The organism is Ulvibacter litoralis (genome assembly GCF_900102055.1).
In the GTDB taxonomy this organism is placed as follows: Bacteria; Bacteroidota; Bacteroidia; order Flavobacteriales; family Flavobacteriaceae; genus Ulvibacter; species Ulvibacter litoralis.
Genome location: NZ_FNBA01000002.1, coordinates 346,029 through 403,699 on the forward strand (window position 1 = coordinate 346,029; position 57,671 = coordinate 403,699).

The following is a 57,671-nucleotide window of genomic DNA, read 5'->3' on the forward strand; positions in this document are numbered from 1 at the left end:
GATGTATATCAATTGCACAATACAAGTGCTGTCATGCGTTCTTGCGATGTGTTTGGTATTCAAGACTTGCATGTAGTGGAAGAGAAGTTAGGGAAGAAAATAGATCGAGAGATTGCAATGGGCGCTCAAAAATGGGTGACTTTAAAGCGTTACAATAAAATTACCGATTGTATGCAACGTTTGCGAGAGGAAGGGTATCAAATTATAGCCACAACGCCACATGAAAATTCTACCATGCTTCACGATTTTGATGTAACCAAAAAGGCTGCTTTTTTCTTCGGAAAGGAACGTGACGGTTTAAGCGATACGGTATTAAACGAAGCTGATGGATTTTTGAAAATTCCAATGTATGGCTTTACAGAAAGTTTAAATATCTCAGTTTCCGCAGCAATTATTTTACAAAGTGTCGTCACCAAACTGAAGCAATCGCCTATTGATTGGCGGCTCACGGAAGCTGAAAAATTGGAGCTTGAAATGGAATGGGCTCAAAAAACAATTAAAAGCAATCAAGAGATTATTGAACGTTTTTACGAAGAAAAAAAACAAAATAAATAGTAATCTGTAGTATCTTTAAAACACTATAGTTCTTTCAAAACCATCTTTATACTATGACACTTGTATTCGCAACACATAACTTAAATAAACTTAAAGAAGTAAAAGCTTTAATGCCTTCACATATCGAATTACTAAGTCTTACCGATATTGGTTGTGATGAAGATATTCCAGAGACAGCAGCTACGATAGAAGGAAATGCATTTTTAAAGGCGAAGTATGTAAAAGAAAATTATGGTTTGGATTGCTTTGCAGACGATACGGGACTCGAAGTAGCTTCCTTAAATAATGAACCAGGTGTATTTAGTGCGCGATATGCAGGACCTGAGAATAATGCAGAAGCCAATATGAATAAGCTTCTTGCACACCTTCATGATAAAGAGGATAGAAGTGCTCGTTTTAAAACAACGATTGCTTTAATTCTAAATGAAAAACATTTTGACTTTACAGGGATTTGTGAAGGAGAAATTACAAAGGAACGAAAAGGGGAGGACGGATTTGGATACGATCCAATTTTTCTTCCGAAGGGATTTTCAGAAACATTTGCCGAAATGACGATGTTACAAAAAAGTGAGATAGGTCATAGAGGGCGTGCAATGCAGCAATTAATAGCGTATCTTTCAGAAAATGAAGGTTTTAAATAAAACAAGGTTATCTTCTCATAGTTAATAAAAAAACCGTACCTTTGCAGCTTGAAAAATCCTCAGGGTGAGGACGTGCTGCAAGAAGTGATAGGTTATTTGTGTCGACTTTACTTCCAATGAGCACAAATAATTATACACATTTTTTATGACTAAATTTAAATCGTTAGGTCTTAACGATACACTATTGCAGGCTATTACTGACATGGGTTTTGAAACTCCTTCAGCAATTCAAGAAAAAGCAATTCCAATCTTATTAGAAAAAGATACCGACTTAGTTGCGTTAGCGCAAACTGGGACAGGGAAAACAGCAGCATTCGGATTTCCAATGTTGCAAAAAATTGATGTGGCAAGCCGCACAACGCAAGGACTAATTTTATCTCCAACGAGAGAATTATGTCTTCAAATTACCAATGAAATTAAAAGCTACGGAAAGTACGAAAAAGGACTTAATGTAGTAGCTGTTTATGGAGGTGCAAGCATCCAAGATCAAGCGAGACAAATTCAAAGAGGAGCACAAATTATTGTTGCTACACCAGGTCGTATGAAAGATATGATCAGTCGTAGAATGATTGATATTTCAAAAATTGAATACTGTGTTCTCGATGAAGCAGATGAGATGTTGAACATGGGATTCTATGAAGATATCACAGAAATCCTTTCGTATTCTCCAGACGATAAAAGTACATGGTTGTTTAGCGCAACGATGCCAAGAGAAGTAGCAACTATTGCTAAGAAATTTATGCACGATCCTGTTGAAATTACAGTAGGTTCTGCAAACGTTGGGTCTTCTCAAGTTTCTCACGAATATTATTTAGTAAACGCTCGAGATCGTTATGCAACCTTAAAACGTTTGGCAGATGCGCAACCGGATATTTTCTCTGTAATATTTTGTAGAACAAAAAGAGATACACAAAAAGTTGCCGAAAATTTAATAGAAGACGGTTACAATGCCGCTGCTATTCACGGTGATTTGAGTCAGAACCAACGTGATATGGTAATGAACTCTTTTAGAAAACGTCAAATCCAAATGTTAGTGGCTACCGATGTAGCAGCTCGTGGTATTGATGTAGATGATATTACACACGTAATTAACTACCAACTTCCAGATGAGATAGAAACGTATACGCACCGTAGTGGTCGTACAGGACGTGCTGGAAAAACGGGAGTTTCGATGGTAATTGTTTCTAAAAGTGAGGTTCGTAAGATTTCTAGTATTGAGAAAAAAATACAAAAGAAATTTGAGAAGAAAGAAATTCCTTCAGGAGATCAAATTTGTGAAATGCAATTATTTCATTTAGCGAATAACATTGCTAAAACAGAAATCAACCATGAGATCGACGTACACCTTCCGAAGTTAAACGATGCGTTGGCAGATTTCAGTAAAGAAGAATTAATTAAAAAATTCTTTTCTGTTGAATTTACACGTTTCAATAACTACTACAAAAAAGCGAAAGATCTTAATGTTGAAGGTGGAAGAAGTAGTTACGAAGAAGATCAAAAAGATAGTACGCGTTACTTTATTAACATTGGAGCGAAAGATGATTTCGATTGGATGACATTGAAAGACTTCTTGAAAGAGTTGTTGAATCTTGGAAAAGACGATGTATATAAAGTAGATGTTAAAGACAGTTTTTCTTTCTTTAATACAGACGATACACATCAGGAAATGGTGTTAAGTGTATTTAGTGATTTCCAATTAGAAGGACGACGTGTTTCTGTGGAGGTTTCTAAAGACAAAGGTCGCGGCGGAAGAAGCGGTGGCGGACGTGGAAGAGGAGATCGCAGAAGTGGCGGTGGAGATCGCGGCGGACGTAGCAGAGATAGATCAAGAGGAGATAGCAGACGTGGAGATAGAGGAGAAAGTAGAGGAGGATCTAGTTTCGGAGGAAGTAAAGATGGTTTCAAAAAAAGAAGCAGCAGCTCTGGAGACGATAAGCCAAAATTTTCTGGTAAAAGACGTGGTTCTAGCAGTAAACCTGAATCAAAAGGAACCGGTGGAAAACGCCGTAGAAAAGTTTAATTTTTTTTTTTCGTGTTAACTAAACTTTGGCATGAAGTTTTAGTCTAAAATAGTACATTTACAATGTACCCTTTTATGAAGAAAATCACATTTTTAATAGTAATACTTATTACAACATTGTCCTGGTCTCAGGACAATGTTGCTATTAATGGAAAAGTTCTTAACGATGCAGATGATGCACCTCTTGAGAATGTGAATATTGTCAATCTTAATAGAGTTGTAGGTACTACGACTTCTAAAGAGGGGGATTTTGAGATTCGTGCGGCAGTAAATGATACTTTGTATTTCTCGTATTTAGGATTTAAATCTATTCGAGTTCGTGTAACCAATGACTGGTTGAAATTTGGAGAGATTAAAATTAAAATGACTGAGCTTGGTATTGCTTTGGAAGAAGTAGTAGTTCGCCCGGTACAACTTACTGGATATGTAGAAGTAGATGCGCGAATTATTCCTATCTACGATAATTACCGTTACCGAATCGCAGGTTTAAACACAGGATATGAAGGTGGAAGCTCTCAGCCTGGTGCTGTAAACAAGGTGCTTAACGCTATTTTTAATCCAGCAGATTTTCTTTATAATGTCTTCGGAAAGCGTCCCAAACAAATGAAGAAATTGCGTCAGATGAAAGAAGATGATGCCATTAGAAACCTTCTACAAACTAAGTTCGATAGAGAAACATTAATGGCAGTGCTTCAATTAGAACGTGTCGATATTGATGAAATATTAAACAAGTGTAGTTATTCTTCAGACTTTATAAATACGGCAAACGACCTTCAAATACTAGACGCGATTAGTGAGTGTTATGAAGAGTATAAAGTATTAAATAGAGATAGGGGCTAACCTTTCTTTATGTTTCCGCAAATTTTACATTACACCTTACATTTTTTAGCTCCGGGGCTTCTAGCGTATGTTTTTTTCCGAAGCAAATGGAAATTAGCTTGGGGCATCATGTTGGCTACAATGTTTGTAGATATTGATCATCTTGTTGCAGACCCTATTTTTATGGTAAATCGCTGCAGTATAGGATTTCATCCATTACATTCGTACTATGCAATTGGAGTTTATTTTTTATTACTATTCTTTAAAAAGACACGAATTATTGCGGTAGGATTGTTGTTTCATATGGTAACAGACGCTATCGATTGTTTGTGGATGGCGTAATTTTTCTTATTATTGCTTAACTATTTTATCCCCATAAATCATAAATATTACAATTATGAATAAGTTAATGATACTTTTAATGGTATTGTTTGGAGTACAGGTGGCTTCTAGTCAAAATCTTACAGTGAATCAGTTATTGGAGTTGAGCGAAAGTAATCTTGCAGAAGTACAAGAGAAGCTTACAGCTGATAAATGGTATTTTTTCCATGGAAGAGATGCTAGCGAGCGAAGATTTGGTGATGTAAAGTTTGTGTATGACACACCAGACCTTAATAATCCTGGAAACGGCGCAAAATATTTTTTATACTATTATTATTCAGATTTTGAAAAAGCCAAAGCAGTAGAGATTTCTTTCAGAATTAAAGAAGCATACGATTTGTATGTAAAACAAATTGAAAATTTAAAGTTTAAGTTAGTTTCATCTACGACCGAAAAAGGTAATATTTTAAAAGTTTATAAAAAGGGAGGCTTTATCATTGAAGTTACCTTGCCACCTAATTTTGATGACGGTAAAAGCTACAAATTTTTATTTGCTGAAAAATCTGATTATAAAAAATACAGAGACTAGTTTTTATCTATGATGATACGGTTCATTTCTTAAAATAGTAAATGCTCGGTATAATTGTTCAATAAAAAATAAGCGCACCATTTGGTGTGAAAATGTCATTTGCGAAAGTGATATTTTTCCGTTGGCTCTTTTGTAAATCTCTTCTGAAAAGCCATAGGGTCCTCCAATTACAAATACTAAGTTTTTAAGTCCGCTGTTCATTTTTTTCTGAAGAAATTCTGAAAAACCTTCAGAGGTATGTGTTTTTCCTTTTTCATCAAGAAGAATAAGGGTGTCTGAAGGGATGGTCCTTTTTAAAATTTCATCCCCTTCGGCTTGCTTCTGAAGCATCTCAGATAGGTTTTTTGCATTTTTTATATCTGGAATGATCTCAAAATCAAAAGAAACGTAAAAGCCTAGGCGTTTGATATACGTTTCAGTAAGAGTTATGAGTTCTTTATTATCTGTTTTTCCAATGGCGAGAAGCGTAATTTTCATAGTTCAAAAATACAGTATTTTTACTTTTTATGGATTCCTTGTTATGTAATCCTCTATACTGCCAACTCTTTTTGTTATTTTAGCTAAAATTTTGTGGCTATGATTTCAGAAAAACAATTCAACAAAGAAATAGATCTAATTATAACGAATGCAATTCGTGAAGACGTTGGTGATGGCGATCATAGTTCGCTAGCTTGTATTCCAGAAGATGCTATGGGGACTGCAAAGTTACTTGTAAAAGATGAGGGAATTATTGCAGGAATTGAGTTTGCGAAGCAAGTATTTCATTACGTAGATCCGGGATTGCAAATAGATGTGAAAATTGAAGATGGAAGTCCTGTAAAATACGGTGATGTTTGCTTTTACGTAAAAGGCTTGTCGCAATCTATTCTAAAATCGGAGCGTTTGGTGTTAAATGCGATGCAACGCATGAGTGCTATAGCAACCAAAACAAACGCTTATGTAAAACTTTTAGAGGGTACAGGGACAAAGATATTGGATACTCGAAAAACAACACCAGGAATCCGTGCTTTGGAAAAATGGGCGGTAAAGATTGGAGGAGGCGAAAATCATCGATTTGCGTTGTATGATATGGTAATGCTGAAAGACAACCATATTGATTTTTGTGGCGGAATTACAAAAGCAATAGAAACTACTAAACAGTATCTGAAAGAGAATAGTCTAGGACTGAAAATTATCGTGGAAGCTAGAAACCTTTCAGAAATAGAAGAAATTCTTAAAACTGAAGGCGTGTATCGAATTCTAATAGATAACTTTAATTATGAAGATACTCGTAAAGCGGTGCAATTAATAGGAGATAAGTGTCTTACCGAATCTAGCGGTGGAATTACCCTAGATACGGCAAGAAAATATGCCGAGTGTGGTGTAGATTTTATTTCAAGTGGCGCTTTAACACATTCTGTTTATAATATGGATTTGAGTTTAAAAGCTGTATAAATGAGTGCCGAAATTGAAGAGAAACTTTCTAAAATACCTGTTATACGGTCAATAGTCAAAGGACTAAAGCTAACCATATTACCCGGTTTGAAAGGGCTTTCTTTGTACGATTTGCTCGAAATTTATGTCACAGGGATTATTAAAGGTACTTTTTCTTCAAGAGCAACCTCTATTGCGTATAGTTTTTTTGTCGCACTGTTCCCGTTCATATTATTTATCATGAACCTCATACCTTACATACCTATTGAAGGGTTTCAAACGCGGTTCCTAATTTTTATTGAAGAGTTATTGCCACCCCAAACGGCAGATTTCTTTTACCCAACCATTGCCGATATTGCTGTAAATCCGAGAGGGGGAGGGCTGTTATCGTTTGTTATTATCTTGTCAATGTTTTTAGCAGCGAATGGTGTAAACGCTATTTTTAGCGCCTTTGAGTATTCGGTTCACATACAGTTAAACAGGTCTTTTTTCAAACAATATTTCATCGCTTATTTGGTGTCTATTGTTTTGGCACTGTTGTTGGTAATTACAGTAGGAGTAATACTGTACGGTGAGTATGCAATTAGTAGTTTGAAAGGAAGTCACTTTATTGAAAATGATGTTTTCTGGATTTCAGCCTTGCAATTAGCTGTTTTTGTAGTTATGATTTATGTAATTATAGCAATTCTGTATTACTTCGGAACTGTAGAAGGACGTGAATCACGATTTTTCTCTATTGGAGCATTGGCAACAACATTATTATTTTTGTTAACAACGTACTTATTTGGTATTTATATCAATAATTTTTCACAATATAATGAGTTATACGGATCAATTGGTGCACTTTTAATAATGATGTTATATATTTGGATTAATGCAAACCTATTGTTGTTGGGATTCGAATTAAATGCCTCTCTACAGCGATTAAAAGATAAATTTTAAACCCTAATTAAATTAACACAAGAAACACATGAAAAATCTATTTGTACTAGTAATTGCAATGGTAACTATGAATATGGCAGTTGCACAAACCGAAGTGGGAAGCGTAACGCTACCAAATACGGTAAATTTTGGCGGACAAGACTTACTGCTTAATGGCGCGGGAATTCGAAAAAAAGCAATGGTTTTAAAATTGTATTCTGGCGGATTGTACTTAGGAAAAAAATCTAGTGATGCAAAAAGCATTGTTTCTGGAGACGAGACCATGGCAATTAAATTGGTTATTACATCTTCTTTTGTTTCTAGTGAAGCAATGAGTGAAGCTGTTTTAGAAGGATTTAATGCTTCAACTGGAGGCGACATGTCTATGATTGCTTCGGAAATTAAAAAATTCATTTCATTCTTTGAAGCTGAAATCGTAGAGAACGATACTTTCGACATTACTTACCAAAAAGGAAAAGGGGTAGTTTCCTATAAAAATGGAAAAGAATTGGGTACTATTGCCGGTATGAATTTTAAAAAGGCTTTATTTGGCATCTGGTTAGGAAACGATCCTGCTGATAGTAAACTAAAAAAAGCAATGCTAGGGAAATAATCTCTTGCTTGACACATGAAAAAAATAATCTCAACTATAGTCTTTACTCTTTTTTCGGTGCTTATCACAACGGCACAAAGTGTAATAGGTGTATGGAAAACAATCGACGACAACTCGGGTGATCCAAAATCGATGGTAGAGATTTATGAAGATTCTGAAGGGAAAGTCCACGGAAAGATTCTTAAAATTTTCAATCCAGAAAAAAAAGGAGTACGTTGTACTGAATGTACAGGAGAAGATAAAGATATTCCTGTAGAAGGAATGGTATTTATTCGAAATCTTGAAAAAGACGGAGATGAGTACAATGGAGGGATTATTATAAATCCTGAAAATGGCTCTGAGTATAAATGCTATATCAAGCTCACGGCTCCCGACAATTTAAAAATTAGAGCCTATGTTGGTGTGCCTGTTATAGGAAGAACGCAACATTGGCTTCGAGCAGAATAAAATTTGTTTATAAATTATTGTAAAAGGCTATTCATTTATTGAGTAGCCTTTTTTACTTTTAAACTTTGTGCATACGTGCGTGTGCTTTAACCTATTTTACACAAGCTACATTTGTATTACATAGACGTTATCCTTCCCATTCCATTAAAACAGGCGTTTACTTACAACGTCAATAAAGACCAGGCTGTTTTTTTACGCCAAGGAATGCGAGTGTCTGTCCCTTTTGGAAAAACAAAAATTTATACCGGAATTGTTTACGCTATTTACAATAATAAGAAACCAGCCTACGAAACCAAAGCCATAGATCAAATTCTAGACGAGACACCAATAATTACTCCTACGCAAATAAAACATTGGGAGTGGATGTCGTCGTATTATATGTGTACACTGGGAGAAGTGATTCGAGCTGCATTGCCAAGCGCTTTTTTGTTAGAAAGTGAAACTATTATTTCTCTTTCTTCGGAAAGAACCGAGGATGAAAGCAACTTGAGTGATGATGAGTTTCTTGTTTTTGAAGCTTTACAACATCAATCTTCACTTCATATTAACGATGTACGTTCTATTTTAGATCGAAAAAACGTAGTGAAGGTATTACAACAATTGCTTCAGAAGGGAATTATTGAAGTGCAAGAAGAAGTGTATGAGCAATACACCCCCAAACTGAAGCGCTACGTAAAATTAGCAGCTGCGTATACTTCCGAAGAAAATTTAAAAGAATTACTCGATACACTTTCACGAGCTCCAAAACAACGCGCCGTTTTAATGACGCTCTTTATGATGAGTGCTGCCGATAAAAAACCTGTGGATGCAATACAGCTTCAGAAAAAGAGTGAGACCACTTCAACGGTACTTAAAACACTTGTGGAGAAAGGTATTCTAGAAGAGTATTACATTCAGAAAGATCGTATTGAATTTACCGGAGATGCGGGTTCGGATATAAAAAAATTAAGTGACGCTCAAGAAGTGGCATTTTCAGAAATAAAAACCGCTTTCAAAAAACACGATACTACTTTGTTACACGGAGTAACTTCTAGTGGTAAAACCGAAGTGTATGTTCGTTTGATTGAAGAAGTTTTAGAAACGGGGAAACAGGTATTGTATATGCTTCCCGAAATTGCGCTGACAACACAGTTAATTTCTCGATTGCAACTGTATTTTGGAGATAAAATATCGGTGTATCATTCTAAGTATTCAGTAAATGAGCGTGTGGAAGTTTGGAACAATGTATTATCAGGGAAGCCGAAAGCACAAATCGTTATTGGAGCACGCTCTTCCTTGTTTTTGCCTTTCACTAATTTAGGATTAATTGTTGTTGATGAGGAACATGAGCCCTCTTTTAAGCAGTACAATCCGTCGCCACGCTACCACGCACGCGATAGTGCAATTGTTTTGGGGAATTTACACAAAGCAAAATTGTTATTAGGCTCTGCGACGCCTTCGTTGGAGAGTTATCATAATACTGAATTAGATAAATACGGATTGGTGGTGCTTAAGAATCGCTTCGGAAATGTACTACTTCCAGATATTGAGTTGGTAGATATTAAAGAGAAGCATCGGAAAAAACAAATGAAAGGGCATTTTAGCGATCGTTTGTTAGAGGCAATGGCTGAAGCACTTGAAAATGAAGAGCAAATTATTTTGTTTCAGAACAGACGTGGATTTTCTCCAGTGGTAGAATGTACAACGTGTGGTATTGCACCTCAGTGTCCGAATTGTGATGTGAGTTTAACGTACCATCAATACAAGGGGGAGTTGCGTTGTCACTATTGTGGATATCATATGGCAATGCTAAAAGCGTGTATGGCCTGCGGAAGTGAAACTTTAGATACCAAAGGGTTTGGAACCGAACAAATTGAAACGGAGTTAAAGTCACTATTTCCAAACGCCAGTGTAGCGCGTATGGATCAGGATACCACACGTGGTAAAAATGCATATGCTAAACTAATTGAGCGTTTGGACAATCAGGAGATTGATATTCTGGTGGGGACACAAATGTTGGCCAAAGGACTGGATTTTCGAAATATAAATTTGGTAGGAGTGATGAATGCCGACAATTTATTGAATTTTCCAGATTTTAGAGCACACGAACGAAGCTTTCAATTGCTACAACAAGTTTCGGGTAGGGCAGGGCGTACGCAAAAACGAGGGAAGGTCTTGATACAAACGTTTAATCCGTATCATCAAATTTTGCAACAAGTTAGCGTGAATGATTATGAAGGCATGTACAAACAGCAAAATGAAGAGCGTTACCAATATAAATATCCTCCGTTTTATAGAACAATAAAAATAACCTTTAAGGATAGAAATCTTCAAAAAATGCAGCAAGCATCATCGTGGTTTGCACAAGCGTTGTCGCAACAATTAAAAGAAAATGTATTGGGACCAGAGCCGCCACCTGTTTCTAGGGTTCGAAACCAGTACATTTCAAATGTGTTGGTAAAAATTCCGAAGCAGCAATCTATTTCTAAAACGAAAGATTACATAAATACAGTCCATAGAAGCTTTAACGGAATAAAAGAATTTTCTTCCGTTAGGCTTACTATAGATGTTGATAATTATTAAGGACGGTTTGTAGCGGCTAGTGCTTCTACCAAGTCAGCCTTTCTATTTCGGCTTAATGGAAGTTGCTCTTTATCTAGCTCAATTACCTTACTGTTATAGCGTTCAACTTTGTCTAAGTTTACGATATAAGATTTATGAATTCTTAAAAAACGTTCAGAAGGAAGTAACGCTTCAAATGCTTTCATTGTAGAGAGTACAACAAGTGCATCATGCTCGGTAACTAATTTTACATAATCACCTAAAGCTTCAATATATCGTAGCTCGTTCAAGAAAACTTTTCGTTTTTTAAGATTACTCTTTACGAAAATGAAATCTTCGTCATCAAAGCCTTCGTCATTTTTAAGTTTGTAGTTTGTAATTGCTTTGTGAACAGCATTTAAAAATCGTTCTTTAGAAATAGGTTTACGCAAGTAATCTACTGCATCGTAATCGAATGCTTTAAAGGCGTATTTCGTTTTACCGGTCACGAAAATAATTTGTGGTTTTGCTGTAAGATCGTCTAACAAATCAAAACCCGAAAGGATAGGCATTTCAATATCTAAAAAGATAAGGTCGATATCGGTTGTAGCTAATCCCATTTTAGCCTCTATTGCATTGTTATACTCTGCAACTAAGTTTAGCGCAGGGTGATTTTCTATTAATCGAACAATGGAGAGTCTTTGCAGTGTAGAGTCATCTACGATTGCACATTTGAGAATTGGTTTATCCACAGTATTGTATTTTTCTTACAGCAATTATAACTAAAAATTCGATGAACTGCAACTTTTTTTAACTTTTGTCGTGAAAATAGCACGCTTTATCATCTATGTAAGAAAATCAATAACTTATTCGTTTTTGGTTTGAAAATAATAAATAATGTAGTATTTTTGCACGCTCTTGGCAAAGTGCTAGAGAACTTATAAATCAATTTAATAGATTTTTTATGAATCATTACGAAACTGTTTTCATCTTAAATCCCGTTTTATCTGAAGATCAGATAAAGGAGACAGTAAAGAAATACGAAGATATTCTTATTTCTAAAGGAGCTAAGATGGTATCAAAAGAGAATTGGGGGCTAAAAAAATTAGCGTATGCAATTCAACACAAGAAAAGTGGTTTTTACCATTTATTCGAATACACCGTAGACGGTGATGCTATTAATGAACTTGAAATAGAGTTCAGACGTGACGAACGAATCATGCGTTACTTAACGGTAGCTCTAGACAAACATGCAATTTCATGGGCAGAGCGAAGAAGAGTACGTGATAACAAAAAAACAGCATAAGCGATGGCAAGTATTCAAGAACAAGCAAAAGGAAAAAAAGACGGAGAGATCAGATATCTTACTCCTCTTAATATAGAGACTAACAAAGCGAAAAAATACTGTCGTTTCAAAAAGTCTGGTATCAAGTATGTAGATTACAAAGACCCAGATTTTTTATTGAAGTTTGTAAACGAGCAAGGTAAAATTTTACCAAGACGTTTAACAGGAACTTCTTTAAAGTACCAACGTAAAGTAGCTGTCGCAGTAAAAAGAGCGCGTCATTTGGCCTTAATGCCGTATGTAGCCGATTTATTAAAATAAAAACCAGATAGATTATGGAACTTATATTAAAGAAAGACGTAGAAAATCTTGGTTTTGCAGACGATTTAGTTACTGTGAAAAATGGATACGGTAGAAACTTTTTAATTCCTCACGGACACGCTACGTTAGCAACTCCTTCGGCAAAGAAAGTTTTAGCTGAAACATTAAAGCAACGTGCTTTTAAAGAGAAAAAAGTAATTGAAGATGCTCAAAAAGAAGCAGATAAATTAAACGGTTTAGAAATTAAGATTTCTGCAAAAACTGGTGAGGGAGACAAATTATTTGGATCTATCAACAATGCAAATCTTGCTGAAGCTTTCGAAAAAGAAGGTGTTTCTATCGAGAAGAAATTTATCTCTATTGCGGGTGGTACTATTAAACGTACTGGTAATTACGAAGCAACGATTCGTTTCCACAGAGATGTGATTGCAAACTTTTCGTTTGATGTAGTTGCGGAAGCAAACTAATTTTAGCATACACGATACTAAAGCCTTTCTCATTTATGGGGAAGGCTTTTTTTTGAATAATTTTTTTAAGTACCTTTTATGAAATATACGAGACTAACTAAAGAACAATTTGAAGCTTTGCACCAAGAGTTTATTAATTTTCTAGCCACCCAGTCTATTACTGCGGATGAATGGAAAACAATTAAAGAAAAACAACCGGAAGCTGCAGAACAAGAGTTAGATGTATTTAGTGATCTTGTGTGGGAAGGAGCTTTAACAGCAGCCTCTTACCTAGAAAACATTTCTGCACAACAAATGTTTCTTTTCAAAGTAGAAGAAACGAGTATGAGCCTCATTTTAGTGAAAGTTAAAAATGAGGAATACGATATTACTACTGCGGAAGGCTATAAGTGGTTGCAAGAAAATTTTGCTTCAGATGAAGTAGAGTTTTTCACTTCTTCGAAGGATTTTTCCGAAGATAAAAATGGAGACATCTTTGCACTTATTCAACAAGGAGCGGTTATAACAAAAGGGCAATTGTACACCTTTTTTAATAAGCTATTTAGCGCCGAAATATAATCTATTCGTAACGCAAACTCTCTATTGGGTCTAATCCTGCTGCTTTGGTCGCTGGATATGAACCTGCAATTACTGCGACAAGAAAAGTGATAATAGTCGCCCAAATCATGGCAGACCATGGGAGTGTGAATTCAAATCCGAGCACGGAAGCAAATCCGAAGCCGGTTAAAATTCCTAATATAATTCCTAGAATACTTCCAAATTGACCAATTACAATTGTTTCAATAAAGAACTGCATGGAGATGGTAGATCGTTTTGCACCTAACGCTTTCCGAACTCCAATTTCTCGCGTACGTTCTGTAACTGAAACAAGCATGATGTTCATTAGTGCTATGGAAGATCCTAAAATGGTAATGATGCTAATAATCCAAGCGGCCACTTCAAGGTAACCGGTAATCATTCCGATGCGGTTTATAAGGTCGTCACTGCGTTCAATTCCGAAGTTATTCTCTTCAACAGGTGTTAGTTTACGTACGTTTCGAAAGGTGACAATTGCGACGTCTTGCGCGCCTTGCATCATCTCTTTGTCTTCTACCATCACACTAATGCTGTAATTAATATTGGGTTGGGTAAAAATACTACGCGCCACTTGTATCGGGATTAATACTTTTAAATCCTGGTTGTTTCCGAAGGTAGAACCTTTCGACTCTAATACACCTACAACTTTAAACTTTACTCCACGAATACTAATTGTTTTATTAATTGGATCGTCGTTTTTAAAGAGGCTCTTCATAAAATCGGAGCCGAGTATGCATACTTTATTGTTGTTTTCAATGTCAAAAACAGTAAAATTCCTTCCTTCACCAAGTTTTGAGCCTGTATTGTCTAGATAGTTTTCATTAATACCGTACACTTGAACTTCAGGGTCGGTTTTTTCGTTTTCAAATTTCACTTCAGCACTTGCTGTTCCAACAAAAGACACAGATGTTTTTGTAAACGGAAATTCGTAATTGTCGATAAATGCTCTCACATCGGTATAGCTAATTATCGGATTTACCTTCTTGCGTTCTCCGCCATTTCGCTGTACAGTAAACTCGTAGCGTTGAATGTTGAACGTATTGGCGCCCATAGAGGCAAAATCGTTCGAAATGGTGTTTTCAATAGCTTTTACGGCACTTAAAATTCCGACTAGTGCCCAAATTCCAATTCCAATAATAACAATGGTGAGAATGGTTCTAAGAAGCTGTGTTCTAATAGAGTCTAGTGCTATAAGCACATTTTCGCGAAACAATGAAAACATAGAGTTTGGTGTGGTGTTTACCGTTAGACTATTATATGCGGATAAAGTTACAGTTTCCTCTAATATTTTATGATATTTGTAGCGTAAATATAGAATTGATACGAGTTATAGAAACTCTAATAATAGACACTTAAAAAACGATTACAATTGGCACAAAAACCTTCCATCGCTAAAGGCACACGAGATTTTTCTTCTGAAGAAGTCCTAAAACGCACCTATATAATGAATACCATAAAAAGTTGTTTTACAACCTATGGTTTTCAGCCTATTGAAACACCTTCGTTCGAAAATAGCGAAACCTTGATGGGGAAATATGGGGAAGAAGGTGATCGTTTAATTTTCAAAATACTGAATAGTGGTGATTATTTATCGAAAGTAGATGATGCGCTGTACACTGAAAGAAATAGTACTAAGCTAACGCCTAGGATTTCTGAAAAAGCACTTCGATACGATCTTACCGTTCCTTTTGCGCGCTATGTGGTGCAACACCAAAACGAACTTAGTTTTCCTTTTAAGCGTTATCAAATTCAGCCCGTTTGGAGAGCCGATCGCCCACAAAAAGGACGTTTTAGAGAGTTTTTTCAGTGTGATGCCGATGTAGTAGGTTCTAAGTCGTTATGGCAAGAAGTAGAGTTTGTGCAATTGTACGACGCTGTTTTTACAAAACTTCAACTGAATGGAGTTGCCATTAAAATGAACAATCGTAAGATTTTAAGCGGGATTGCTGAAGTGATTGGAGCAGAGGATAAGCTGATCGATTTTACAGTGGCACTCGATAAATTAGATAAAATAGGAGAAGAGGGTGTGAAAACCGAAATGCTTTCAAAAGGTATTTCTGAAAGTGCAATCTTGAAATTACAACCGTTATTTTCATTCTACGGAACGGCTTCAGAAAAGTTGGAGCAGTTAAAAGGATTGTTGAGTACTTCTGAAACAGGCTTACAAGGAGTTTCAGAATTAGAATTTATTACAACCACACTTGAAACGATAGGGTTGCAAACCGCTTCCTTAGAAATTGATGTGACATTGGCACGCGGACTTAATTACTACACGGGCGCAATTTTTGAAGTTGCAGCGCCTTCCGAAGTGAAAATGGGAAGTATTGGTGGCGGTGGTCGTTACGACGATTTAACAGGAATCTTTGGGTTGAAAGATGTGAGTGGTGTCGGAATTTCTTTTGGGTTAGACCGAATTTACTTAGTGTTAGAAGAATTGAGTCTTTTTCCAGATACGGTTTCTTCAACAACGAAGGTCCTCTTTATTAATTTTGGCGAAAAAGAAGCGTTGTATGCCATGCAGGCGATCACGAAATTACGTTTAGAAGGCGTTTCTTCAGAATTATATCCAGACATTGCTAAAAACCAGAAGCATTTAGGAAAACAAATTACGTACGCGAATAAACGGAATATTCCTTTTGCAGTGTTGGCAGGAGATGATGAAATGGAAGCAGGAACCTACACTTTAAAAAATATGGAGAGTGGCGAGCAAGAAACGCTTACTTATGAGGCGTTGCTTGAAAGATTGAAATAGATTTTTATTCAACGAGTTTTTCTTCAGTACGTTGATGTTCTAATTTATTGCAATTATGTTGTAAATGCATTTCGTTTATAGATTTTGGTGTCACCGAAACACTTCCTTGAATATTTTAGCGAAATGTTACTTCCGCAGATGTCATAAGTTAAAAAGTAGAGTATAATAAATAAAACAAACATGCCCTTTACAAATGAATGTAAAAGGCATGTTGTTTATTGTACTACTACTGTAATAGATACTTGTGATTAAACTATTCTACTGTTACACTAAAAGTTGCTGCAACATCCGTTTCTCCACCAGCATCTTCAAGACCTGTATTTGGTTTAGTAGGCAAATGACGTAAGGTGAATGTTAATGTCCCAGAACTTGCCGAAACTGCTGTTAGGGTAAATTCTGTTCCTAATGGGTTTCCGTCATCATCAAAATTACTGTAGGCTGTAGTTACATCAATACCACCGCCTGTAGTATAGAAAAATTGATGTTCCTCATCTTCTTCTTCTACTTCTTCAGTAATATTTTCTGCTGGGCTTACAGTTTCATTTAACAATACGATCGTTCCATTATAGGTTGTTCCTGTTATTAAATTTCCTGAAACGGTCACTTCTGGAGCATTTGGTCCATCGCCATCTAAATCACGAGTCTGCAATGTAATTGAAGATCCACCATTATTAGGTACTAGCGTTACAGTCATAGTTGTAATCACTTCTTCTTCGTTTACTTGCTCTGGAGTATCGTCGTCACTTGAACAAGCAGCAAATAAAATAGTTGTCAATAATAGGATACTTAAAAATTTTACTTTTTTCATTTTAATTTAGTTTTAATTATTAATAATTGATTTTGAGATTTAATAAAAAGTTTCTACCTAGATCATCTGCATAATAGCGAAGACGATTTAGGTAATTTCGATAGGAGGTATTCAGTACGTTTGTAATTCCAATACCTACTGTAACTATTGTTTTTTTACTAGCGTTCAAGTCGATACTTGAATTGAAATTAAGCAAGTGGTATGCGTCAGGTGGTGTGCTTACATCCACAAGTTCCGTTGTTTCTGTTTCTGGGAGAAATACTTCAAAATTGGTATCGGGATATTCATTTTGTCTGAAATAATATGCACTCTGCAATGAAAAACGAATATTGTTTAATTCTGAATTTTGATAGATTAGCTCGTTCTTGGTGTTTACAGGGGGCATGCTAATTAAGGGTTTGTCTGTTGTACGATCATACCCCTTTACCAAAGAAAACTGGTTTTTTAAGCTGAAATTTTCCGTAAAAGCATAAGAAGCATCTACATCAACCCCTATCAATTGAGCATTGGTTTGTCTGTATTCCCAGACCTGAAAATTACCTCTTACAGTTTGCTGAATTTCGGTGGGTTCAATAACTATAAAGTCTGAAATTGTATTGATATAAGGATTTACAGAAAAACTAAAAGTGTCAGTTTCTCTTTGGAATGTTAGCGATATTTTATGACCTACTTCTGAATTGAAACGTAAATCACCTAGTTCTATTCGAGAAGCTGAATGATGTAGCCCTTCACTAAAAAGTTCTGAAGGATTTGGCGCTCTTGATGCAATTGAGTAATTAAAAAATAATTTAGAATCCTTTCCGAAAGTGTAGGTAGCACCTACTGTTCCTGAGCCGTTATAGTAATTGAGTTGCGGATTGGTTAGAATCTGATTGTTAAATTCTTCCACAATTAATTCAGGAAAGAGTTGGTCATAATTGCGTGATTCCCAAAAGGAAGTTCTGTAAAATTTGAACGCGTCCAGATAGGTATAGTCAAATCGGCCACCAACTTCAAGAAGCAAGTGGTCTGTTAATTTGTAATCTGCAACTGCATATATGCCCAAATCGTATTTGTCGTAATCGGGAATCAGTCTGCGTACGCCTGTATTTGGATCTGCAAAGTTGGTTTGATACCTTCCTATAATACCTGTTTTTAGACGTAAAGCATCGGTTAAATGTGCATCTAGATCTAACAATAGTGTATGGGTGTCTAGTTGTAAATCAACTGAAGCCTTATCGCTGTCATCACCAGTTCTGATATCAAATTCCAAACGATTGTTACTTTGGAAATCGTATTGCAAGCTCAATTTTCCAAAACCATCAAACTTTTTGAAGCCTTTTACCCTTGCTAGATGATGGGTCACGTCTTGTTTGGGAGCCATAATAGTATATGTGAAATCATTGATGATTAATGGGGTGTTGCTATTTAAAGCTCTAATCTGATCCTCCGCTCCGCCCAAATGTGAAGCGCTTAAAATTCCCATTTCATTTTTAAAGATGGAATAATAAGCCTCTATGCCATAGTCGAAACGATTTAATCCCAACTGCAAAGAAGCATTACGTTCAAAAATACCTGTGTTGCTCAATACATAATCTGGAGCTTCAAAATCACCGAAACGTTTTAGTGTTCCCTGTGCTTTTGCATACCATCCGTTTTGATAACTTTTGGTCAATTGTGAGGTAAGAGAAGCGCCACGCCCATTACTTGCTGCTGTAAGTAATGTTTTTCCATAGAGACTATCTTTCATAGGGGCTTTTGAGGCTTCGGCAACAATAACACCACCGATAGCATCACCACCATATTGTAACGCACCAGCTCCTTTTATCAAGGTGAGATTCCCAACAGAATTGATGTCAATATTAGGTGCATGTTCAGCGCCCCATTCTTGGTCTTCCATGCGAACACCATTATTGATTATAACAACTCGACTGCTATGAAGACCATTCACCAGTGGTTTTATCACGGTGTTTCCTGTATTGAGCGAAGAAACACCGCTCAAACTATTTAGTGCATCACCAAGCGAACCGCTACTGAAACGTTCCAGTTCTTCTTTGGAAATCGTGTTTTCGAAAGTTGTTTTCGACTTGACGCCATAGGCTTTTCCTTCAACCGTAATTTGATTGAGTTCTTCCAAATGATGCTCCAATTTAAACGATTTAGTGGTGTTGCCAGAGATGGTAACTGTAAAACCTTTCGTTAAGCAATATAGGTGTGATACCTGTATAGAATAGTTGCCATCACATAGGTTGGTGATGGTAAATTTTCCGTCTAAATCTGTTAGTGCAGCTTGTTCGGTTCCGGCAACAATGAGCGTTGCTCCACTAAGCAATGAGCCATCGTGAAGGTCTGTTACGGTACCAGAAAGTGTGTTGTCACAATTTTGTGAAATAGATATAATACTGCTTAACAGCAATATTAATAGTGCATAGTTGCGCATATAAATTCTTAATTAACATAAAACGTATCAGTTTATTGATTAAGAAAAAATAGGGGGTGCGCGTAGCTGAGTATTGGCTGTTTTAAAGGAATGGAACTGTAATGATGCGAAGTTTACATCAAGCTTTACAGGAATTTCCGGTAGTTGTAATTCAGGATATTTCGCAATATCGTAGTTGAAAGATGCAATGTGAAAACTACATAGTTCACATTTAGTCGTAGACTCATGAATATGCGTTGTTTTTTCAGTACAAGCGACATGCTCGTGACCTTCAAAAAGATGAAAAAACTGAACAGTAGTAGGTAACATTAAAGCTGCAAAAAGCAATAATGCTACTAGGTTTTTACCAATCTGTTTTTTGTAATCCATCATTTTATTGTGATAGCTAAAACGCAAAAGTAAAGAATTATTATAGGATTCAGTAGTTAAATTGTGAGTAATAATTTTAAAATGGAATTAAGGACCTCAGTTTCAATCCTTACTTAAATAAATTAATTGTATTAATTGAAGTTCTCTTTTTGTGTGTTGGATTTATAAAAGTCTGATCTTAAGAAAAAAATAGAGAGTTTATTTATTCTTTCAGTCAATCCATACTAAATCTAATAACTCAGTAGCTAGTGCGCCTATCTAATGTGTACTTATTTAATTGGCATTATGGTGTAATATGTATCTTATAAAGATGCGTTAGTTTAAGGAATCAAACAGAAATAGATTTCATAAAAAAAACTCCCCTTTTACAAGGAGAGTTTTTAGTTGTAGCGAGGAGCAGACTTGAACTGCCGACCTCTGGGTTATGAATCCAGTGCTCTAACCAGCTGAGCTACCTCGCCATAAGTTCCAGGGTTCGTATGATTTGAACTTTCTGGGTTTAGTGTAGAAGATCTGGTTTTCATTCTACACCTCGAAAAATAGAAAACAATGTCTTGTATTTTTCAGCTGGCAAAGATAGTAACAAATTGGATTGATGCAAGAATTACTTTACTTTTTTCTTCGAAATTTACTTTGTAATAATTCTGGTAAAATATAATCTCTTTCTTTTTAAGTTTGTAATTAAATCTATATATTGGGCTCAACTAAAAATGACTATGGACGAAAAAGTAAAATACGAAATGGAGTTCCCTATACAGGTATCTCCAGCGCTTTTATACCAGTATATTTCAACACCATCAGGAATGTCTGAATGGTATGCTGATAATGTGAACTCTAGAGGAGAATTTTTTACATTTATTTGGTCTGAAAGTGAAGAGGAAGCAAAACTATTAAGTAAAAAAAGCCCAGAACGAATTAAGTTTCGATGGCTTGAAGATGAAGGAACCGACTTTTATTTCGAATTGCGTATTCAAGTGGACGAAATCACGAAAGATGTTTCTTTGATGATTACCGACTTTGCGGAAGAAGATGAAGTAGAAGAAGGTAAAATGCTTTGGGAGAATATGGTTTCCGAATTAAAACAAATTTTAGGATCTTCTTAACTAGATTCCAATCATAAGCCTTCACAGAAGGCTTAAAATATAATATCTTTGCACTGTCCCATTAACGGGACAGTTTTTTTATGGTAAATTTTAACGGTACACTAGCTCCTGAAAATGAAGTACAACTTGGCGTCCACAATCGCGGACTCGAATATGGCGATGCGGTATTTGAAACACTACGATATTCTGGAGGTAAGATTTTCTTTTGGGAAGACCATTACTTTCGCTTAATGGCTTCAATGCGAATTCTTCGAATGGAAATTCCGATGAACTTTACACTAGAGTTTTTAGAAGAAGAGGTAAAGAAAACAGTCGAAACACTTGATGCAGCCAATAATGCCATACGAGTTAAAATATTAGTTTGGCGAAAAGAAGGAGGGAAGTACACACCTAAAACAAACGATGTTCATTTTTTAATTTCATGTGAAGCATTACAAACCCCTTTTTATACCCTTAACGAGTCTTCTTACGAAGTCGAATTGTTTAAAGACCACTATATCACTTCTGGACTTTTAGCGACCTTAAAATCGAATAATAGAGTCATAAATGTGTTGGGAAGTATTTTTGCTGAAGAAAACGATTATAAAAACTGTTTTTTACTCAATGAGAAAAAGCAAGTAGTGGAAGCGTTAAACGGAAACATCTTTTTAGTAAAAGGCACTACCATTAAAACGCCACCACTTACCGATGGTTGCTTGAACGGAATTACAAGAAAACAAATACTAGCCATGGGAAAGCAATTGCCCGACTATACCTTTGAGGAAGCTTCCGTTTCCCCGTTTGAACTACAAAAAGCAGATGAAATTTTTGTGACAAATGTAATCACAGGAATCCAGCCCATTACAAAATATCGTAAAAAGGAATTTTCAAACACCGTTGCAAAAGAACTGCTGGCGAAATTAAATCTAAAAGCGAGACTAACTTAATTGAAAGAAGGATTCTCTGGAGCATTAGACCATATTACATAGTCTCCTCCAAACTCAATCATTTTCTCTTTCCAAAAATTAGTGTCGGTTTTTCCAATAATATCGTTTTTGTATTCATTCGGAATTACAACCCAGCTATTAACTTCTAGCTCTTGTTCTAACTGTTCGTTAGCCCAGCCTGAATAGCCAAGAAAAAAACGAATTTGGTCTTCTTTTAGTTTGTCTTCCTGGAGCAATCCTAAAATTGCCCTAAAATCGCCTCCCCAATAAATACCATTGGAAATTTCAATGCTATCGGGAATGATTTCCGGAATTCGGTGAATAAAATAGAGATTGTCTTGTTCTACAGGACCTCCGTTGTAGACTTTTAAGTTAGAACTAACTTCGGGGATAAAGTCTTTTAATTTGTATTCTAGCGGTTTGTTAAGTATGAATCCTACAGATCCATTTTCATTAAATTCCGCTAACAATACCACAGATCTGTTAAAAGAAACATCTCCAATAATGGATGGTTCTGCCACGAGAAGCACCCCTTTGGTTGGTTTTAGCGTTGTCATTTTTTTGGTTTAGTTATTTAAATCTAACCAAATAAATGTTAATATCCAATTTAATATTGGCAACGTCTAAAATTCGTACAAATAAAAAACCGTCTAAATATCAGAATTTAGACGGTTTTTGAACTAAAATTATTAATTACAACCTAGTTTACACTACTTTGTAATTCTGAACCTGCTTTAAATTTAACTACTTTTTTAGCAGCAATTTTAATTGTTTTTCCTGTTTGAGGGTTTCTTCCTTCTCTTGCAGCTCTTTTAGAAACTGACCAAGATCCGAAACCTACTAATGATACTCTGTTTCCTTTTTTAAGTGACCCTTGTACGTTACCTAAGAAAGACTCTAATGCTTTTTTCGCTGCTGCTTTAGTTACTCCAGCATCTGCTGCCATAGCTTCGATTAAATCTGATTTGTTCATAGTTTGTTTAAATTAAAATATTGATTAAAATTGATTTATTTGCTTTACAAATTTAAAAGGATTATCCATTCAAGCAAGTAATAGCGCAGCAAATCGGCGTTTTTGTTAATAACTTCGGGCGTTTGTTAATAAACCCTACTCTTTTTTGCTATTTTTTGTGATATCAATGATAGTAAGGCTTTACAATACTTTTGCTTCTTCATTAAAAGAATATCCATTTAAAAGTGCTGAAACCTCCATTTTTCTTTTTCCAGGGAGTTGCATTTCATGTATTAAAATATAGCCGTCTTTTACAGCCACTTTTAATTCTTTTTTGGTCGCTAGTAATGTCCCAATTTCATTGGAATGTTGCTCAATTTCAAACGTGGTATTGTAAATTTTTACTTTTACAGCTGCTTCGCCATTTTCTAAATGACACCACGCTACAGGATAAGGCGATAATCCTCTAACCAAAGCATCTATGGTTGCAGCCGATTTGTTCCAGTCTATTTTTGTATTGTCTGGTGTAAGTTTTGGCGCGTCTTTTAAAGTTTCCGTTGTTTCTTGAACTTTGGTCGTTACTGTGTCGGCTTCAATCATGGCCACAGTTTGTACTACTAAGTCGCTTCCTAACTTCATTAAAGTGTCGTGTAGCGTTCCAACGGTCTCTCTTTCGGATATGTGTGTTTTTGAAGTTGCGATAATGGCACCTGTGTCGATTTTTTCGTCAATAAAAAAGGTAGTCACTCCTGTTTCAGTTTCACCATTAATAATTGCCCAGTTAATAGGAGCTGCTCCTCTATATTGAGGTAAAATGGATGCGTGAAGGTTAAATGTACCGTATTCTGGTAATGCCCAAACTACCTTCGGAAGCATACGGAATGCCACAATAATCTGAAGATTTGCATTCAACGCCTTTAACTCGTTTAAAAAATCTTCATTCTTTAAATTGGTAGGTTGAAGCACAGGTAGGTTTTGAGAAACGGCATATTCTTTCACGGCAGAACCCATTAATTTACGTCCGCGACCTGCAGGTCTATCTGGCGCAGTAATTACGCCGACAATGTTTTTTTGCTCAGCGATTAATTTTTTTAAAATCCCAACCGCAAAATCGGGAGTTCCTAGGAAAACAATACGTAAATCTCTCACAGGGTATTTGAATTAAATATAATATTGATTTTTTGAATTTAGTTTAACGGCTTCAGCAGCGATTAAAAGGTGCAAAACAGTGGTTATTTTTGCTTCTGTAAAGGTAAGTTTTTCTGAAAGTTCTCGTGAACTTCGTGGTGCTTCTTTTAAAAGTACTTTAATTTTTTCTGAAATAGCAACGGCCTCTTTTTTGGTGACTTCGGAAGTTTCCGAAGCACAAACAGAACAGATTCCGCAGGGAACCGTATTTTCTTCTCCAAAATAATGCACCAACTGAAGGCTTCTGCATTCCGACGTATTTTCTATATACGCGAGTACAGAAGTAACTTGCGCTTTCTTTTTGTCATTCAAAACGTTGATCTCTTTCGCAACCACATTAATTGTTTTATCGTCTTCGCGTGGCACTAAAAATGTAAGGGAAGCGTCTGTGACGTGTAATGTGAGTTCTAACAAGAGGTCGCGTTCCATTTTCTTTAACACCGAAATGACATCGTTGATGTGTTGTCCCGATTTTTTGACCACAAGATCAAGATTAACGCCAGTAGGGGTTTCAAAAATGCCGCCGTAAAGCCGTAGAATGGTTTTACCTATTACAGAAGCTTGCACATCGGTGCTAAAATAGGAGAGTAGTCTTTCCGAAGAGACAATAAATCGAATACTAGATTTTCGGCCAAACTCTTTTGAAAGTTGAATAATCCCCAAACGATCTAAGGTGGTGAGCCCATTATACGTATGTATGCTATTTAGTTTATAGGTTTTGCAAAATTCTGAAAAACTGAAACTGTGTTGTGTAAATTCACCTTCACCGTACGGAATGTGGAAATAATTATGAAGGGTACGGTATAATTTCTTTACGTCTGAGGGAGTAGGCAGCGAATCTATAAATTGTCGTTGTAAAATAGTTTTGTCGTAATCGCTATACAATATAATCGCTGTTGCAGGATTTCCATCTCGTCCGGCGCGTCCAGCTTCTTGAAAATAACTTTCAATACTCTCTGGTAATTGAATATGAACCACAAACCGAACTGTAGGATGGTCTATTCCCATTCCGAATGCATTGGTGGCAACCATGGTAGAAACACGACCGTTGCGCCAATCGTCTAGGCGTTTGTTTTTGTCAACAACCGAAATCCCGCCGTGATAAAAAGTGCTTGAAATGCCTAAGGAGTTGAGTTGCTGACTAACTTCTGCGGCGCTCTTTCTACTTCGGACGTATACAATGGCCGATCCTGTATTTTTCTGAAGCAGTTGTTGTAAGCGGTATAATTTGTCGGTTTCTTTAAGAACTTGATACGAAATATTTTTTCGTGTAAACGAATCTTTTACAACATTAGGGAGTTCTAAAGTAAGTTGTTCAATAGTGTCTTGAAGTACGGTTGGAGTTGCCGTTGCCGTTACTGCAATTATGGGAACTAAAGGATGTAATTGTCGTAAAAGGACAATGTTTTTATAGGCAGGTCGAAAATCGTTTCCCCATTGCGAAATACAATGTGCTTCATCTACAGCAATGCAATTCACATGCATCTGCTTGATGACGTTTTGTACTATTTCTTGCTGTAGACGCTCGGGAGAGAGGTATAAAAACTTATAGTTTCCGTAGAGCGCATTGTCTAATAAAGTGCTTAATTCGTTAAATGAGATTCCGCCGCTAATGGCTAGGGCTTTTATTCCTTTTTGTTGTAGGTTTTTTACTTGGTCTGTCATTAAAGCGACCAAAGGAGAAACTACGATGCAAATTCCGTCCAGTGTTAATGCGGGAACTTGAAAGCAAATAGATTTTCCGCCGCCAGTGGGCAACAATGCTACAGTATCTTTCCCGTCTAATACTGAGGTGATAATTTCTTCTTGTTTTGATTTAAAAGAAGAGAAACCCCAATATTTTTCAAGAATTTGTAGCGGTGTTATCACAATAATTGCTTCAGTTGTTTATGAATGTAAGCAATGCGATCTTCAACGGTGCCAACGGGTACTTCAATCACATTGTATCCATAACTTTGATAGCCTTTCAGTAAAAAATGATATATTTTTTCGGCTTGTTCAAACGATTCGTAACGTTCGTTATCTTGTGTATAAATTTCTTCCCAAGGCGGAAGTAAAAAAATTATGTCATATTTATTTATAGAACAGGTTTCTGAAAAGTTTTCAGGATAATGGCTGTCGATAAAATCCATGTAGGCAGTTACATCGGGCATTCCGCGATCGTAAAAAATAAACGGAAGCTCATTGTATTTTGAAGCATCTAGAAATTGCTGAAGCCTTCCTTCTAGTAGCTTTTGGCTAAAAAGGATGGGATTGGTTAAGAATAACTGATCAATACCTTGTTTCTGAGCTTCATGAATTACAGCTCTCGAAACTTCATGCATGCAGGTATGACCTTCGCTTTCTAAATGGGAAATAAGGGTTGTTTTTCCAGAGCCGGGACCACCAGAAATAACAATTCTTTTTGTTTTCAATCGTTAGGTTTTAATGAAATACTAAGTAGGGCAAAGTTCGTAAATAAATATTGATACTGAAAGCGTACCTTTGTATTAAACAATATTGAATTAAAATAGTAGATTGTTTTATGAAAGATGACAAAAAAACAACAGAGTTTTACGATAGATTGCGAACCCAATTAGAAGGAGATACGGTTTGGCCTGCGCCTTATTTGTATAAATTTATTGTTCCTGCGAGTCTAGAGAAAATTGCAGAAATTGAAGTTATTTTTGACGGTACTGATGCAGTAATTAACACTAGAGATTCGTCAAAAGGAACCTATACAAGTGTATCTATTAAGGTAACGATGGATTCGCCAGACGATGTTATAAAAAAATATCTTGAAGTTTCTAACGTAGAGGGCGTTATTTCTCTATAAATTTAGTACTTTGCGTTCCAAATTCTTGCTCCTCTTTGTAGTTAAAGAGACACGAGAGCAACTAAATACCCCCTTATTTTAAATTACAAATTTTGATAGATAATATAGAATACAATACAGAAAGGCCTAAGCTGATCATTCCTGAATATGGTAGACATATTCAAAAAATGGTAGATCAGGCGGTAGCAACAGAAGATAGAGAGAAGCGTAATAAATTGGCAAAAAGTATTATTGCTGTCATGGGAAATCTGAATCCGCATTTGCGTGATATTCCAGATTTTCAACCGATGTTGTGGGATCAACTGTTTATTATATCTGATTTTAAATTAGATGTAGACTCTCCGTATCCAATTCCGACACGAGAAGAATTATCAGAACGTCCTGAGCCCTTAGAGTATCCTCAAAATTTTCCTAGATACCGATTTTACGGAAACAATATCAAACGTATGATAGATGTTGCTGTAAGCTGGGAAGAAGGTGATAAAAAAGAAGGATTGGTATTAACAATTGCCAATCACATGAAGAAGTGTTTCCTTAATTGGAATAAAGATACGGTAGAAGATGATGTCATTTTTAATCATTTATACGAGCTTTCTGATGGAAAGTTAAATCTTAAAAATAGCAATGAAGATCTTTCAGATGCTTCAAACCTATTAAAAGTTAAAAAGCGTTATACTAGTAATTCAAACTCTTCAAATAAAAAGAATTACAAAAACAGCAACAATAACAACCGAAACTCTAATCGTAAGCGTTACTAAAACATTGTATCAGTATTTATGGGAACTTTTCAAATAGAAGGTGGGCATAAACTAAAAGGAGAAATACGTCCACAAGGAGCTAAAAATGAAGCCCTACAAATTCTTTGTGCTGTATTATTAACACCAGATGAAGTTATCATTGAGAACATCCCTGATATTAGAGATGTAAACAAGTTAATTGGAATCTTAGGAAATCTAGGTGTAAAAATTCAAAAATTAGGAAAAGGAAAGTATGCGTTTATCGCAGACGATCTGAAACTAGAATACTTAGAGTCTGAGTTATTTAAAGAAGAAGGAAGTTCACTTCGTGGTTCTATCATGATTGTGGGGCCTTTGTTAGCTCGCTTCGGAAAAGGATACATTCCACGACCTGGAGGCGATAAAATTGGAAGAAGACGTTTGGATACGCATTTTGAAGGTTTTATCAAACTAGGAGCAACTTTTCGTTATAATAAAGAAGAACGTTTTTACGGCGTAGAAGCTCCTGAAGGATTAACGGGTGCGTACATGTTATTAGACCAAGCTTCTGTAACAGGAACTGCTAATATTGTGATGGCAGCTGTACTTGCAAAAGGAACAACTACGATCTATAATGCTGCGTGTGAACCTTATTTACAGCAGCTTTGTAATATGCTAAACTCGATGGGCGCAAACATTAAAGGTGTGGGCTCTAATTTATTAGTAATTGAAGGTGTTGAATCTCTAGGAGGTTGTACACATCGTATTTTGCCAGATATGATTGAGATTGGTAGCTGGATTGGTCTTGCTGCTATGACGCATAGTGAAATTACAATTAAAGATGTAAGTTGGGAAAATTTAGGGATCATTCCAGATACCTTTAGAAAGCTAGGAATTACCTTAGAGAAGCGAGGAGATGACATATACATTCCTTCGCATAAAGAATACGAAATACAAGGATATATTGACGGCTCTATTTTAACTGTTGCAGATGCTCCTTGGCCTGGATTTACGCCAGATTTATTGAGCATTGTATTGGTGGTTTGTACGCAAGCAAAAGGAAGTGTGCTGATACATCAAAAAATGTTTGAAAGTCGTTTGTTTTTTGTGGATAAATTGATTGATATGGGCGCAAAAATTATTTTATGCGATCCACACAGAGCTACAGTGATTGGACATAACTTCCAATCGAGCTTAAAAGCTACCACAATGGTTTCTCCAGATATTAGAGCAGGTATTTCATTACTGATTGCTGCTTTATCTGCGAAAGGAACAAGTACCATTCATAACATAGAGCAAATAGATCGTGGGTACGAAAATATAGATGAAAGATTACGTGCAATAGGAGCTAAAATTACAAGACTAGACTCATAAACATACCGTATAAAAAATAAAAAAAGCCACCAATTTGGTGGCTTTTTTTATGCAGAAAAATGTAATTATACACTTCTGTTTTTATTTATTTCGTCTTGAAGTTTTCTTCTTAATTGTTGCTCATTTGTCAATGTTTTTTGACGGTGTGCTTCAAAATCAGCTTCTGTTTCTGCTAGTTTTAATTTGGCAGCTTTTGTTACTCCGTGACTGTTTTTGTATTTAATAAATAGAAATGCAAGTATCACTAATAAGCCAATAATAATTGACCACAGTATAGTGTTGTAAGTTGATTTTTGTGTAATTACTCCAAAAAGCTCAATACCATCCTCTTTTTCTTTAGAAATGACTAACTCTTTTTTAGTGGTACTTAAATTTTCAGTAAGTGTATTAATCTCACTTTTTTGCTTTTCAATTTCAGAATTAGCGGTTTCAATTTTAAGTTCTAATGCAGAAACAGAGTCAAGTACATTTTTTCGTAACGTATTAATCTCTGTTTTTTTAATTACTTTAAATTCTTGATAGCTATTAGATCCTTCAATTACATCTGTAAATTGGTCTTCAATAGTGTTTGTTTTTTCTTGAGCATAAAATACTGAAGAAAAGGTGAAAAAAAGTAATAGGGTAAAAACGTTGGTTTGCATAATTATCTCGTTAGGTCTGTTTTGCTAATTTAACACCGCAAGAGTAGAAAAATTGTGTGAAACAACCCAAAGATACGAAGTAATTAATTTTTTTTTAACAAGGTTTAATCCTTATTCCTACAGTAATTAAGTGCTCCTGATGGACATTTTTTTACCTGTGTCATAATTTTGTGAGTAGGAGCTCCATTCAAATCAATCCACGGAATCACAGTTGTTCTAAATACATTTGAAAGGCCTTTGGCACATTTCTCAGCATTTATGCACTTTTTTGGTTCATAAGTAACGGTAATTTCACCATTGGTGAACATTGTAGCGGGGGTTTCCATAAGTATACATTTTGGGGTTATGTATGAATATGTGTATCATATATCGGTTAAATATATAAAAAAATCCGATAAAAAGCGCAAAATGTTGATTTTAAAAGTGTTAAATGTTAATTTAATGCTTTCTTGTAAGAAGAAAGGCAACGCTCACGAGCTTCTTTATGGTCTACAATCGGTTGTGGATATGTTTCAGTTCCATATTCCTCCACCCACTTTTTTACATAAAGTCTATCTTTATCAAATTTGTCAAGTTGTGTGGTGGGATTAAAAATTCGAAAATAGGGGGCAGCGTCTACACCACTTCCAGCAGCCCATTGCCAATTTCCTACATTACTAGCTTGTTCGTAATCTAGTAATTTTTCAGCAAAATAAGCTTCACCCCAGCGCCAATCAATAAGTAAGTGCTTGCATAAAAAACTAGCGACAACCATTCTCACACGGTTGTGCATGGTACCTGTTTGTGCTAGTTGTCGCATTCCAGCATCTACTAATGGATATCCTGTTGTTCCTGCTTTCCAGTGATTAAACTCTGTTTCATTATTTCTCCAATTAATATAATCGTAGGCAGGTTTAAAGGCATCGGTTACTGTTTTGGGAAAATGCCAAAGTATTTGAATAAAAAACTCTCTCCATATTAATTCGTTTAAGAATACTTCTTCTGTTTCTGAAGCAGCTTTTAAAACAATATTGCGAATACTCACAGTACCAAATCGCAAATGCGGACCTAGATTTGAAGTGTTGTGTAATGGATAATCTCTAGTCTCTTTATAATGTTGTATTAAGTCTGAAGAACAATCGTAATCAGCCACTTTTATAGTAGATTCTTCTAAACCTAGCTGTTTTAAGGTGATGGTTGGAGTTTTCTTTAGCTGTAAAAAATTGGAAGGAAGATCTGTTAGGGTGTGTGGTTTCAATGTTTTTAATTCTGAAAACTTTTTCTTCCAAAGTTTCATGTAAGGTGTGTAAACAATATACGGACTCTTGTCTGCTTTTACAACTTCATCTTTTTCAAAAATAACGTGATCCTTATAGGTTTTATAAGTGATTTTCATTTTAATTAAAAATGATTTTATAAGAGTATCACGTTCTATCGCATACTGTTCATAATCATGATTGAAAAACACATTTTCTACCGTATATTCTGTAATTATTCTTTTAAATACATCAATAGGGTTTCCGTAGAAAATAGAAAGAGAACTACCAAATTCTTGTAAAGATTTCTGTAATTTTTGAAGGGTTTGATAAATAAAGGTAATTCGAGCATCATCTTTGGGAAGCTCATTGAGTATGTTTGAATCAAAAATAAATATTGGAAGAACTGGGGCTTCCTTCTGAAGTGCCTCGAAAAGACCTACATTGTCTTCTAATCGTAAATCTCTCCTAAACCAAAATACTGTAACTTGCTGTTTCACAAAGCAAAGATAGTTTTTGTTTCACGAAATACCTGTAATATTAAACATAAAAAATAGTTAACATTTTTAATTTTATTGTTTTACAGGTTTTAACGGCAAAAAAGACTTAATAGCTTTAGGGATTTGGTGCTTCAATCTGCAAACAGACTATGGTTATTAGCCGTCTATTTTAAGGTTTTGTTAACTATTAAAAAACAATGGTGTCGTAACTTCGCTATAACTTATAAAAACTATTAAATATGAAAAAAATACTTCTTTTCGCTTTTGTAATGTCTTTGGGTATTACAGCACAAGCACAAATTGAAACTCCAGCTCCAAGCCCATTTCAAAAAATTGAGCAAAAAGTTGGTTTAACTGATGTAACTCTAGAATATTCTCGTCCAGCAATGCGTGGAAGAACAATTTTCGGAGATCTTGTTCCTTTTGGTGAAATTTGGCGTACAGGAGCAAATGCAAATACTAAAATTACATTTAGTGATGATGTAGTAATAGGAGGTAAGACTCTAAAAGCAGGTAGTTATGCGATTTACACAAGACCTGCATTATCAAATTGGGATGTTATCTTTTACAGCGATGCAAATAACTCTGGAACTCCAAAAAAATGGGATGAAAGCAAAGTAGCAGCAACTGTTTCTGCTCAAGTGTATCCAATGCCAATGGATATTCAATCATTCACAATGTCTTTCGACGACTTAACAAATGATTCTGCTGTACTTGGAATCCTTTGGGAAAAAACATACGTTGGTGTACCTATTAAATTTGGTACTGATGAAGCTGTATCTGCTTCTATTGATAACGTAATGAACGGACCTGGAGCAAGAGATTACTATGCTGCTGCAGTTTACTATTTAGAATCAGGAAAAGACATCAATAAAGCTAAAACTTGGATTGATAAAGCTATTAACATGAGCGATAGTCCTGCATTCTGGCAATACAGACAACAATCTTTAATATATGCAAAAGCAGGAGATAAAAAAGGAGCTATTGAAGCTGCTAAAAAATCATTGAAACTTGCTAAAGAAGCTGGAAACAACGATTATGTTACTATGAATACTAAGTCTATTAATGTGTGGGAAGGTAGACCTTCTATTGACAAATAGACTTATTTATACCATCAGAAAAAAGCCTCTTACATTTGTAAGAGGCTTTTTTTATGCTTTAATTTTGAGGACCCTTTTTGTGAGGATTGTTTGTAATAGTAGTGCTATTATAAGGCTGCTTTAGTACTATTTTAAGTGTACTCAATGAATGTGGATAAAGTAGTTACGTTCTTTGCAAAAGCGCATCAGTCTACTCTCAAATTTAATATCAAAGATTTTTATGTTCTTCTTTTAATTGTTAAGCGCGTACTTTCTTTTTCGGAATTGCTACTTGTAACAATATAGCGATGGTAATAACTATGAAACATCCTACCACATTCAACCATAAATACGGCATTAAGTCAATCCACCAGATATAAATAACAATGGCTTGTGTAATTAATGCGGCTATAAATACAGCTTGACCTTTAATAAATTTAAAGAAGAACGCCAGTAAGAAAATACCTAATACGTTTCCGTAGAAAATGGAACCAATAATATTTACTAACTGAATTAAATTATCAAACAAGTCGGCAACACACGCTACACCGATTGCAATTACTCCCCATAATAGTGTAAACCATTTGGAAGCGTGCACATAATGTTTATCATCTTTATTGGCAACATTACGCTTGTATAAGTCGATAGCGGTTGTAGAACCTAAAGCATTCAATTCGGAAGCAGTTGATGACATGGCAGCGCTTAATATTACCGCCAAGAGCAAGCCTATTAATCCGCGAGGAAGGTTGTGTAGTATAAAATGGATAAACACATAATCCTTATCGTTGATTTGTGCATTCGGATTCGCTTTTTTGATGACAACTTTGGCTTCTTCTCGTAAGGCGGTTTCCGAATTGTTTAATGTTGAAATTTCTACTAATAAAGCGTCTTTTTCAGCCGAAGCATGCGCACGAGCATAGGTAATTTGCTTTTTCTTAAGTTGCTGTTCAATACTCGCTTTTTGATCTTCTAACGCTTGGTATTCTGAAGCATATTCCGAAGCCATTACTGCTTTTACAACGGAAGGATTAAAGTTTAAAGGAGAACTATTAAATTGATAAAAAACAAAAACCATCACTCCGACCAATAAGATGAAAAACTGCATCGGTACTTTCAGCAAGCCGTTAAAAATTAAGCCCATCTGACTTTCCTTTACCGATTTTCCTGAAAGGTACCGTTGCACCTGACTTTGATCTGTACCGAAGTAGGAGAGGGCTAGAAAGCTTCCTCCAATAATTCCACTCCAAAAGGTGTATCGATTTTCAAAATCGAACGAAAAGTCTAGAATGTCCATTTTCCCGTTGGCTCCTGCAATGTCTAAGGCTTTATCGAATGTAATGTCGAGAGGAAGGTAATTCAGAATAATTAAGAAAGCCATAAACATTCCCGCGAAAATGACGCCCATTTGTTGTTTCTGAGTCACACTTACGGCCTTGGTTCCTCCACTTACTGTATAGATAATCACCAAGACTCCAATAATAATGTTTAAGTACACAAGGTTCCATCCCAATACTGCCGATAAGATAATAGAAGGTGCAAAAATGGTGATTCCTGCCGCCAACCCACGTTGAATTAAAAATAAAATAGCGGTTAGAGTTCTGGTTTTTAAATCGAAACGCGTTTCGAGGTATTCGTAGGCGGTAAATACATTAAGACGATGGTAAATAGGAATAAATACCAAACAAATAACCACCATAGCAATTGGCAATCCAAAATAGAATTGCACAAAACCCATTCCGCTATGAAACGCCTGTCCTGGAGTTGATAAAAAAGTAATAGCACTTGCTTGAGTAGCCATTACACTTAGTCCGATAGTCCACCAACGAGATTCGTTTCCGCCTTTTAAATAGTCGGTAACGTTTTTGCTGCCTCGCGACTTATACGTACCATATAAAACAATAAAAAGTAACGTTCCTATAAGGATAATCCAATCTATCTGCCCCATATTAAGCGTAACTTTTCATTAACAGATAAAACAAAAAGATATAGCCTGCATTAAACAGTAAAACAAGGGTGTATTTCATTTTCCAGACAAATTTGTCTTTCACTTCTTCTACAACAGAATCATTTTCCATAAGGGTACCAGACGGCAGATTTTAACGTGATTATTTTCCTAAAGACAGTAAATTAGCGAATAGTCGATACGCACCGGGAACTCCAGCAGGTAATTCTCTAAAAAAGCTCAGTCCTGTATAAATATAATGCCCTTTTCCGTAGTTCGCAACTAATAACGACCCTTTGGTTTGCGGATAGTCTTTATCGTGCATTCCAAGGATTGGTGTAAATGCCTTGTCCCATTCGTTCGGGAAATACAATCCGCGTTCTTGCACCCAGCCTTCAAAATCTTTTTGTGTGATTTTATTTGGTGTGTTTAAAACGGCATGTTTCGGTTCAAGTAGTTTTACTTCGGAAAATTCATCGGTAACACGATCTCTGGAAAGTTCTAAAGGATATGGTGCAATAGCATCAGTAACCAATCTGCGATTCGTGTTGTACTGAAGCAGTAGTGTTCCGCCATTTTCTACATAGGTATTAAAAGTGTTCTGCGTAAAGGCTAATTCTGGAACTGTGTTATACGCTCTAATTCCCACGACAATCGCATCGAACTGTTTTAGGTTTTCTTCCGTTATTTCTGAAGGATCTATTGTTGTTACCTTATATCCAATTTGTTTCAAACTTTCAGGAATTGCATCACCAGCACCATTAATGTACCCGATATGTTCTCCTTTTTTCTGAATATTAATGCGTACTATTTTCGCTTCCGAAGGCAATAAAACACTTTGAAATGGAATATGGTCATAATCTATAGTAACCAATTCTTTATTGTAAAAGGCATCACCTAGGTGTACCAAGGGTTTCAATTCTCCTTCACTTTGGTCTTTAGGTGGGGTTACTGTAAAAAACACAGTTTGTTCTTCGCCCATACGCGCTAAACTAAACGTATGTTGTGCAGGAGAAACAATCCAACCTTTAGGATGCTGAAGTGTAACGGTTCCTGTAATATTGGCTCTTCCAGCTCTTACTTTTACCGGAATCTGTTTTGCATCGTTGGTGGCAAAAATTAATACTTTTTCCGGAATGCTAGCTGTTGCTTCTGGTAATACTTGAAACGGACGAAAGACCTCTCCTTTTACAGGGTCGTTGAATTTGTACACAATGTTTCGTACCATCGGAATTTCAACACCTTCTACAGTCAAGTTAAAAGATACTGGAAATTGATAGGTTTGTTCGGGTAGTCCAATTAAAGAAGCGTCTGCAACCTTGTACATTCCTAAAGTTCCTTTTTCGTTTAACCAATACGGAGCCGAATAGTTAGTGGCTGTAAAGGTGCCTTCTGTGCTTTCTAAGGTTACACTTTTGTTGTTTGTTAAGTCGGTAGCGCGTAATTGCGACGGAAACTGAATAATAGGTGAGGTAACCGAGTTTAAGCTGATGGCAGCGTTCGATCTGTTGATGGCTTCAATTGTAACAGTTACATTCCCTTTTGGCGTGGTGCTTTGTTCGTTGGCAACAGCTTCAAGGTACAATCCTGAACAATCTGAAATAAGTTGTGTAATTTCTTTTAATTTGATGTCTTTCCAATAACCTTCGGGAAGGTTTTGTAATAAACTGTATGCTTTCGCTAATTGTGGGACACTCGCTGCAGGATTTTTAAAGTCGAAGTTATTTTGCACCTCCGTTAAAATAGCACCAATGGGAGCACCGCCTTCAATGCGAGTCCAAGTGGTGTTAATTCCGTCGAAAAGATCATTATTTTTAGGAAAATCACCTTTTAAAAATTCTAAGTATTCATTTTCTGTTCCTCTAGATCCAGTACTTCCGAATCCTTGCGATTTGTGCATACTTCTACTCAACGAAGCAATTTCACCATTTGACAAACCTACAGTTGGATAATAGTTTCCAGTTTCAACCGTCACTAATTTTGATTTGTCCGCTTTTTCAAACTTTTCTTTACTTCCGTAGAACCACCATGAGGTATTAAATAACAATCGTTTTGGTTTCCATGTTCCAAACTCTTTAGCGGTTTCAGGATATTGCGTAGGGTCATTTACCATGTCGAATGCTTCAACACTTAACATGGCCGAAGAGGTGTGGTGTCCGTGAGTACTTCCTGGACTGCGGTGATCAAATCGATTTACAATCACATCAGGTTTAATTTTTCGAATCGCGCGAACCACATCGCTTAGTACTTCTTTTTTGTTCCAAATGGCAAGTGTTTCGTCTGGATGTTTAGAATATCCAAAATCGTTGGCACGTGTAAAAACTTGTTGTCCGCCATCGGTACGCCTTGCTGCGAGTAACTCTTGCGTACGAATCACTCCTAAAAGTTCTCTAATTTCTGGTCCTACAAGGTTTTGTCCTCCATCGCCACGAGTAAGTGACAAATAAGTTGTATTCGCCTTTACATCATTGGCAAGGTAGGAGATAAGTCTCGTATTCTCGTCGTCTGGATGTGCAGCAATGTATAGAGCAGTACCTAAAAAGTTTAACTTTTCTAGCTGTGCGTATACTTCGGAAGCGGTTGGTTTTTTGGGTTGTTGTGCTTGTAAGGTGGTTATGCTTAAGATACTACTTAGTAGTAGGATGTAGATATTTCGCATGGATGCTATTTTGAATTTTTCAGTAAGACTCAAATATACCCAAAATCGAAAACTAGATTAATCTATTGGCTGTTCTTTAACATTTTGATCGAGTTCGTCTTCTTCCGAAGTATACTCAGGAATATCTTCAACTTTTATAACGGAAACTCCTTTTTGAAGCATCAAACTATTAGGGTATGTAATTATTTCCCCTTGATTTGTTTTTAAAATAAGATGGAAGGTTTTTATATCCTCAATAATTCCTTCGTTGGGGAAATCTTTATCGTGGATTTTTATAAAATCTCCAATTTTGTAGGGAAAGGTAAAAAACATAATCACTCCGCTTGTAATATTACATAAGATAGACCATTGCGCAAAAAAACCAACGCCTATCACTGCAAAAACAGAAGACATAACAACGCCAAGGTTTTTAACATCCACTCCCCAAATTAGGATAAGTCCTAAAATAAGCAAGAAAATGGTTCCGAAGTCAATATATTTAATAATCAATCCCGTGCGATGCTCTACGCGTTCCGAGTTTTTAGCAAAACGCTTTACAATTCGAATCATTACCCAACGTGTAATAACAAAAAGGGAAATGTGAATAAGGGTAAGGATAATTTGTGAGGCGTAAACTTCTAGAAACATACTTTTATCTATTACGAACTGAATGAACTACAAATTTACGCTAAAATGGTCTAGCTGCAATTTCTAATAGTGTTTTATACACCAATCGTGTGGGAAGTCCCATAACATTAAAATAAGAACCTTCTAAACGATCAATCCCAATATAACCAATCCATTCCTGAACACCATAGCTTCCAGCTTTATCATACGGTTGATACGTATTTAGGTAATATGCAATTTCTTCTTCAGTAAGAGTTTTAAACCAAACTTTGGTGGTGTCGTTAATGGTTTTCTGAAAGTGTTTGTTGGTAAAACACACAGACGTAATTACTTCATGAACAGAACCACTTAAGTTCTGAAGCATTTGCGTTGCGTCTTCTTTGTCTAAAGGTTTGCCAAGGGCTTTTCCATCTTTCCAAACAATAGTATCGCTGGTAATTACAATATCTCTTTCTGAAAGATCCTTAAAAGCAGAAGCTTTAAGTTGTGCGAGGTAATCTGTAATCTTAGCACCGTCTCCAATTTGAGCAGGATAGACTTCTTCCACTTCTCTTACGTCAATGGTGAAATTGATGTCTAATTCTTCAAAAAATTGTTGTCTTCTAGGAGAACCAGATGCAAGAATGATATTGTAATTCTTTAATTTTTCTTTTAGCATAGTGTATGGTTTATGAAAAATACTTCGATAGGCTCAGTTAGATACGTGCGTCAGTTCTACTATAACACAACGTGCTTGTACAATAGCATCGAAATCATTCCTGTACATAGAATACCTTTCAGAAGCAAAGATAAAAAAGCATAATCTTTAGGCCGCTCAGCACTAAACGATTTTACACAAAAATAGAGTAAAGGTGCCATTACTAAGAATAGGAAATAAATCACCATCGCTTGCGTGCTGTATAAATAGGTGTACATATAAAGCACCACACAACATATGGTGAAAGCTGCTAAGCCAAAGATAATATAGGTAGCTCTTGTTCTACCAATTACAATAGGAATGGTCTGTAGTCCTCCGTTTTTGTCACCATTAATATCCTGAATGTCTTTTACAATCTCTCGAATTAAATTGAGAAGAAAAGCAAATGTGGCATAATGAAATACTACTTGCATGGCTTTTAGTTGCAGTACCTTGTCGTTCGGGTTTAGAACTGGCAGAACGTCAAAAATCCCTACAATAAGGACACTTAGTGCCACCAATACAGAAACTAAAATATTTCCAATAAGGAATACTCCTTTTAGGGTTGATGAATAAAAATACAGCAACGCAGCAATAATAACAAAAAGAGAGGCAAACGTAGGTTTTCCGACCACGTTGGCAAGGTAAAACCCAATACCTACACCTAAAATGGTTAAGGTAAAGTAAAGTCGATTTGCGGTGGTTTCAGAAATGCGTTTTCCAATAATTACCTTAGATGGTTTGTTAATTAAATCGATGGGTATATCAAAACAATCGTTGATGATATTTCCGGCAGCAGCGATAAAGACAGTTGCTACAACCAATAGCGCAAATTGCAGATCGGTAAGTGCTAATGGAATGTGTAATGCTTCAAAAAAGCCGTATTTAATAAAAACCTGCATCAAGCTAATTATGATGAGGTTTTTGTAACGGATGAGGTTTAAAAAAGCCACGAATTAATTGTAAGCAGCGCTAGATTCACCGTTGCTAATCCATTTGCCTTGCACTTTAAGTACTTGCTCAATCACGTCTCTAACACAGCCTTTTCCACCATTTTTATGAGATACATATTTAGAAACTTCCTTAATTTCTGGAACGGCATCTTGTGGTGAACAAGGCAATCCTATTTGTTGCATTACTTGTAAATCTGGAATGTCATCGCCCATATAGAGCACGTTTTCATGCTTTAGCCCTTTTTCGGTTAAATATGTTTGTAGGGTTTCGGTTTTATGATGCGCTCCTAAATGAATGTCGGTAATTCCCAAGCCTTTTAAACGAACACGAACCCCTTCATTATTTCCTCCAGAGATAATACACACATGATATCCTTTATCTACAGCCGTTTTTAAAGCATACCCATCTTTAATATTCATGGTACGCAATAATTCGCCCGTAGTGGTTACGGTGATTGTTCCGTCGGTTAAAACACCATCTACATCAAAAACAAAGGTGGTAATATGGTTGAGGTATTCTTTATAGCTTTTTTCCATGGGGTGGGTTGTATTTTTCTTGAATGGCTTTGGTTATTTCTTGATATACGGTTCTGTTGGAGCCGTTTCCTAACAAATGTAGGTGTTTTTCTATTGTTTTGGTATCGTTTCGTTTTGCCGGACCTGTTTGCGCTTCGTCTGGCGTTAAGGTTTCAACTTTACGAGCTGTTTCAGCAATAAGTGGTTGTAGTAAGCTGAACGGAAGTTGATTTTCTTCCAAAATAGCGCTACTAATACTGTACATGTGATTTACGAAATTGTTGACAAATACAGCCGCTAGATGTAGTTTTAATCGTTCTTCGGAAGTGATTACAGTTACTTTTTCTGAAAGTGCTTCGCCTAAAGTTTGCAGTAGAACTATATCTGAAGCTTCTTCAGCTTCAATACAAATAGGAATTTCGCTGAAAGTGACGACGCTGTTTTTTGAGAAGGATTGCAATGGGTAAAAAACCCCTTTTCTATTTTTTTCTGAAAGAGCCGTTAACGGAACACTTCCAGAAGTATGTACCACTAATTTATTCTGAAACGAAAGTGTTTCAGAAAATGCAGCAATCGCATCGTCTGGAATCGCAATGATGTACACATCGGCTTTTACTATTTCTGAAAGATGTGTCGTAAACGGAACAGTGGCAACTTCCGAAGGAAGTGAAATGACACTTCGATTATACACCTGACAAACAGAAACAGTATTGGATTTCTGAAATGCGTTACACAAGTGATATCCTACGTTTCCAAAGCCTAAAAAAACAATTCGAATCATATAGCGAAGGTAAAACTTTTACTGTTTTTTAGCGGTAGATTTTATGTTTAATAATTTCAATTTCGCCGTCTTGTTCCAGTTGTTTGCAAGCACGTATAATGGTTTCTACACGTAAACCTGTAAGATTAGCAATTTGTTGACGGGTTAAATCTAGCTTGTATTTGGTGGTAATTCCTTCTTTTTGTTTCAGAAAATCGATGAAAGCGACGATTCGATGTTCTGGAGGATGTACAGAGATTTCGTTTAAGATCATCGATTTGTAACGAAGTCGGTTGGATAATGTACTGGTAATATGTAAATGAAGGTCGAAGTTTACTTTTAGAAGTTCAAAAAAGTTCTTTTTCCCAATTTTAAAAAGCGTTGTTTTTGAAATCGTACTAGCGGAGGCAGGGTATTTAAAATCACCAAATAATGGAGGCTCGCCAAAGCTTTCACCATCATAAAAGATGCCTTGCACAAATTCTTTTCCGTTTTCGTTGAGGTTGTACATTTTTACGCCACCTGTCTGAATTTGAAAATAAAAATCGGCTCTCTTATTTTCAGAAAAAATAACTTCATTTTCTTCAAAAGAGACACGAATCGCTTGGTGTTTGAGTAAGGTTTCTTCAGGAATCATAATGGTATGATTAGCCTCATAAACTATGAGGGGCATTTATCAGAACTTTACGATAAAATTAACGAAATTAAATGATGAAAGCATTTAGAACGAAAGATTTAATAGCAGCGTTTAATTACAATCGATTTATGTATATCCCGTTAACTATTATATTTCAAAGCTGTTTGGGGTCTATAGCAGCAATGCTTGTTTTAGAAAATGGTACTTCGTTCCTTACCGGAATCGAACTATTTTTATGTGTAGCAACGTGTATGTTGTACAATGCAGCATTGTTGGCGCAATTAAAATCAAACCTTACCTTTTGGTTATTAGTTGTAAGTTTGGGGGTAAATACAGTGTTAATCATTATTAACTTGTTGTAAGTCTATGAAAAAAGAAGATATTAAAAATCGAGAAGATGTGTTTTTATTGGTCACTACATTTTATGAAAAAGTTCGAAAGAATGAATTACTCGGACCTGTTTTTAATTCAGTGATCACAGACTGGGAGCATCATTTTGAACATTTAACCGATTTTTGGCAGAGCAATTTATTTTTTGAAAAAACTTACAAAGGCAATCCAATGCTAAAACATGCTGAAGTAGATAAAAAAGTAGGCGGAACGATAAACGAAATGCATTTTGGTGTTTGGTTGCAGCTCTGGTTTGAAACCTTAGACCAATTGTTTGAAGGGGATGTGGCTCTAATCGCAAAAAATAGAGCTAGAAACATGGGGACTTTTTTGCATATTAAAATATTTGAAGCTCGCGCTATAAAGAGTTAAAAAGAGGAATTCCTTAACAATTTTAAGTAGTAAAAACGGTTGTAATTGTCTAAATTTGCACCCAAAATTCGCTATAATGCAAAAGAAAATTGCTTCTATCCTTTTTTCCACTCGTCTTACTTCAATTTTATTTTTAGTTTTTGCCGCTGCAATGGCTATCGGAACCTTCTTAGATGTAGGGTACGAGAACGCACCTTCGGCTTATACACGAGTATTAATTTATAACGCTTGGTGGTTTGAAGCCATCATGTTGATATTTGTGATCAACTTTATTGGAAACATTTTTAGATTCCGATTATTACGAAAAGAGAAATGGACAACTCTTTTATTACACGCTTCGTTCATCTTAATTTTAATAGGTGCTTTTGTAACACGTTACATAGGGTTTGAAGGTGTTATGCACATTAGAGAAGGCGCTACCGAAAATACAATCTTGTCGCAAGAAACCTACCTTACTACATTTATAGATGGAGATTATGAAATAGATGGTGTAGCACAACGTCGTAAAGTAGCTCCTAAGGAGTTAATGCTTTCTGAACGATTATCGAATGATTTTACAATTAAAACCGATTATAATAAGGAGCCAGTCACCATCACTTATAAAGACTTTATTAAAGGTGCAAAAGAAGGATTAACTTTTTCTGAAACAGGAGATGACTACCTTAAAATTGTAGAAGCAGGAGATGGGAGTCGTCACGATCATTGGCTTAAAAAAGGAGAAGTAGAAAATATCCATAACATTCTATTTTCATTTAATAAGGAAACGGCAGGCGCAATTAATATAACAGTTACTGAAGATGGAAACTATCAGATAGCATCTCCATTTGAAGGTGAATACATGCGAATGGCAGATCAGATGCGTGGCGTGGTAGTTCAAGATAGTGTACAACCTTTAGTGCTTCGCTCTTTATATCAAATGGCTGGTATGTCGTTTGTAATTCCTGAGCCTGTAACAAAAGGAACTTTCGGCATTGTAAAAGCTGAAAAAGCTGATAATGCTATTCAAGACGCATTAATTGTCGATGTTACAGCAAAAGGAGAAACAAAAACGGTTGGCTTACTAGGAGGGAAGGGAACACTTCCAAATCCGAAAGAAGTAGCAATAGGAAACCTTAAAGTATATTTAGCTTACGGGTCTGAGCAATACGATTTACCCTTTAGTATTACACTGAATGATTTTATCGCCGATAAATATCCAGGAACTGAAAAAGGTTATTCTGCCTTTAAAAGTAAAGTGACTGTCAACCTTCCATCTAATGAAACTAAAGATGAAGAAATTTATATGAACCACGTATTAGATTTAGAAGGCTATCGTTTTTTTCAATCAGGATTTGATCCGGACGAGCAAGGAACCATTTTGTCTGTAAATCACGATTTCTGGGGAACTTGGATTACCTATATTGGATATTTCTTATTGTATATTGGTTTAATGGCTATTTTATTTGACAAAGGATCTCGTTTTGGATTTTTAGAAAAAACACTAACCAATATTAAAAAGAAGAAACGTAAAGCACTTTCTATAGCAGCACTTTTAGTTGCCTTAACGGGTTACTCACAACAACCAACTACCAATCCACATTCTGAAACGTATAAGAAGGAAATAGACTCAGTGTTATTTGCCAATGCGGTTTCTAAAGAGCACGCAGCAAAGTTTGCAAAATTAATTATTCAGGATAATGGGCGAATGAAGCCTATCAACACTTTTGCAAGTGAGTTATTACGTAAAGTGAGTAGAAGTGATCATTACGAAGGTTTAGACGCCAATCAGGTGTTTATTTCTATGACAGAATTTCCTAGATTGTGGTCTCAGGTTCCATTAATCGCCCTGAAAAGAGGAAACGATAGTATTCGTGATATCGCTGGAGTTCCAGAAGGAACAGAACAATTAGCATTGGTCGATTTGTTTGACGCACGCGGAAATTACAAATTAGAACCGTATTTAGAAGCAGCTACAAACAAGGCAAATCCAAATCAGTTTGAAAAGGATTTTGTGAAAGCACACGAGAATTATTACGTACTGAATCAAGCATTAACAGGAACCATTCTGAAAATATTTCCTATTCCTGATGATGAAAATAATAAATGGGTTTCGTTTCCAGAATTACAAGAAGCCAATTTTAAAGGAACAGATTCTGTCATTACACGAACCATTCTTCCGGCATACTTCCAAATTCTTAGTAAAGCAAGAGAAACAGGAGATTACACGGAAGCAGACGAAATATTAATCGGACTAAACAAGTTTCAGCATAAATACGGAAGCGACGTAATTCCTTCCGAAGGAAAAATAAAAGCAGAAATGATATACAATAAGGTTGATGTTTTTAACCGCCTGTATAAGTATTTTGCAATTATTGGTGTTCTAATGTTTACCTTCTTAATTATTCAAATATTTAAAGAGGGGAAGGTCGTTAATAAATTAGTTACAATTTGTAAATACATTATTTGGACGTTCTTCATCTTAATGACACTCGGATTAATAGCACGTTGGTATGTTAGTGGGCACGCTCCTTGGAGTGACGCCTATGAGTCTGTTATTTATGTGGCTTGGGCTACCGTGTTTTTTGGTCTTGCGTTTGGTAGACGAAGTGATTTAACCATTGCTTCAACAGCTTTTGTGGCTGCAATAATATTATGGGTAGCTCACGAGAACTGGTTAGACCCTGCTATTGCAAACTTACAGCCTGTGTTAGATAGTTATTGGTTAATGATTCACGTAGCTGTTATTGTAGGGAGTTACGGACCGTTTACCTTAGGAATGATTTTAGGAGCGACTTCGTTGTTTCTTATGATTTTTACTACGGAAGGCAATGTAAAGAAAATGGAATTTAATATTAAAGAAATTACTGTGGTGACAGAAATGGCGCTTACAGTAGGTCTTGTCATGCTTACCATTGGAAATTTTTTAGGAGGACAATGGGCCAATGAGAGTTGGGGGCGTTACTGGGGTTGGGACCCTAAAGAAACGTGGGCATTGATTAGTATTATGATTTACGCCTTTGTAATTCATGCACGTTTGGTACCTGGTCTTCGCGGAAAGTGGTTGTTTAATGTCATGTCGATGTTTGCATATGCCTCTATTATGATGACCTATTTTGGAGTTAACTTCTATCTAAGTGGTTTGCATTCGTATGCGAGTGGAGATGCCCCTGCAACACCAACATTTGTTTGGTATATTGTAATAGGAGCAGTGTTACTTAGTGTTATATCGTATGTACGATACAAAAAATACTACATAAAAAAAGGATAAGCTTTTAAACTTATCCTTTTTACATGGTTGTTTTTTAATTGGGAGCTAATACTATAAATTGTATTCTTTAAAGCTTATAGATTAGTTATAGATGTAGTCTGGTTGAGTTTCAACCATTCTATAGTCTTCTTTTACTTGTTCACCAATATCAAGCTTAAAATAAAGCTCTTTTGTCAATTCTTCTATTTCTGGTTCTGTTGTTTTAAGTTTACGAGCAATTTTAGCATTGTCTTTCCCTTCAGAAATATATTGTAATAATTTAATTTCTAAACCATCTAAGTCATATTGCATAATTAGGTTTTCAAGATACATGTCTTGCATAATCTTTTCGGTATTACTTCTATTTATCACTTCTTGACGTTGCAAGAAAATGCGCATCTCTGTTTGACGAATTACGTGTTCTTCTTTGATGGCACCCATGCGATACATTACTGCGTACGTGATAATAAGCATTTCAATAGTGGTAGCTACTTTTAAGTGAACGCTTTCAGTAAAAAGGAAATGAATTCCTAGGTTTTTTAATACAAAATAATCAAAGCTAAAAAGCATTGGAATAGCGAAAGCGATAACGTAAAACTTTACATAATTCTTTTTGCTGAATAGAACGACTCCTGCAGAAAAGTAAAGTAATAATACTGCCATTAATGAAGCATTAGCAATTCCTGTAAATAAGCTTGCTTCTGAAATCCAACTTGTAAAAGTAGTAACTAATGCTACCGATAATAATGCAGCAGCAATCCATTTTACTTTTGGGAAAAATTCTTCAATCGATAAAAACTTTGAAGCAAATGCCGCACTGGAGATTGTTGCGATTAAAAACAACGTAGTCTGCATGGCTCCTATATTTTCAATTCCGGTGATACCAATAAATGGAAATAAATTATCACTAAATAGAATAGTAGCTGCTACGGTAGTCAGTGCAATTGAATAAAGTAAATAGTTTTTTTCTTCAAAGAGAAAGAAGCATACAACGTTTAATAGAATAACCATGATGGTAAATCCATAAAACAGTCCTTGTAAAAACAAATTCGTAGTTGCTTTATCGGGCTGTATTATATCTACTTTCGATATTGCTGTTTCAGAAGTGTTTTTTTCTGTGTTTTTGTAAGAATTAGCTTCAAATGTCGCTTTTTCTAGTTTTGTGTTAGTTGTGCCTTCTGCATTTAATACACTTTTTTCGGGTGTATCTATTGAAGGAGTTGATTGTGCGGCTATAGTTGAAATGTCTAAAACATTTTCAATAGCTTTTGTGTTCTTAACGCCTTTATTAACAGACTCTTTTGCTTTAAAGTCTACTAGTTTAATTGCTGAGTAAGAAGGGGTGCTGCTGCATAGGGCTGCAAGTAAAAAACACAAAACGGGGGGCAAAATTTGCGATCTCATTTATATAAGTTTAAGTGATTTGGGTGGTTAAATATACTAAATAACTACACTTAAACTATTTTATTTGCATTTAATCGATGAAATGCATAAAAAAAGCCATTCTATTAGTAGAATGGCTTTTGTATTTTTTGAGTAAGGATGTTTAAAACCTTATAAATGATGATTTAAAGTTGTATTATTTTTCTCCAACCATATTCTCTGGTTTTACCCACTCATCAAACTCATCGGCCGTTAAATAACCTAAATTAAGAGCTTCTTCTTTTAAAGTAGTTCCGTTTTTATGTGCTGTATTCGCAATTTCTGCTGCTTTATAGTACCCAATTTTCGGATTTAAAGCCGTTACAAGCATTAACGAATTGTTCAATTGTTTTGTAATTACATCATAGTTAGGTTCTATTCCTTGAGCACAATGTTCGTCAAACGATACACAAGCATCTCCTAATAACTGAGCAGATTGTAAAAAGTTTGCAGCCATTACAGGTTTAAATACATTTAATTCATAGTGTCCTTGCATTCCTCCAACAGCAATAGCCATGTCATTACCTATTACTTGTGCACAAACCATTGTTAGGGCTTCACATTGTGTAGGATTAACTTTTCCAGGCATGATAGAAGATCCAGGCTCATTCGCTGGAATGTTTATTTCACCAATTCCACTTCTAGGTCCGCTAGCAAGCATACGAACATCGTTTGCAATTTTATTGAGTGACACAGCCAATTGTTTTAACGCCCCATGTGACTCTACAATAGCATCGTGTGCTGCCAATGCTTCAAATTTATTTTTAGCAGTAACAAAAGGTAGTTCTGTAAACTTCGCAATAGTAGCAGCTACAATTTCAGCATATCCTTTTGGAGTATTGATCCCTGTACCTACTGCAGTACCTCCTAAGGCAAGTTCAGCTAAATGTGGGAGAGTATTATCTAATGCTTTTAAACCGTGCTCAAGTTGTGAAGCATAGCCGCTAAATTCTTGACCTAGTGTTAAAGGAGTAGCATCCATTAAGTGAGTACGTCCAATTTTTACAACATCTTTAAATTCTACAGACTTCTCTAATAAAGTTTTATGTAATTTTTGAATTCCAGGAATGGTAACTTCTACTAATTTTTTATACGCAGCAATGTGCATTCCAGTAGGGAAGGTGTCGTTGGATGATTGTGATTTGTTAACATCATCATTAGGTTGTAATGTTTTTTCTCCTTCACCTATTGTTTTTCCAGCAATTTGATGGGCGCGATTCGCGATTACCTCATTTACATTCATATTACTTTGCGTACCACTTCCGGTTTGCCAAATAACTAACGGAAATTGATCATCGTGTTTTCCTGCAACTATTTCATCACAAACGGTTGCAATTAAATCTCTTTTTTCTTCAGGAAGAACACCTAATTGGCAATTTGTATAGGCTGCAGCTTTCTTTAAATAAGCAAAACCATATACTACTTCTAAAGGCATAGAAGCCGAAGCGCCTATTTTAAAATTATTACGAGAGCGTTCTGTTTGTGCTCCCCAAAGTTTATTGGCAGGTACTTTTACCTCACCCATTGTATCTTTTTCTATTCTAAATTCCATAGGTTTACATGTTTAATTCTGAATCAGTACAAAGGTAGTTAAATCACGAGTGTTACTCAACTTCCAAAATGTTTATTTCCTGTGAATATTTTGAAAAAAATTGTTGTTTTTTCTGAAAAAATCCTGCTATCTTTGAACCATTATTTAAAACACGTTATAGTATGTTCGACTTTAATCAATATTTAGGATTTTTAGCTTTCTTAACCATTTTAACAATTGGGTTTTGGTTAATGATATTTTTAGTGTCAATTATTCCTTATTGGATTGGTGGTGCTTTATATGAAAACTGGAAATTAAAACGTGAAGCAAAAAAAGAAATCGTAGAGTAATTCTTATTGTATTACTTTAGACACAGCATATAAAAAAGGGATTCACATTTGTGAATCCCTTTTTCTTTGCACTAAATTGATATAGCTATTTATTTTGCGTAGGTTTGGTAGGCTATTGAGCCTTTTCCCCAATTGTAGTTATCAGAGCCATTACTCCACATATTAAATTTATACAATTTCATATCGCTACCTCCAGGATCGTGTTGTTCGATGTATCCTTTTAATTCATATACTATAATTCGATCTTCATGATGTGAAGTGAAATTTTCAATATAGGTGTTTGTAATAGTACCCATACTACTTATATTATTGGTTGAATCGTATTCTACAGGAATTAGAGTAAACTTACGAGAACCTTGTGGTTGTTCTGTTCCATCTTTAGTAAACTTAATACCTATATAGGTTTTGCCTGGATTTTGTCCTACAGCTGTTCCCATAGGTACCGAGTAATTAATAATCACTTTACTTTCCGTATTGGCTGGAATTGTAACACTTATTTGTAATCCTAAGTCCAGATTATCTACTGTATTTTGTCCAACGATAAACTCACTTACCGATTGTGTTGCGACAGTTTCGTCTGCATCGTACAGTAAAAAAGCTTTGAATTTAGAAACTTTTCCTTCCGAATTTATACTTAGTACATGACTTCCAGATTCCTCATCTAGCTGCCTAATTCGTAAATCACCATTTACATCTAGCGTTGCCATCGGTTCAGTAGTGTTAATACCAACTTGTGAAAAAGTTTGCACACTAATAATCAAAAATAATAAGGTCGAGACTGTCAGTTTTCCAAGCGGAAAACCTGTTTTAATTTGGGGATATTTCATTGTATTTGGGGATAGTGGTTCTGTGCTAAACTATAAAAATCAAGACAATAAAAAAGGTTTTTCCACGGGAGTAGAAAAACCTAAGTAACATTATTTGAATGTGTTATCGTGTAAGCAATAGTGAATGCAATGCTTTACAGCTGAATGTTAAAGTTTTATTTTAACATAGTTTTAACACATTTACGAATTTAAATTTTAACATAATTTGAAGGAAAAATCCTGTTAATGAGTATTTTATCGTGTTTTTTGTGTTTTTAAACGTTTATTTAGTCATATTTAATTATCCTTCAAAACCTTCTTCACCATCTCCACCGTTTCCTCTTCCTGGACGTTCTCTCTTTTTCTTTTCATTGAAACGATACATGAACGAAACTGTAAATTGACGCTGTCTCCATTGAAATTCATTTTCACTTAAAAACGTATCAGTTTCAGTTGTGGTGTTTCGTTTACGTGTATTGAATAAATCTCGTACATTAAAACCTATCGTAGCATTGTCATTTATTATTTCTTTACTAAATGCTATGTCTACAGAAAGGATTCCTTCATTTTCAGATTGAGCTGTGCTTGACGGACCTCTATAAAATGCGTTGGTTTGCCATTCTATTTTAGCAGGAAGACTCACTTTTGCACTTCCTCTTCCGAAGTAACTGGTATTAGAAGTACCGTAATCTACGTTGTTGTAGAATCCTTCCGTTTCAAATTTAAAGAAGTTAAAACTACCGTTTAGACGTAACCATTTGGTTGGGTTGTATAAAAGACCCGCTTCAAAACCGTATCGCTTGTTTGTTGCAAGGTTAATAGGAATGGTTCTAATAATAGGAATCCCATTTGCAGTAACTTCACCTGTATCTTCTTGTACTCTTTCAAAAGCATCCGTTTCATGTTGGTAATACACAGAACTTGTTAGTGTTAATTTTCGTCCCCAACGTTTAAGATATCCAAGGTCGAAAGCACTCGCGTACGCTGGATCTAAGTTCGGATTTCCTTGAAAAATATTCGCTTCACTAGAACGAGAAGGGAATGGATTGATAAACCAACTACGCGGTCTGTTAATTCTACGATTGTATCCAAGGCTTATGTTTTCGTTTTCAGCCAACTCATAGATAAAGTTAACGGTAGGGAAGAGGCCTGTATAGTTTTTATCAAAATTAAGATCGAAGTCAGGATTGTTTGAGTTTACATCTGTTTCAGTAGCAACTTCTCCTTTTAATTGTGTGTTCTCAAGACGTAGTCCTAATAGGAAAGAGAATTCGCCAAACTTGTTACCGTATTGCGAATACACGGCGTTAATATTTTCATTATAAGTAAATACGTTTGAAAGGTCGTCATTTCTAACAAAACCTCCTGTAGTTATGTCTTCTTGAAGTAATAAATAATCGGTTGCTGTTTCTTCAAATCGGCTATTGAAACCAGCTTCAAACTGTGCATTTTCGCCAATTGGCAATACATAATCAGCCTTTGCTAAGTATTCTTTTTTGTCTTCTTTGGTAGTAATGTCTTCTGTCGGAATGATATCATTTATTCCGAAGGTGGTAAACTCCTCAATAAAAGATCTTTCTGTTTCATCACCGTTTTCATACTGTAAATCGACAGTTAATTCATGTCCGTTATCATCAAATTTATTGGTGTAATTTAAAGTGAATTGGTAGTTGGTATCGTCTTCTGTTTCTTCTTCGGTACGCACACGATTAATCGCAAGCTCATTTTCACGATTGTACTCGTCGGTAGTGTTGGTAGTGGTAGTTCCATTATCTCCAGTACGAACAAAACCAGTAGCCGTCACCGATGAATTATCATTGATAAAGTACTCAACCCCTAGATTCGTATTAAATCCTTTACGCAATCTCTCGTACCTTCTTTCTTCAGTTAAAAACGGATTCTCAACTGTTTCTGAAAAATATGTATTTTCAAATGTAGCACGTCCTGGGGCATCATTGTAGCGTATTCCTGTGGTATTAAAAATATTAAATTTATTCGTTCTTAAATTAATATTGGTCGTTAATCCACTTCCTAGCGGAACGTTGTAATTGGCTGAAAGTGAACCGTTCAATCCTAAGGTTTTTTCCTTTCTAAGAATAATGTTTAGAATCCCTGCAGTTCCCTCTGCGTCATATCGTGCGGAAGGTGACGTAATAACTTCTACACGTTCAATCGCATCGGCAGGCAACTGACTTAATGCATCTGTAGATCCAAATCCAGCCATGGCTGAAGGTTTACCATTAATTAGAATACGTACGTTTTCATTTCCACGTAAACTAATTGCTCCATCCACATCTACTGCTACAGAAGGTACATTACTTAAGGCGTCACTAACCGTAGCACCACTAGTGGTTAAATCTTTCCCTATGTTGTATATTTTTTTATCCAGACGTACTTGCACCTCAGTCGTTTCAGCACGAACTACAACCTCGTCTAAACTTTCACTATCCATTGCTAAATACATGGTTGGAAGCGTAGTACTTTTAAACAAACGTTGTTTGGTAAGTTGTTTGGTTTTATAAGAAATAAATTCAAATTGAACGGTGTACATTCCTTGTGGAACCTCAATTTTGTATTTTCCTTTTTCGTTTGTAATCCCTCCTGTAACAATTTTATTGTCTCTATCTGTGAAGGAAACCGTAGCATATTCTAATGGAAGATTGGTTCCTTGTTCTAAAATCGTTCCAGATATAATTATATCCTCAGGTTCCGGTCGCTGGGCAAAAAGTGATATGGATACAAATAAAAATAAAAGGCTGGTATATATTTTCATAGCGGTTTTTAGCAAATTTGACTGCGAAAATACCACTAGGTTTAAGGCAGATTTGCCAAACTTGTGTTAAAAAAGAATTACAAAGGTTAAACCCCAGCGTTGTTTCAGTTTTATAGAATCTCTTGTACTTTTTCCAAAGGTCTTGCAATTACTGCTTTGTCGCCATTTACAACAATAGGGCGTTGTATTAATTTTGGATGTGACACCATGGCTTCTATAATTTCTGGGTCGCTCATTTCCGTTCCTTTATAAGTGTCTTTCCATATTTTTTCGTTGGTTCTAACGAGCTGAATAGGAGCGATGTTTATTTTTTTTATAACTTCGGAAAGGGTATCGAACGTGAACAATGTTTGCATGTAATTGATAACGGTAACGTCTTTGTCTGAAGCTTCAAGAAATACATTACACTCTCTAGATTTACTGCAACGTGGATTGTGATATATAGTAATCATTGTATGTTATTTTTAGGGGTTAATTAATGTTATTACAAAGCTAATGCTTCTAACTCTTGAGTATAGTCGTATTGAAGGTCTTCGTGTAAAACAGAAACTTTTTTCTCAATAAATTGAAGTTGCCTCTCGTATAAATTAACAAGCGTTGTGTTTCGTTTTATGGAGGGTTTAAAGTCTTTTAAGATACTACAAAAATGCAAGAGTAACTCTACTTCAGTTTCTTTCACAGGAGAATAGCGAATGTGCTTTTTAACGTCTCTAAGTATTTTACGAACACTCTTTTTAATATAGAAGAAAGAATTGGTGTTAATCAGTTTAAATTGAGCCTCCATTTCTTCCTTTACACCTTCAACAAAAGCTTCTTCACTATCAGATTCAAATAATAGATAGGTGAGAAGTTCTTTATTTTCCTTTTTAAAGCGCGCCAATCGCAAGCATAAAGAAGCGAGTTCATCAGGAGAACGGTGTTTGAGCTCTTTTTTTATTTCTGAAACTGTAGCGGCCTTCATTTTTAAGTTTTTTTCTGAAGTAACAAAGGTATCTATTTCCTTTCAGAATAAAATTGAAGAAATTTAATAACGTACTAAGTTTATAGTTCTGTTTAGGAATTTTAAAGTAGTGTTGATACCTAGCGGACTATAAAATAATTATGTTAAAATATGAAGTTCTTGTAGATATTTGTCTTAAAATGAGAATCTAATTGTGTAGTTTTAGACTTCAAACTAGTTAACCTTTTATGATTTGTATTTCTAAAAAATACCTCATGCTACTATTCATGGGCATTCCGTTTTTTTTATACGCACAACAAAATAGTAATCTTAAAATTTACGAATCCTACGACGCTCTTGTTGGCTTAGAAAACACAGGCTTATTTAACGGAAGTGAATTTAAAGACCTCTATGTAAACACCGATAAAACCTATCGATACTTAGATCAGTTTAACTTTTTTAAAGGCGATATCGTCTATAAAAATCAATTGTATCCCAATGTGTTGTTGCGGTATGATTTGTTAGAAGATGAACTTATTACAAAGTCTGATGATAATCTAGGTCTTTTTAATGTAAAACTTCACGCTGAAAGTGTTTCTGAATTTGTTATCAATTCGCGCCATTTTATACAAATACCAGATACCAACCTAGATTTGAAGGGGAATCACTTCTTTGAAGTAGGTTATGAAGGTGCTACCTATAGTATGTATGAGAAGCACAGTAAAAAGAAACGTGAGAAAGCGGTAGGAAGTGCGCTTCAATACAGCTTCGCTTCGTATAATTACTTTTTGTTGCATTATAATGATACCTACTACATCATTCATTCCATTAAAGATTTGCGAAAAGCCATTCCGAAGAAAGAAAAAGAAATTCGAAGCTATTACAAAAGCTATCAAGCATTATACAAATCGAATCCTGCCATGTTTATGTCTAATATAATCAAGTATTTGGATGGTAGTACAGCAACTAACTAACAAACACACAATTGTGTTTTTTTCTATGAAGAATACTATTTTAGGGTTCCTATTTTTTCTGATTTCCATATCAAGTGTATTAGGACAAAACAATCCAGAGATTTCAGTTGTTTTTAATAATACACCTTTAAAAGAGGCCATCTTACAAGTTGAAGAGCTAAGTGATTTTCATTTCTTTTTTGAAGAGGAATGGTTGGTCAATCAGTTTGTAACCGAGCGTTTTGACAACAAAAAACTTTTCGAAGTATTATCTGAAATTTTTGAAGAAACAACCCTTAACTTTTATATCAGCGACAACACCATCGTTTTATTAAATAACAGTATTGTCTATAGCACGTTGCCTTCAGGAATTTTTTATGAAGAAGAAAAGGTAACGCCTCCTTCAGAAACGACAAACGCACCAATTTTTAGAGAAGAGTTTGTGTCTTCAGAAGCATCACATAAAGGAAAGTTAGTAACCATCGGGAAACAGAAGCCAAATACTGAAAATAAGTTTTTCACTCTTTCGGGTCGGATTTTAAATTTTAGAGATAACACTCCTGTTCCCAATGTAGCGGTTTCAACAACAGACAGGTCACGATACGCTGTTACCGACGAAAATGGGTTTTATTCTATAACATTGCCGTATGGTTTAAACAAGTTGGAAACAAATATATTAGGGTTTTCTCAACTTTATCAAGATGTTATTATGTATGGGAATGGTTCTTTAAATCTTTCCGTAGCAGAAAACACAGAAACATTAGACGAGGTTGTTGTAGCATCGAAACGAGATGCCAATGTGCGAGACGCGGTAATGGGAGCAACCACCATTAATATTGAAGAGATAAAAACCATTCCGTTGGTATTAGGAGAACGTGATATTTTAAAAGTAGCTACAACACTTCCAGGAATTAAAACGGCAGGTGAAGGGGCTAGCGGATTTAACGTTCGTGGGGGTAGAGCCGATCAAAACTTAATATTGTTAGACGATGCTGTAATCTACAATCCGTCACACTTTTTAGGGTTTTTCTCTGCTGTGAATCCGTTTACAACAGGAAGTCTAGAAGTATATAAAGCGAGTATTCCTGCCGAATATGGAGGGAGATTATCGTCTGTATTCGATATAGAAACCAAACCAGGAAATACGGAAAAAGTAGCGGGTGAAGGATCTATAGGACCTATAACTGCAAATCTTTCGATAGAAGTTCCTGTGGTAGAGGATAAAGCGTCTGTTATCGCAGGGGTGCGTGCTACTTATTCAGATTATATACTTAAAAGTTTGGATGAAGAATCCCTTAAAAATAGTGAGGCTTCTTTTTACGATGCCATTGTAAAGTACAAACATGCTTTTGACAAGGACAACACCGTACAAGGGACTTTTTATTATAGTAAAGATAGGTTTAGTATCACATCCGATTCTGTTTTTGGATATAGCAACCGACTTGTATCCTTAAAGTGGGACCATCGTTTTAGTGATAAAAGCAGAGCCGACTTAATTTTTGTAAATAGTCAATACGAATATGATATCGAATATGAAGCTGATGCAAACGAAAATTTTGAGTTTGGATATAAACTAAATGAAAGTCAGCTAAAACTAAACTTAAACTACGCCTTAAGTAAAAAGCACAAGCTTAGTTATGGTATTAGTAGTAAGCTCTACGGAATCGACCCTGGAAATGTAAGTCCTTTGGGAGACAATTCGAGTGTCGAATCGAAGGAGATTCAGCGAGAAAGAGGATTAGAATCTGCTATTTATTTTGCCGATTTGTTTGAGGTGAGCGACAAGCTATTACTGGATTTAGGAATTCGATTTTCAATGTTTTCTGCCATGGGGGAAGCAACTCAAAATGTGTATGAAGATGGAAAGCCTAAAAGTGAAAGTACCATTACTGAAGTTCGAACCTATGGTAAAAATGAAACGATTAAAACTTATGGCGGACCAGAATACAGATTTTCGGCTCGTTATTTATTAGGGAATGATTATTCTATAAAAGCAGGATTTAATCGTACCATTCAGTATTTACATTTACTATCTACCAATACCACAATGTCGCCTACTGATATTTGGAAACTATCCGATTTAAATATAGAACCACAACGCGCCGATCAATATTCAATAGGTGTGTTTAAAAATGTAATAGATCAAGACTTAGAGTTTAGTGTTGAAGGGTATTACAAACGAATGAATGACTTGCTCGATTATAAAATTGGAGCACAGTTAATTCTGAATGAAGATTTAGAAACAGAATTGCTTCAAGGAAATGGAAAAGCCTACGGTGTAGAGTTTTTAGTGAAGAAAACTAAAGGACGCTTAAACGGTTATTTTGGATATAGCTACTCTAGAGCGATGATTCAGTTAGATAGCGAATTGAATGAAGAACGCGTAAATAATGGTGAATACTTCGCTTCTAATTACGATAAACCTCACGACTTTTCGTTGGTTACCAATTATAGATTGACCAAACGTTATAGCTTCTCGGCAAACTTTACCTACCAAACAGGACGCCCAGTAACGTATCCAATTGGAAATTTTGTTTTTGCTGGAGAAGAACAAGTATTATACAGTGATAGAAATCAATTTAGAATTCCGGACTATTACCGATTAGACCTTGGTTTTAATATTGAAGGAAATCACAAGAAAGAAAAATTAGCACACAGTTTTATTAATATTTCTGTGTACAACGTATTGGGAAGAAACAATCCATATTCAGTGTTTTTTGTAAATGAAGAAGGAAAGATACAAGCGTATCAAACTTCTATATTTTCAATACCTGTACCAACAATAACCTATAATTTTAAGTTTTAGAGTCATGAAGAGGATTTACATAGTATTACTCGTAGTTGCTACAATTATACAAACTTCTTGTACAGAGTCTATCGAAATTGAAACGATCGATTATGAAAGTGTTTTGGTAGTAGAAAGCACCATCACCAACGAACTGAAACCACAATTGGTAAAACTATCGAGAACATCGCCTTTAAATGAACCAGGCGGTTTCAAAGAACATAATGCTACAGTTACCGTTTCAGGAAGTGATGGCACATTGTTTAGTTTTTCTGAAGAAGGTACCACTGGAGATTATTATTCTAATGCAGCATTCCAAGCAGTGCCAGGCGTATCGTACACTTTAGAAATTGACACGCAATCTGGCGAGAAATATACTTCTTCTGAAGTTGTTATAGCTCCTGCTGTTGCCATGGATAATGTGTATACAGAATTAATAACGAAAGACGGAGAGCAAGGTATTTCTGTTTTTGTAGATACACAAGATCCTACAGGAAATGCGAAGTATTTTAGATACGAATACGAAGAAACCTATAAAGTAGTAGCTCCTTTTCCGTCGTCTTTAACTATTAGCATTGAAAACTTTAATGCACAAACGGGAACCTACGATGTTGTAACGAGTCCAAGAGAACCCGAAGAAGTTTGTTATTCTACAGAGTTTTCTACGGGAATTATTCAAACAAGTACGACTGAATTAACAGACAATCAGGTGCTACGTTTTCCGGTTCGTTTTATACCAGCAGATAATAGTGTTTTAAGAAGTCGCTACAGCATATTAGTAAAACAGTACACACAAAGTATCGAAGCAGCTACTTTTTATAAAATTATAAATGAATTAGGAAGTGTTGAAAGTTTATTGTCGCAAGGACAACCAGGTTATGTTCCAGGAAATATTTCTGCCGTTGGAGATCCTTCTAAAAAAGTAATTGGCTTTTTTGAAGCGTCTTCGTTTACTTCGGAGCGAATCTATTTTAACTACGAAGATTTCG

The 57,671-nt window shown here is 35.7% G+C and carries 57 protein-coding genes and 1 tRNA gene (2 of these 58 cut by a window edge); 29 read left to right on the top strand and 29 right to left on the bottom strand.

Annotated elements, in window-relative coordinates; all coding sequences use genetic code 11:
* The 6 genes from BLQ00_RS07615 to BLQ00_RS07640 form a co-directional block, all read left to right on the top strand.
* Nucleotides 1–555, top strand: the 3' portion of a protein-coding gene (locus tag BLQ00_RS07615; RefSeq protein ID WP_093142685.1) for a TrmH family RNA methyltransferase. The gene continues 111 nt to the left of window position 1, outside the view; 555 of the gene's 666 nt are visible here — the last part of the coding sequence; its start codon lies off the left edge, out of view; the stop codon is at nucleotides 553–555.
* A 53-nt stretch (nucleotides 556–608) separates the two neighbouring features.
* The gene (locus BLQ00_RS07620) at nucleotides 609–1,196 is read left to right on the top strand and encodes a non-canonical purine NTP diphosphatase (RefSeq protein WP_093142687.1); all 588 of its coding nucleotides are present in this window, start codon (nucleotides 609–611) and stop codon (nucleotides 1,194–1,196) included.
* 145 nt (nucleotides 1,197–1,341) lie between these two features.
* A complete protein-coding gene (locus tag BLQ00_RS07625) occupies nucleotides 1,342–3,216 on the top strand; it encodes a DEAD/DEAH box helicase (RefSeq protein ID WP_093142690.1) in 1,875 nt (624 codons plus the stop codon).
* A gap of 75 nt (nucleotides 3,217–3,291) precedes the next feature.
* Nucleotides 3,292–4,056 (top strand): carboxypeptidase-like regulatory domain-containing protein, encoded by a 765-nt coding sequence (locus BLQ00_RS07630; RefSeq protein ID WP_093142693.1) that lies wholly within the window; start codon nucleotides 3,292–3,294, stop codon nucleotides 4,054–4,056.
* Nucleotides 4,057–4,065: 9 nt separating this feature from the next.
* Entirely contained in the window at nucleotides 4,066–4,377 is a 312-nt protein-coding gene (locus BLQ00_RS07635) for a DUF6122 family protein (RefSeq protein WP_093142695.1), read from the top strand.
* Between the two features lie 55 nt (nucleotides 4,378–4,432).
* A complete protein-coding gene (locus BLQ00_RS07640; RefSeq protein ID WP_093142698.1) occupies nucleotides 4,433–4,945 on the top strand; it encodes a hypothetical protein in 513 nt (170 codons plus the stop codon).
* 3 nt (nucleotides 4,946–4,948) lie between these two features.
* Here the strand turns inward: BLQ00_RS07640 and rlmH are convergent, their stop codons facing one another.
* A complete protein-coding gene (gene rlmH, locus BLQ00_RS07645; protein ID WP_093142700.1) occupies nucleotides 4,949–5,422 on the bottom strand; it encodes a 23S rRNA (pseudouridine(1915)-N(3))-methyltransferase RlmH in 474 nt (157 codons plus the stop codon).
* A 99-nt stretch (nucleotides 5,423–5,521) separates the two neighbouring features.
* On the opposite strand from rlmH, the gene nadC reads away from it, so the two are divergent.
* From nadC to priA, 5 genes are all read left to right on the top strand, one after another.
* On the top strand, nucleotides 5,522–6,379 hold the full coding sequence (gene nadC / locus BLQ00_RS07650) for a carboxylating nicotinate-nucleotide diphosphorylase (RefSeq protein WP_093142703.1): 858 nt from the start codon (nucleotides 5,522–5,524) through the stop codon (nucleotides 6,377–6,379).
* Nucleotides 6,380–7,300, top strand: a complete 921-nt coding sequence (locus tag BLQ00_RS07655) for a YihY/virulence factor BrkB family protein (protein ID WP_093142706.1) — start codon at nucleotides 6,380–6,382, stop codon at nucleotides 7,298–7,300.
* 28 nt (nucleotides 7,301–7,328) lie between these two features.
* Nucleotides 7,329–7,892, top strand: a complete 564-nt coding sequence (locus tag BLQ00_RS07660; RefSeq protein ID WP_093142708.1) for a chalcone isomerase family protein — start codon at nucleotides 7,329–7,331, stop codon at nucleotides 7,890–7,892.
* A 15-nt stretch (nucleotides 7,893–7,907) separates the two neighbouring features.
* Nucleotides 7,908–8,339 carry a DUF2147 domain-containing protein gene (locus tag BLQ00_RS07665; RefSeq protein ID WP_093142711.1) on the top strand — a complete coding sequence of 144 codons (432 nt, stop codon included), beginning with the start codon at nucleotides 7,908–7,910 and terminating at the stop codon, nucleotides 8,337–8,339.
* A gap of 111 nt (nucleotides 8,340–8,450) precedes the next feature.
* Nucleotides 8,451–10,901, top strand: coding sequence for a replication restart helicase PriA (priA, locus tag BLQ00_RS07670; protein WP_093142713.1), 2,451 nt, complete (start codon nucleotides 8,451–8,453; stop codon nucleotides 10,899–10,901).
* Here priA and BLQ00_RS07675 read toward each other — a convergent pair.
* Entirely contained in the window at nucleotides 10,898–11,611 is a 714-nt protein-coding gene (locus BLQ00_RS07675) for a LytR/AlgR family response regulator transcription factor (protein ID WP_093142715.1), read from the bottom strand. The two genes, priA and BLQ00_RS07675, sit on opposite strands and share 4 nt — an antisense overlap.
* A 212-nt stretch (nucleotides 11,612–11,823) precedes the next feature.
* On the opposite strand from BLQ00_RS07675, the gene rpsF reads away from it, so the two are divergent.
* From rpsF to BLQ00_RS07695, 4 genes are all read left to right on the top strand, one after another.
* The gene (gene rpsF, locus BLQ00_RS07680) at nucleotides 11,824–12,165 is read left to right on the top strand and encodes a 30S ribosomal protein S6 (RefSeq protein ID WP_093142718.1); all 342 of its coding nucleotides are present in this window, start codon (nucleotides 11,824–11,826) and stop codon (nucleotides 12,163–12,165) included.
* A 3-nt stretch (nucleotides 12,166–12,168) separates the two neighbouring features.
* Nucleotides 12,169–12,465: a 30S ribosomal protein S18 gene (rpsR, locus tag BLQ00_RS07685; protein WP_093142720.1), complete on the top strand. Its 297-nt coding sequence runs from the start codon at nucleotides 12,169–12,171 to the stop codon at nucleotides 12,463–12,465.
* Nucleotides 12,466–12,479: 14 nt separating this feature from the next.
* The gene (gene rplI, locus BLQ00_RS07690; RefSeq protein WP_093142723.1) at nucleotides 12,480–12,932 is read left to right on the top strand and encodes a 50S ribosomal protein L9; all 453 of its coding nucleotides are present in this window, start codon (nucleotides 12,480–12,482) and stop codon (nucleotides 12,930–12,932) included.
* Nucleotides 12,933–13,010: 78 nt separating this feature from the next.
* Entirely contained in the window at nucleotides 13,011–13,490 is a 480-nt protein-coding gene (locus BLQ00_RS07695; RefSeq protein WP_093142726.1) for a DUF6495 family protein, read from the top strand.
* A 1-nt stretch (nucleotide 13,491) separates the two neighbouring features.
* Here BLQ00_RS07695 and BLQ00_RS07700 read toward each other — a convergent pair whose 3' ends face one another.
* On the bottom strand, nucleotides 13,492–14,730 hold the full coding sequence (locus BLQ00_RS07700; protein WP_093142728.1) for an ABC transporter permease: 1,239 nt from the start codon (nucleotides 14,728–14,730) through the stop codon (nucleotides 13,492–13,494).
* A 147-nt stretch (nucleotides 14,731–14,877) separates the two neighbouring features.
* On the opposite strand from BLQ00_RS07700, the gene hisS reads away from it, so the two are divergent.
* Nucleotides 14,878–16,260: a histidine--tRNA ligase gene (gene hisS, locus BLQ00_RS07705; RefSeq protein WP_093142731.1), complete on the top strand. Its 1,383-nt coding sequence runs from the start codon at nucleotides 14,878–14,880 to the stop codon at nucleotides 16,258–16,260.
* Nucleotides 16,261–16,513: 253 nt separating this feature from the next.
* On the opposite strand, the gene BLQ00_RS07710 is transcribed toward hisS, so the two are convergent.
* The 4 genes from BLQ00_RS07710 to BLQ00_RS07725 form a co-directional block, all read right to left on the bottom strand.
* Nucleotides 16,514–17,068 carry a type 1 periplasmic binding fold superfamily protein gene (locus BLQ00_RS07710; RefSeq protein ID WP_093142733.1) on the bottom strand — a complete coding sequence of 185 codons (555 nt, stop codon included), beginning with the start codon at nucleotides 17,066–17,068 and terminating at the stop codon, nucleotides 16,514–16,516.
* Nucleotides 17,069–17,087: 19 nt separating this feature from the next.
* Nucleotides 17,088–19,487, bottom strand: coding sequence for a TonB-dependent receptor (locus BLQ00_RS07715; RefSeq protein ID WP_093142736.1), 2,400 nt, complete (start codon nucleotides 19,485–19,487; stop codon nucleotides 17,088–17,090).
* A 39-nt stretch (nucleotides 19,488–19,526) separates the two neighbouring features.
* Nucleotides 19,527–19,859 carry a hypothetical protein gene (locus BLQ00_RS07720; RefSeq protein WP_139149372.1) on the bottom strand — a complete coding sequence of 111 codons (333 nt, stop codon included), beginning with the start codon at nucleotides 19,857–19,859 and terminating at the stop codon, nucleotides 19,527–19,529.
* 384 nt (nucleotides 19,860–20,243) lie between these two features.
* Nucleotides 20,244–20,317 (bottom strand) — tRNA-Met (locus tag BLQ00_RS07725).
* Nucleotides 20,318–20,572: 255 nt separating this feature from the next.
* Here BLQ00_RS07725 and BLQ00_RS07730 point away from each other — a divergent pair.
* Both BLQ00_RS07730 and BLQ00_RS07735 read left to right on the top strand, forming a co-directional pair.
* Nucleotides 20,573–20,959, top strand: coding sequence for an START-like domain-containing protein (locus tag BLQ00_RS07730; protein ID WP_093143924.1), 387 nt, complete (start codon nucleotides 20,573–20,575; stop codon nucleotides 20,957–20,959).
* Nucleotides 20,960–21,039: 80 nt separating this feature from the next.
* The gene (locus BLQ00_RS07735) at nucleotides 21,040–21,885 is read left to right on the top strand and encodes an aminotransferase class IV (protein WP_093142741.1); all 846 of its coding nucleotides are present in this window, start codon (nucleotides 21,040–21,042) and stop codon (nucleotides 21,883–21,885) included.
* Here the strand turns inward: BLQ00_RS07735 and BLQ00_RS07740 are convergent.
* From BLQ00_RS07740 to BLQ00_RS07760, 5 genes are all read right to left on the bottom strand, one after another.
* Nucleotides 21,882–22,442 (bottom strand): YqgE/AlgH family protein, encoded by a 561-nt coding sequence (locus BLQ00_RS07740; protein WP_093142743.1) that lies wholly within the window; start codon nucleotides 22,440–22,442, stop codon nucleotides 21,882–21,884. The genes BLQ00_RS07735 and BLQ00_RS07740 overlap by 4 nt on opposite strands.
* Before the next feature lie 143 nt (nucleotides 22,443–22,585).
* On the bottom strand, nucleotides 22,586–22,858 hold the full coding sequence (locus tag BLQ00_RS07745) for an HU family DNA-binding protein (RefSeq protein WP_093142746.1): 273 nt from the start codon (nucleotides 22,856–22,858) through the stop codon (nucleotides 22,586–22,588).
* 180 nt (nucleotides 22,859–23,038) lie between these two features.
* Nucleotides 23,039–23,986: a methionyl-tRNA formyltransferase gene (gene fmt / locus BLQ00_RS07750; protein ID WP_093142749.1), complete on the bottom strand. Its 948-nt coding sequence runs from the start codon at nucleotides 23,984–23,986 to the stop codon at nucleotides 23,039–23,041.
* A gap of 12 nt (nucleotides 23,987–23,998) precedes the next feature.
* On the bottom strand, nucleotides 23,999–25,894 hold the full coding sequence (locus BLQ00_RS07755) for a RecQ family ATP-dependent DNA helicase (protein WP_093142751.1): 1,896 nt from the start codon (nucleotides 25,892–25,894) through the stop codon (nucleotides 23,999–24,001).
* On the bottom strand, nucleotides 25,891–26,439 hold the full coding sequence (locus BLQ00_RS07760; protein WP_093142754.1) for an AAA family ATPase: 549 nt from the start codon (nucleotides 26,437–26,439) through the stop codon (nucleotides 25,891–25,893). The genes BLQ00_RS07755 and BLQ00_RS07760 overlap by 4 nt, the downstream gene beginning before the upstream one ends.
* Nucleotides 26,440–26,549: 110 nt before the next feature.
* On the opposite strand from BLQ00_RS07760, the gene BLQ00_RS07765 reads away from it, so the two are divergent.
* The 3 genes from BLQ00_RS07765 (at nucleotide 26,550) to murA (ending at nucleotide 28,930) form a co-directional block, all read left to right on the top strand.
* Nucleotides 26,550–26,840, top strand: coding sequence for a DUF493 family protein (locus BLQ00_RS07765; RefSeq protein WP_093142756.1), 291 nt, complete (start codon nucleotides 26,550–26,552; stop codon nucleotides 26,838–26,840).
* 92 nt (nucleotides 26,841–26,932) lie between these two features.
* A complete protein-coding gene (locus tag BLQ00_RS07770; protein ID WP_093142759.1) occupies nucleotides 26,933–27,598 on the top strand; it encodes a DUF4290 domain-containing protein in 666 nt (221 codons plus the stop codon).
* Between the two features lie 18 nt (nucleotides 27,599–27,616).
* On the top strand, nucleotides 27,617–28,930 hold the full coding sequence (gene murA, locus BLQ00_RS07775; RefSeq protein ID WP_093142761.1) for a UDP-N-acetylglucosamine 1-carboxyvinyltransferase: 1,314 nt from the start codon (nucleotides 27,617–27,619) through the stop codon (nucleotides 28,928–28,930).
* Nucleotides 28,931–28,995: 65 nt separating this feature from the next.
* On the opposite strand, the gene BLQ00_RS07780 is transcribed toward murA, so the two are convergent.
* From BLQ00_RS07780 to BLQ00_RS07790, 3 genes are all read right to left on the bottom strand, one after another.
* Nucleotides 28,996–29,571 carry a hypothetical protein gene (locus BLQ00_RS07780; RefSeq protein WP_093142764.1) on the bottom strand — a complete coding sequence of 192 codons (576 nt, stop codon included), beginning with the start codon at nucleotides 29,569–29,571 and terminating at the stop codon, nucleotides 28,996–28,998.
* Nucleotides 29,572–29,675: 104 nt separating this feature from the next.
* Nucleotides 29,676–29,897 (bottom strand): (4Fe-4S)-binding protein, encoded by a 222-nt coding sequence (locus BLQ00_RS07785; protein WP_093142767.1) that lies wholly within the window; start codon nucleotides 29,895–29,897, stop codon nucleotides 29,676–29,678.
* A 107-nt stretch (nucleotides 29,898–30,004) separates the two neighbouring features.
* The gene (locus tag BLQ00_RS07790; protein ID WP_093142770.1) at nucleotides 30,005–31,306 is read right to left on the bottom strand and encodes a cryptochrome/photolyase family protein; all 1,302 of its coding nucleotides are present in this window, start codon (nucleotides 31,304–31,306) and stop codon (nucleotides 30,005–30,007) included.
* A 239-nt stretch (nucleotides 31,307–31,545) separates the two neighbouring features.
* On the opposite strand from BLQ00_RS07790, the gene BLQ00_RS07795 reads away from it, so the two are divergent.
* Complete coding sequence (locus tag BLQ00_RS07795) at nucleotides 31,546–32,406, top strand: DUF2911 domain-containing protein (protein ID WP_093142773.1); 861 nt, start codon at nucleotides 31,546–31,548, stop codon at nucleotides 32,404–32,406.
* Nucleotides 32,407–32,644: 238 nt separating this feature from the next.
* On the opposite strand, the gene BLQ00_RS07800 is transcribed toward BLQ00_RS07795, so the two are convergent.
* The 8 genes from BLQ00_RS07800 to BLQ00_RS07835 form a co-directional block, all read right to left on the bottom strand.
* Complete coding sequence (locus BLQ00_RS07800) at nucleotides 32,645–34,330, bottom strand: sodium:solute symporter family protein (protein WP_093142776.1); 1,686 nt, start codon at nucleotides 34,328–34,330, stop codon at nucleotides 32,645–32,647.
* A gap of 160 nt (nucleotides 34,331–34,490) precedes the next feature.
* Nucleotides 34,491–36,986 (bottom strand): PIG-L family deacetylase, encoded by a 2,496-nt coding sequence (locus tag BLQ00_RS07805; protein ID WP_093142778.1) that lies wholly within the window; start codon nucleotides 36,984–36,986, stop codon nucleotides 34,491–34,493.
* A 57-nt stretch (nucleotides 36,987–37,043) separates the two neighbouring features.
* Nucleotides 37,044–37,613 (bottom strand): mechanosensitive ion channel domain-containing protein, encoded by a 570-nt coding sequence (locus BLQ00_RS07810; protein ID WP_093142781.1) that lies wholly within the window; start codon nucleotides 37,611–37,613, stop codon nucleotides 37,044–37,046.
* 40 nt (nucleotides 37,614–37,653) lie between these two features.
* On the bottom strand, nucleotides 37,654–38,250 hold the full coding sequence (locus BLQ00_RS07815) for a Maf family nucleotide pyrophosphatase (protein ID WP_093142783.1): 597 nt from the start codon (nucleotides 38,248–38,250) through the stop codon (nucleotides 37,654–37,656).
* A 59-nt stretch (nucleotides 38,251–38,309) separates the two neighbouring features.
* On the bottom strand, nucleotides 38,310–39,221 hold the full coding sequence (locus BLQ00_RS07820) for a geranylgeranylglycerol-phosphate geranylgeranyltransferase (RefSeq protein ID WP_093142787.1): 912 nt from the start codon (nucleotides 39,219–39,221) through the stop codon (nucleotides 38,310–38,312).
* A gap of 3 nt (nucleotides 39,222–39,224) precedes the next feature.
* Nucleotides 39,225–39,758, bottom strand: a complete 534-nt coding sequence (locus BLQ00_RS07825) for a KdsC family phosphatase (RefSeq protein WP_093142789.1) — start codon at nucleotides 39,756–39,758, stop codon at nucleotides 39,225–39,227.
* Nucleotides 39,742–40,518: a Rossmann-like and DUF2520 domain-containing protein gene (locus BLQ00_RS07830; RefSeq protein WP_093142792.1), complete on the bottom strand. Its 777-nt coding sequence runs from the start codon at nucleotides 40,516–40,518 to the stop codon at nucleotides 39,742–39,744. The genes BLQ00_RS07825 and BLQ00_RS07830 overlap by 17 nt, the downstream gene beginning before the upstream one ends.
* A gap of 28 nt (nucleotides 40,519–40,546) precedes the next feature.
* On the bottom strand, nucleotides 40,547–41,170 hold the full coding sequence (locus BLQ00_RS07835) for a Crp/Fnr family transcriptional regulator (RefSeq protein WP_229792608.1): 624 nt from the start codon (nucleotides 41,168–41,170) through the stop codon (nucleotides 40,547–40,549).
* Between the two features lie 35 nt (nucleotides 41,171–41,205).
* Between BLQ00_RS07835 and BLQ00_RS07840 the strand changes: the two genes are divergently transcribed.
* The 3 genes from BLQ00_RS07840 (at nucleotide 41,206) to BLQ00_RS07850 (ending at nucleotide 45,143) form a co-directional block, all read left to right on the top strand.
* Nucleotides 41,206–41,496, top strand: coding sequence for a hypothetical protein (locus BLQ00_RS07840; protein WP_229792607.1), 291 nt, complete (start codon nucleotides 41,206–41,208; stop codon nucleotides 41,494–41,496).
* A 4-nt stretch (nucleotides 41,497–41,500) separates the two neighbouring features.
* Nucleotides 41,501–41,896, top strand: a complete 396-nt coding sequence (locus BLQ00_RS07845; protein ID WP_093142796.1) for a group III truncated hemoglobin — start codon at nucleotides 41,501–41,503, stop codon at nucleotides 41,894–41,896.
* A 76-nt stretch (nucleotides 41,897–41,972) separates the two neighbouring features.
* Entirely contained in the window at nucleotides 41,973–45,143 is a 3,171-nt protein-coding gene (locus tag BLQ00_RS07850; RefSeq protein ID WP_093142798.1) for a cytochrome c biogenesis protein CcsA, read from the top strand.
* Between the two features lie 81 nt (nucleotides 45,144–45,224).
* Here BLQ00_RS07850 and BLQ00_RS07855 read toward each other — a convergent pair whose 3' ends face one another.
* On the bottom strand, nucleotides 45,225–46,526 hold the full coding sequence (locus BLQ00_RS07855) for a 7TM-DISM domain-containing protein (protein ID WP_093142801.1): 1,302 nt from the start codon (nucleotides 46,524–46,526) through the stop codon (nucleotides 45,225–45,227).
* 175 nt (nucleotides 46,527–46,701) lie between these two features.
* Entirely contained in the window at nucleotides 46,702–48,096 is a 1,395-nt protein-coding gene (gene fumC, locus BLQ00_RS07860) for a class II fumarate hydratase (protein ID WP_093142803.1), read from the bottom strand.
* A gap of 161 nt (nucleotides 48,097–48,257) precedes the next feature.
* Between fumC and BLQ00_RS17565 the strand changes: the two genes are divergently transcribed.
* On the top strand, nucleotides 48,258–48,425 hold the full coding sequence (locus tag BLQ00_RS17565) for a hypothetical protein (RefSeq protein ID WP_093142806.1): 168 nt from the start codon (nucleotides 48,258–48,260) through the stop codon (nucleotides 48,423–48,425).
* Between the two features lie 89 nt (nucleotides 48,426–48,514).
* Here BLQ00_RS17565 and BLQ00_RS07870 read toward each other — a convergent pair whose 3' ends face one another.
* From BLQ00_RS07870 to BLQ00_RS07885, 4 genes are all read right to left on the bottom strand, one after another.
* On the bottom strand, nucleotides 48,515–49,252 hold the full coding sequence (locus BLQ00_RS07870; RefSeq protein WP_093142808.1) for a hypothetical protein: 738 nt from the start codon (nucleotides 49,250–49,252) through the stop codon (nucleotides 48,515–48,517).
* 280 nt (nucleotides 49,253–49,532) lie between these two features.
* Nucleotides 49,533–52,004: a TonB-dependent receptor gene (locus BLQ00_RS07875; RefSeq protein WP_093142811.1), complete on the bottom strand. Its 2,472-nt coding sequence runs from the start codon at nucleotides 52,002–52,004 to the stop codon at nucleotides 49,533–49,535.
* Nucleotides 52,005–52,114: 110 nt separating this feature from the next.
* A complete protein-coding gene (gene arsC, locus BLQ00_RS07880) occupies nucleotides 52,115–52,456 on the bottom strand; it encodes an arsenate reductase (glutaredoxin) (RefSeq protein ID WP_093142813.1) in 342 nt (113 codons plus the stop codon).
* 32 nt (nucleotides 52,457–52,488) lie between these two features.
* The gene (locus BLQ00_RS07885) at nucleotides 52,489–52,965 is read right to left on the bottom strand and encodes a hypothetical protein (RefSeq protein WP_093142815.1); all 477 of its coding nucleotides are present in this window, start codon (nucleotides 52,963–52,965) and stop codon (nucleotides 52,489–52,491) included.
* Nucleotides 52,966–53,219: 254 nt separating this feature from the next.
* Between BLQ00_RS07885 and BLQ00_RS07890 the strand changes: the two genes are divergently transcribed.
* The 3 genes in view from BLQ00_RS07890 to BLQ00_RS07900 are tightly spaced (at most 25 nt apart) and all read left to right on the top strand, a layout consistent with a single transcriptional unit that may run on beyond the window.
* Entirely contained in the window at nucleotides 53,220–53,918 is a 699-nt protein-coding gene (locus tag BLQ00_RS07890) for a hypothetical protein (RefSeq protein ID WP_139149373.1), read from the top strand.
* Between the two features lie 25 nt (nucleotides 53,919–53,943).
* Entirely contained in the window at nucleotides 53,944–56,703 is a 2,760-nt protein-coding gene (locus tag BLQ00_RS07895; RefSeq protein ID WP_093143929.1) for a carboxypeptidase-like regulatory domain-containing protein, read from the top strand.
* Between the two features lie 4 nt (nucleotides 56,704–56,707).
* A protein-coding gene (locus tag BLQ00_RS07900) for a DUF4249 domain-containing protein (RefSeq protein ID WP_093142820.1) crosses the window boundary here: on the top strand, nucleotides 56,708–57,671 show its 5' portion. Its footprint extends 233 nt past the window's final position; 964 of the gene's 1,197 nt are visible here — the first part of the coding sequence; it begins with the start codon at nucleotides 56,708–56,710; its stop codon lies beyond the right edge, outside the window.

What these genes read in the sequence shown, in the direction of transcription:
- BLQ00_RS07730 (WP_093143924.1), top strand. Translation starts at nt 20,573, where the DNA reads ATGGACGAAAAAGTAAAATACGAAATGGAGTTCCCTATACAGGTATCT.
- BLQ00_RS07665 (WP_093142711.1), top strand. Translation starts at nt 7,908, where the DNA reads ATGAAAAAAATAATCTCAACTATAGTCTTTACTCTTTTTTCGGTGCTT.
- BLQ00_RS07635 (WP_093142695.1), top strand. Translation starts at nt 4,066, where the DNA reads ATGTTTCCGCAAATTTTACATTACACCTTACATTTTTTAGCTCCGGGG.
- BLQ00_RS07780 (WP_093142764.1), bottom strand. Translation starts at nt 29,571, where the DNA reads ATGCAAACCAACGTTTTTACCCTATTACTTTTTTTCACCTTTTCTTCA.
- BLQ00_RS07640 (WP_093142698.1), top strand. Translation starts at nt 4,433, where the DNA reads ATGAATAAGTTAATGATACTTTTAATGGTATTGTTTGGAGTACAGGTG.
- BLQ00_RS07845 (WP_093142796.1), top strand. Translation starts at nt 41,501, where the DNA reads ATGAAAAAAGAAGATATTAAAAATCGAGAAGATGTGTTTTTATTGGTC.
- BLQ00_RS07745 (WP_093142746.1), bottom strand. Translation starts at nt 22,858, where the DNA reads ATGAACAAATCAGATTTAATCGAAGCTATGGCAGCAGATGCTGGAGTA.
- BLQ00_RS07740 (WP_093142743.1), bottom strand. Translation starts at nt 22,442, where the DNA reads ATGACAACGCTAAAACCAACCAAAGGGGTGCTTCTCGTGGCAGAACCA.
- BLQ00_RS07825 (WP_093142789.1), bottom strand. Translation starts at nt 39,758, where the DNA reads ATGGAAAAAAGCTATAAAGAATACCTCAACCATATTACCACCTTTGTT.
- rlmH (WP_093142700.1), bottom strand. Translation starts at nt 5,422, where the DNA reads ATGAAAATTACGCTTCTCGCCATTGGAAAAACAGATAATAAAGAACTC.
- arsC (WP_093142813.1), bottom strand. Translation starts at nt 52,456, where the DNA reads ATGATTACTATATATCACAATCCACGTTGCAGTAAATCTAGAGAGTGT.
- BLQ00_RS07700 (WP_093142728.1), bottom strand. Translation starts at nt 14,730, where the DNA reads ATGTTTTCATTGTTTCGCGAAAATGTGCTTATAGCACTAGACTCTATT.
- BLQ00_RS07765 (WP_093142756.1), top strand. Translation starts at nt 26,550, where the DNA reads ATGAAAGATGACAAAAAAACAACAGAGTTTTACGATAGATTGCGAACC.
- BLQ00_RS07855 (WP_093142801.1), bottom strand. Translation starts at nt 46,526, where the DNA reads ATGAGATCGCAAATTTTGCCCCCCGTTTTGTGTTTTTTACTTGCAGCC.
- BLQ00_RS07655 (WP_093142706.1), top strand. Translation starts at nt 6,380, where the DNA reads ATGAGTGCCGAAATTGAAGAGAAACTTTCTAAAATACCTGTTATACGG.
- BLQ00_RS07800 (WP_093142776.1), bottom strand. Translation starts at nt 34,330, where the DNA reads ATGGGGCAGATAGATTGGATTATCCTTATAGGAACGTTACTTTTTATT.
- BLQ00_RS07835 (WP_229792608.1), bottom strand. Translation starts at nt 41,170, where the DNA reads ATGCCCCTCATAGTTTATGAGGCTAATCATACCATTATGATTCCTGAA.
- BLQ00_RS07630 (WP_093142693.1), top strand. Translation starts at nt 3,292, where the DNA reads ATGAAGAAAATCACATTTTTAATAGTAATACTTATTACAACATTGTCC.
- BLQ00_RS07885 (WP_093142815.1), bottom strand. Translation starts at nt 52,965, where the DNA reads ATGAAGGCCGCTACAGTTTCAGAAATAAAAAAAGAGCTCAAACACCGT.
- BLQ00_RS07660 (WP_093142708.1), top strand. Translation starts at nt 7,329, where the DNA reads ATGAAAAATCTATTTGTACTAGTAATTGCAATGGTAACTATGAATATG.
- BLQ00_RS07815 (WP_093142783.1), bottom strand. Translation starts at nt 38,250, where the DNA reads ATGCTAAAAGAAAAATTAAAGAATTACAATATCATTCTTGCATCTGGT.
- rpsF (WP_093142718.1), top strand. Translation starts at nt 11,824, where the DNA reads ATGAATCATTACGAAACTGTTTTCATCTTAAATCCCGTTTTATCTGAA.
- BLQ00_RS07830 (WP_093142792.1), bottom strand. Translation starts at nt 40,518, where the DNA reads ATGATTCGAATTGTTTTTTTAGGCTTTGGAAACGTAGGATATCACTTG.
- BLQ00_RS07785 (WP_093142767.1), bottom strand. Translation starts at nt 29,897, where the DNA reads ATGGAAACCCCCGCTACAATGTTCACCAATGGTGAAATTACCGTTACT.
- BLQ00_RS07810 (WP_093142781.1), bottom strand. Translation starts at nt 37,613, where the DNA reads ATGTTTCTAGAAGTTTACGCCTCACAAATTATCCTTACCCTTATTCAC.
- BLQ00_RS07735 (WP_093142741.1), top strand. Translation starts at nt 21,040, where the DNA reads ATGGTAAATTTTAACGGTACACTAGCTCCTGAAAATGAAGTACAACTT.
- BLQ00_RS07895 (WP_093143929.1), top strand. Translation starts at nt 53,944, where the DNA reads ATGAAGAATACTATTTTAGGGTTCCTATTTTTTCTGATTTCCATATCA.
- BLQ00_RS07850 (WP_093142798.1), top strand. Translation starts at nt 41,973, where the DNA reads ATGCAAAAGAAAATTGCTTCTATCCTTTTTTCCACTCGTCTTACTTCA.
- BLQ00_RS07625 (WP_093142690.1), top strand. Translation starts at nt 1,342, where the DNA reads ATGACTAAATTTAAATCGTTAGGTCTTAACGATACACTATTGCAGGCT.
- BLQ00_RS07795 (WP_093142773.1), top strand. Translation starts at nt 31,546, where the DNA reads ATGAAAAAAATACTTCTTTTCGCTTTTGTAATGTCTTTGGGTATTACA.
- BLQ00_RS07840 (WP_229792607.1), top strand. Translation starts at nt 41,206, where the DNA reads ATGATGAAAGCATTTAGAACGAAAGATTTAATAGCAGCGTTTAATTAC.
- nadC (WP_093142703.1), top strand. Translation starts at nt 5,522, where the DNA reads ATGATTTCAGAAAAACAATTCAACAAAGAAATAGATCTAATTATAACG.
- BLQ00_RS17565 (WP_093142806.1), top strand. Translation starts at nt 48,258, where the DNA reads ATGTTCGACTTTAATCAATATTTAGGATTTTTAGCTTTCTTAACCATT.
- BLQ00_RS07710 (WP_093142733.1), bottom strand. Translation starts at nt 17,068, where the DNA reads ATGAAAAAAGTAAAATTTTTAAGTATCCTATTATTGACAACTATTTTA.
- murA (WP_093142761.1), top strand. Translation starts at nt 27,617, where the DNA reads ATGGGAACTTTTCAAATAGAAGGTGGGCATAAACTAAAAGGAGAAATA.
- BLQ00_RS07715 (WP_093142736.1), bottom strand. Translation starts at nt 19,487, where the DNA reads ATGCGCAACTATGCACTATTAATATTGCTGTTAAGCAGTATTATATCT.
- rplI (WP_093142723.1), top strand. Translation starts at nt 12,480, where the DNA reads ATGGAACTTATATTAAAGAAAGACGTAGAAAATCTTGGTTTTGCAGAC.
- rpsR (WP_093142720.1), top strand. Translation starts at nt 12,169, where the DNA reads ATGGCAAGTATTCAAGAACAAGCAAAAGGAAAAAAAGACGGAGAGATC.
- BLQ00_RS07890 (WP_139149373.1), top strand. Translation starts at nt 53,220, where the DNA reads ATGCTACTATTCATGGGCATTCCGTTTTTTTTATACGCACAACAAAAT.
- fumC (WP_093142803.1), bottom strand. Translation starts at nt 48,096, where the DNA reads ATGGAATTTAGAATAGAAAAAGATACAATGGGTGAGGTAAAAGTACCT.
- BLQ00_RS07870 (WP_093142808.1), bottom strand. Translation starts at nt 49,252, where the DNA reads ATGAAATATCCCCAAATTAAAACAGGTTTTCCGCTTGGAAAACTGACA.
- BLQ00_RS07875 (WP_093142811.1), bottom strand. Translation starts at nt 52,004, where the DNA reads ATGAAAATATATACCAGCCTTTTATTTTTATTTGTATCCATATCACTT.
- BLQ00_RS07620 (WP_093142687.1), top strand. Translation starts at nt 609, where the DNA reads ATGACACTTGTATTCGCAACACATAACTTAAATAAACTTAAAGAAGTA.
- BLQ00_RS07695 (WP_093142726.1), top strand. Translation starts at nt 13,011, where the DNA reads ATGAAATATACGAGACTAACTAAAGAACAATTTGAAGCTTTGCACCAA.
- BLQ00_RS07805 (WP_093142778.1), bottom strand. Translation starts at nt 36,986, where the DNA reads ATGCGAAATATCTACATCCTACTACTAAGTAGTATCTTAAGCATAACC.
- BLQ00_RS07720 (WP_139149372.1), bottom strand. Translation starts at nt 19,859, where the DNA reads ATGATGGATTACAAAAAACAGATTGGTAAAAACCTAGTAGCATTATTG.